At 39.6% G+C, this 57671-nt stretch carries 44 protein-coding genes (2 of these 44 only partly in view); 16 read left to right on the forward strand and 28 right to left on the reverse strand.

The features are described from left to right. From PTI45_RS21870 to PTI45_RS21885, 4 genes are all read right to left on the reverse strand, one after another. On the reverse strand, positions 1–6 hold the 5' end (the start) of the coding sequence (locus PTI45_RS21870; protein WP_069329695.1) for a DUF4870 domain-containing protein. 330 nt of this gene lie to the left of the window's left edge; 6 of the gene's 336 nt are visible here — the first part of the coding sequence; its start codon is at positions 4–6; the stop codon falls past the left edge of the window. Between the two features lie 242 nt (positions 7–248). Further along, the gene (locus PTI45_RS21875; protein WP_069329696.1) at positions 249–3344 is read right to left on the reverse strand and encodes an efflux RND transporter permease subunit; all 3096 of its coding nucleotides are present in this window, start codon (positions 3342–3344) and stop codon (positions 249–251) included. A 1-nt stretch (position 3345) separates the two neighbouring features. After that, positions 3346–4821 (reverse strand): efflux RND transporter periplasmic adaptor subunit, encoded by a 1476-nt coding sequence (locus tag PTI45_RS21880; RefSeq protein WP_083243675.1) that lies wholly within the window; start codon positions 4819–4821, stop codon positions 3346–3348. A gap of 31 nt (positions 4822–4852) precedes the next feature. Beyond that, positions 4853–5521: a TetR/AcrR family transcriptional regulator gene (locus PTI45_RS21885; protein WP_161594289.1), complete on the reverse strand. Its 669-nt coding sequence runs from the start codon at positions 5519–5521 to the stop codon at positions 4853–4855. A 200-nt stretch (positions 5522–5721) separates the two neighbouring features. Between PTI45_RS21885 and PTI45_RS21890 the strand changes: the two genes are divergently transcribed. Further along, positions 5722–7350 carry a tetratricopeptide repeat protein gene (locus PTI45_RS21890; RefSeq protein ID WP_069329697.1) on the forward strand — a complete coding sequence of 543 codons (1629 nt, stop codon included), beginning with the start codon at positions 5722–5724 and terminating at the stop codon, positions 7348–7350. A gap of 208 nt (positions 7351–7558) precedes the next feature. Here PTI45_RS21890 and abnB read toward each other — a convergent pair whose 3' ends face one another. The 3 genes from abnB to melA form a co-directional block, all read right to left on the reverse strand. Next, entirely contained in the window at positions 7559–9943 is a 2385-nt protein-coding gene (abnB, locus tag PTI45_RS21895; RefSeq protein ID WP_069329698.1) for an arabinan endo-1,5-alpha-L-arabinosidase AbnB, read from the reverse strand. 289 nt (positions 9944–10232) lie between these two features. Further along, a complete protein-coding gene (locus PTI45_RS21900; RefSeq protein WP_069329699.1) occupies positions 10233–11276 on the reverse strand; it encodes a C40 family peptidase in 1044 nt (347 codons plus the stop codon). Between the two features lie 101 nt (positions 11277–11377). Then, positions 11378–12676: an alpha-glucosidase/alpha-galactosidase gene (gene melA, locus PTI45_RS21905; protein WP_069329700.1), complete on the reverse strand. Its 1299-nt coding sequence runs from the start codon at positions 12674–12676 to the stop codon at positions 11378–11380. 175 nt (positions 12677–12851) lie between these two features. Here melA and PTI45_RS21910 point away from each other — a divergent pair, with 175 nt between their 5' ends. Then, positions 12852–13715 carry an AraC family transcriptional regulator gene (locus tag PTI45_RS21910; protein WP_241669410.1) on the forward strand — a complete coding sequence of 288 codons (864 nt, stop codon included), beginning with the start codon at positions 12852–12854 and terminating at the stop codon, positions 13713–13715. A 14-nt stretch (positions 13716–13729) separates the two neighbouring features. Here the strand turns inward: PTI45_RS21910 and PTI45_RS21915 are convergent, their stop codons facing one another. After that, a complete protein-coding gene (locus PTI45_RS21915) occupies positions 13730–14512 on the reverse strand; it encodes a helix-turn-helix transcriptional regulator (protein WP_069329702.1) in 783 nt (260 codons plus the stop codon). Between the two features lie 291 nt (positions 14513–14803). Here PTI45_RS21915 and pyk point away from each other — a divergent pair, with 291 nt between their 5' ends. Beyond that, on the forward strand, positions 14804–16219 hold the full coding sequence (gene pyk, locus PTI45_RS21920; RefSeq protein ID WP_069329703.1) for a pyruvate kinase: 1416 nt from the start codon (positions 14804–14806) through the stop codon (positions 16217–16219). Between the two features lie 412 nt (positions 16220–16631). Here pyk and PTI45_RS21925 read toward each other — a convergent pair whose 3' ends face one another. Then, the gene (locus tag PTI45_RS21925; protein WP_069329704.1) at positions 16632–17012 is read right to left on the reverse strand and encodes a hypothetical protein; all 381 of its coding nucleotides are present in this window, start codon (positions 17010–17012) and stop codon (positions 16632–16634) included. Between the two features lie 94 nt (positions 17013–17106). On the opposite strand from PTI45_RS21925, the gene PTI45_RS21930 reads away from it, so the two are divergent. Further along, complete coding sequence (locus PTI45_RS21930) at positions 17107–18288, forward strand: matrixin family metalloprotease (RefSeq protein ID WP_069329705.1); 1182 nt, start codon at positions 17107–17109, stop codon at positions 18286–18288. A gap of 232 nt (positions 18289–18520) precedes the next feature. On the opposite strand, the gene PTI45_RS21935 is transcribed toward PTI45_RS21930, so the two are convergent. From PTI45_RS21935 to PTI45_RS21945, 3 genes are read right to left on the reverse strand one after another with little or no spacing between them, the layout of a single operon-like run. Beyond that, positions 18521–19027, reverse strand: a complete 507-nt coding sequence (locus PTI45_RS21935) for a PTS sugar transporter subunit IIA (protein ID WP_069329706.1) — start codon at positions 19025–19027, stop codon at positions 18521–18523. Positions 19028–19048: 21 nt separating this feature from the next. Further along, a complete protein-coding gene (locus PTI45_RS21940) occupies positions 19049–20443 on the reverse strand; it encodes a M24 family metallopeptidase (protein WP_069329707.1) in 1395 nt (464 codons plus the stop codon). 16 nt (positions 20444–20459) lie between these two features. Next, entirely contained in the window at positions 20460–21221 is a 762-nt protein-coding gene (locus tag PTI45_RS21945; RefSeq protein ID WP_069329708.1) for a DeoR/GlpR family DNA-binding transcription regulator, read from the reverse strand. A gap of 124 nt (positions 21222–21345) precedes the next feature. On the opposite strand from PTI45_RS21945, the gene PTI45_RS21950 reads away from it, so the two are divergent. Together PTI45_RS21950 and PTI45_RS21955 are read left to right on the forward strand one after the other, a co-directional pair. Further along, positions 21346–22977, forward strand: a complete 1632-nt coding sequence (locus PTI45_RS21950) for a PTS transporter subunit EIIC (RefSeq protein WP_245703529.1) — start codon at positions 21346–21348, stop codon at positions 22975–22977. A gap of 14 nt (positions 22978–22991) precedes the next feature. Continuing rightward, a complete protein-coding gene (locus tag PTI45_RS21955) occupies positions 22992–23696 on the forward strand; it encodes an MBL fold metallo-hydrolase (protein ID WP_069329710.1) in 705 nt (234 codons plus the stop codon). A 148-nt stretch (positions 23697–23844) separates the two neighbouring features. On the opposite strand, the gene PTI45_RS21960 is transcribed toward PTI45_RS21955, so the two are convergent. Then, positions 23845–25356 carry a methyl-accepting chemotaxis protein gene (locus PTI45_RS21960; RefSeq protein WP_069329771.1) on the reverse strand — a complete coding sequence of 504 codons (1512 nt, stop codon included), beginning with the start codon at positions 25354–25356 and terminating at the stop codon, positions 23845–23847. Positions 25357–25661: 305 nt separating this feature from the next. On the opposite strand from PTI45_RS21960, the gene PTI45_RS21965 reads away from it, so the two are divergent. Further along, entirely contained in the window at positions 25662–25985 is a 324-nt protein-coding gene (locus PTI45_RS21965) for an MGMT family protein (RefSeq protein WP_069329711.1), read from the forward strand. A 19-nt stretch (positions 25986–26004) separates the two neighbouring features. Here the strand turns inward: PTI45_RS21965 and PTI45_RS21970 are convergent, their stop codons facing one another. Next, positions 26005–26793: an SDR family oxidoreductase gene (locus tag PTI45_RS21970; RefSeq protein ID WP_069329712.1), complete on the reverse strand. Its 789-nt coding sequence runs from the start codon at positions 26791–26793 to the stop codon at positions 26005–26007. A gap of 486 nt (positions 26794–27279) precedes the next feature. Here PTI45_RS21970 and PTI45_RS21975 point away from each other — a divergent pair, with 486 nt between their 5' ends. Further along, entirely contained in the window at positions 27280–28344 is a 1065-nt protein-coding gene (locus PTI45_RS21975) for an HD-GYP domain-containing protein (RefSeq protein WP_083243678.1), read from the forward strand. Between the two features lie 50 nt (positions 28345–28394). On the opposite strand, the gene PTI45_RS21980 is transcribed toward PTI45_RS21975, so the two are convergent. The 9 genes from PTI45_RS21980 to PTI45_RS22020 all read right to left on the reverse strand — a co-directional run bounded on the left by PTI45_RS21980 (position 28395) and on the right by PTI45_RS22020 (position 44725). Continuing rightward, positions 28395–31847, reverse strand: coding sequence for a DEAD/DEAH box helicase (locus PTI45_RS21980; protein WP_069329714.1), 3453 nt, complete (start codon positions 31845–31847; stop codon positions 28395–28397). A 136-nt stretch (positions 31848–31983) separates the two neighbouring features. Then, the gene (locus PTI45_RS21985) at positions 31984–32532 is read right to left on the reverse strand and encodes an MOSC domain-containing protein (RefSeq protein ID WP_069329715.1); all 549 of its coding nucleotides are present in this window, start codon (positions 32530–32532) and stop codon (positions 31984–31986) included. A gap of 125 nt (positions 32533–32657) precedes the next feature. After that, the gene (locus PTI45_RS21990) at positions 32658–33278 is read right to left on the reverse strand and encodes a VC0807 family protein (protein ID WP_241669411.1); all 621 of its coding nucleotides are present in this window, start codon (positions 33276–33278) and stop codon (positions 32658–32660) included. Between the two features lie 218 nt (positions 33279–33496). Continuing rightward, positions 33497–36580 (reverse strand): beta-galactosidase, LacZ type, encoded by a 3084-nt coding sequence (lacZ, locus tag PTI45_RS21995; protein WP_069329716.1) that lies wholly within the window; start codon positions 36578–36580, stop codon positions 33497–33499. 774 nt (positions 36581–37354) lie between these two features. Next, complete coding sequence (locus PTI45_RS22000; protein WP_069329717.1) at positions 37355–38179, reverse strand: carbohydrate ABC transporter permease; 825 nt, start codon at positions 38177–38179, stop codon at positions 37355–37357. Continuing rightward, positions 38172–39074, reverse strand: a complete 903-nt coding sequence (locus PTI45_RS22005; RefSeq protein ID WP_069329718.1) for a carbohydrate ABC transporter permease — start codon at positions 39072–39074, stop codon at positions 38172–38174. The genes PTI45_RS22000 and PTI45_RS22005 overlap by 8 nt, the downstream gene beginning before the upstream one ends. Before the next feature lie 192 nt (positions 39075–39266). Next, a complete protein-coding gene (locus tag PTI45_RS22010) occupies positions 39267–40550 on the reverse strand; it encodes an ABC transporter substrate-binding protein (RefSeq protein ID WP_069329719.1) in 1284 nt (427 codons plus the stop codon). 552 nt (positions 40551–41102) lie between these two features. Then, positions 41103–42893, reverse strand: a complete 1791-nt coding sequence (locus PTI45_RS22015) for a cache domain-containing sensor histidine kinase (RefSeq protein WP_069329720.1) — start codon at positions 42891–42893, stop codon at positions 41103–41105. A 254-nt stretch (positions 42894–43147) separates the two neighbouring features. Further along, positions 43148–44725, reverse strand: coding sequence for a response regulator transcription factor (locus tag PTI45_RS22020; protein WP_069329721.1), 1578 nt, complete (start codon positions 44723–44725; stop codon positions 43148–43150). Between the two features lie 222 nt (positions 44726–44947). Here PTI45_RS22020 and PTI45_RS22025 point away from each other — a divergent pair, with 222 nt between their 5' ends. Continuing rightward, positions 44948–45382: a DUF6843 domain-containing protein gene (locus PTI45_RS22025; protein ID WP_069329722.1), complete on the forward strand. Its 435-nt coding sequence runs from the start codon at positions 44948–44950 to the stop codon at positions 45380–45382. Positions 45383–45495: 113 nt separating this feature from the next. On the opposite strand, the gene PTI45_RS22030 is transcribed toward PTI45_RS22025, so the two are convergent. Then, positions 45496–46134, reverse strand: coding sequence for a LysE family translocator (locus tag PTI45_RS22030; RefSeq protein ID WP_069329723.1), 639 nt, complete (start codon positions 46132–46134; stop codon positions 45496–45498). A 151-nt stretch (positions 46135–46285) separates the two neighbouring features. Here PTI45_RS22030 and PTI45_RS22035 point away from each other — a divergent pair, with 151 nt between their 5' ends. The 7 genes from PTI45_RS22035 (at position 46286) to PTI45_RS22060 (ending at position 53543) form a co-directional block, all read left to right on the forward strand. Further along, positions 46286–46834: a TetR/AcrR family transcriptional regulator gene (locus PTI45_RS22035; protein ID WP_371748123.1), complete on the forward strand. Its 549-nt coding sequence runs from the start codon at positions 46286–46288 to the stop codon at positions 46832–46834. 168 nt (positions 46835–47002) lie between these two features. Continuing rightward, positions 47003–48133, forward strand: coding sequence for an MFS transporter (locus tag PTI45_RS22040; RefSeq protein ID WP_069329725.1), 1131 nt, complete (start codon positions 47003–47005; stop codon positions 48131–48133). 177 nt (positions 48134–48310) lie between these two features. Beyond that, positions 48311–49567 carry a hypothetical protein gene (locus tag PTI45_RS22045; protein WP_069329726.1) on the forward strand — a complete coding sequence of 419 codons (1257 nt, stop codon included), beginning with the start codon at positions 48311–48313 and terminating at the stop codon, positions 49565–49567. Next, positions 49564–52590 carry a DEAD/DEAH box helicase gene (locus PTI45_RS22050; RefSeq protein WP_069329727.1) on the forward strand — a complete coding sequence of 1009 codons (3027 nt, stop codon included), beginning with the start codon at positions 49564–49566 and terminating at the stop codon, positions 52588–52590. Before PTI45_RS22045 ends, PTI45_RS22050 begins: the two co-directional genes overlap by 4 nt. A 73-nt stretch (positions 52591–52663) precedes the next feature. Then, positions 52664–52981 carry a hypothetical protein gene (locus PTI45_RS22055; RefSeq protein WP_069329728.1) on the forward strand — a complete coding sequence of 106 codons (318 nt, stop codon included), beginning with the start codon at positions 52664–52666 and terminating at the stop codon, positions 52979–52981. Between the two features lie 3 nt (positions 52982–52984). Beyond that, entirely contained in the window at positions 52985–53254 is a 270-nt protein-coding gene (locus tag PTI45_RS24310; RefSeq protein ID WP_175425248.1) for a hypothetical protein, read from the forward strand. Between the two features lie 28 nt (positions 53255–53282). Beyond that, positions 53283–53543, forward strand: coding sequence for a hypothetical protein (locus tag PTI45_RS22060; protein ID WP_175425249.1), 261 nt, complete (start codon positions 53283–53285; stop codon positions 53541–53543). A 100-nt stretch (positions 53544–53643) separates the two neighbouring features. Here PTI45_RS22060 and PTI45_RS22065 read toward each other — a convergent pair whose 3' ends face one another. From PTI45_RS22065 to PTI45_RS22080, 4 genes are all read right to left on the reverse strand, one after another. Beyond that, positions 53644–54474, reverse strand: coding sequence for an endonuclease/exonuclease/phosphatase family protein (locus tag PTI45_RS22065; RefSeq protein ID WP_069329730.1), 831 nt, complete (start codon positions 54472–54474; stop codon positions 53644–53646). 263 nt (positions 54475–54737) lie between these two features. Then, positions 54738–55946, reverse strand: a complete 1209-nt coding sequence (locus tag PTI45_RS22070) for a family 8 glycosyl hydrolase (RefSeq protein ID WP_245703541.1) — start codon at positions 55944–55946, stop codon at positions 54738–54740. Positions 55947–56110: 164 nt separating this feature from the next. Then, positions 56111–57442: a 6-phospho-beta-glucosidase gene (locus tag PTI45_RS22075; protein WP_069329732.1), complete on the reverse strand. Its 1332-nt coding sequence runs from the start codon at positions 57440–57442 to the stop codon at positions 56111–56113. A gap of 66 nt (positions 57443–57508) precedes the next feature. Further along, positions 57509–57671: the 3' end of an N-acetylglucosamine kinase gene (locus PTI45_RS22080; protein ID WP_069329733.1), read on the reverse strand. 839 nt of this gene lie beyond the right edge of the window; the window shows 163 of its 1002 coding nt (coding positions 840–1002); its start codon lies off the right edge, out of view; the stop codon is at positions 57509–57511.

Raw genomic sequence — 57671 nt, forward strand, 5'->3', positions numbered from 1 at the left:
GGACATTGATTAACCCCTTTTCTTATCATGTAAGTGGCAATTCCCGATTAGCGGCAGTCTGGAAGTTGGTTAGTGCATATGATATGTATTCTTTGCCTCATATTGAAAATCACCCAAATTATAACATTACTGTGTTCACTTGAGTAGGTAAAAAATGACTTATCGTTACTTTTATTTTGTGCGATTTGTTAAATGATAAACAAAAAGACGCTCCTGAGAGCGCCTTATCATCTGTTGATCAATTCTATTTATACTTTTGCTTCTTTTGCCAACTTGCGTTGTTTTCTTTTCTCTTGTGAACGAATCAGTACCATATAGAGTGAAGGTACGACTAACAGAGTTAATACCGTAGAGAATAATAAGCCGAAAATAATCGCTATTGCAAGCGGGCGGAACAACAATTCTCCTACCGTCGCCATTGGAATCAAAGCGACAATCGCTGCAAGTGAAGTCAAAAGAATCGGGCGGAATCTTGCCGAAGCCGCTAAAATAATCGCTTCTTTCAATTCTTTGCCTTCCTTACGCGCATCTTCGATAAATTCAATCAATACGATACCATTCCGTACAACGATCCCTGCTAAGGAGATCACACCCATCATCGACATAAATCCGATCGGTGTTCGGGTAATAAATAATCCCAGTACTCCTCCTGCCGCCGCTAGATACACTGTTGTCATAATAATCACAGGAATCCAGAGGGAGTAGAATTGCATTGTAATCAGAATAATAATCAACATAATCACGACGATAAATAATTTACCGAGATCGACAAAGATATCACTTTGTTTGGATGTTTCTCCGCCCGTTTCCCATTTGTAGCCATCAGGGAACGATACACCTGCCATTTTAGTCTGCACATCGCCCATCACTTCTGTAGCGGTACGACCAGATACATCTGCTTCAATCGTATTCACGCGCTCCAGATTGTAATGATTGATTTGCTTAATTGAGAAGGAAGGCTTCATCTCTCCGATCTGAGAAAGGGGAACCTGTACACCTGCTTCATTGGTCACATTGGCTTGACGGAATAACGTTTCTGCATTGAGCTTGGTAGAGTCTTTCATATAGATCTTCATATCTATTAACTCTTTACCTGTATCAAAGTCGCCTACTTTTACCCCTGTACCCATCATTAATAAGGTTTGAGTTAAGTTTTTGTATGTGACTTGATATTGATCCATTGCTGCTTGATTCACTACAAAATCCAGTGAATAGCTTTCGATGCCCATCGTATCACTCACATTGGTAGCCCCATTGGTTGAAGCCACGATACCTTTTACCTGATCGGTAAGTTTACGAATTTCAGCCAAGTCATTCCCTGAAATACGAATCGATACCGGCTTACCTACAGGGATACCAAGCTCTGTCATACTGACAGAAGTCGTGACTGCCGGGAAGTCTTTCTTCAATGCTGTTGCCCATTGTGTAGACGCCGTAGCTACATTTAACTTGTCTTTGTCTCCTGTTAATACGACAGCTCCTTGATTGGTTCCATAACTATCTACACTTGTAATATTAGAAAATAGTGGCGCCGCTGTCCCTCCAGCCGAAGAAGACACTTTTGTTACACCCGGCTGTTTTTTAACCCATGCCGCCATTTTCTGTACGGTATCATTCGTTTCTTCGATCGATGTTCCTGAAGGCATCTGCACACTGATTGTAAGCTCTGCATTGTCTGATTTAGGGAACAATTCTACAGGCGTGAATAACACCAATACATACGCTAAGGTACTAAATAAAAGTCCCAAGATAGCGACGAACACAGGACGTTTCAAAATGTTAGGCATCACTCGATGCGCATAAACATCGGTGGCACCTTGAATCTGTTTGCCTAGTAAACCAGATGGTTTATTACTACGTGTCGCTTTGCCTTTTTTCAATTGACGGGTCTCATACCATTCACGGAAAATAGGAATAATCGTTAATGACATCACCATGGAAGCCAACATCGCTAATGAAATAATCACGGGAATCGGACGAATAAATTCTCCAATATCACCTGTAAGTAATAATAATGGAGCAAATGCAGCAATTGTCGCTAAGGTAGCGGTCAGAATAGAGATCGCCACTTCTTTGGTTCCATTGACTGCTGCTTCGCTCGGGCTTTCTCCATGACTTAATCGCCGTTCGATATTATCGTTGACTACTACAGCGTCATCGACCAGTATACCGAGTACAATGATCAAACCTACAACCGTCATCTGATTGAGCGTAATCCCCATCGAAGGCAGTAAGATCATGGCTATCGCTATTGATACGGGAATCGCCAAAGCCACAAATAACGAAGTCAGCATATTTAAGCCAAGCATACAGATCACAACAACTACAGCAATCGCAATTAAAGTCTCTTCCGTTAAAGCATGGAAAATACGATCGGTTTCATCTTTTTGTGCAAATAACGAAGTCACTTTTACATTGGCAGGTAATGTTTTTTGAAGTTCTGTCATTTTGGTATTTACACGTTCATACATTGTAGGTACATCAGAGCCTACTTCGCTGCTAATCTTAATCGCAATCGAAGGAACACCATTATAATAAGAAAGGTATTCTGCTTTGGCATGGCTCATCTGCACATTCGCTACATCTTCCAGATACACAGGCACTTTGGTATCTGAACGATATACCACGATTTTTTTGAGTTTATTTACATCGTAACTAAGCGGTACATTCAATTCATAACTCCGTGTACCATTATCAATCGTTCCTGTTGGTACTCGATCATTAGAAGACTGGATCGCTTGCAAAATACTTTCCCAGGCGATTCCGTACTGCTGTAATTTATTCATATCGGCATCGATGCGTACTTGTTGCTCCGGAATACCATCAATCACCACATCTGTTACACCTTCAACCGAACGCAATTGATCTTCCCATGTGTGCATCAAGTCATTCAATGCCCAAATATCATCAGTAGACTTACCATATAATGCAAAAGATTGAACAAACGATTTGGTTAAATTATCATTTACAATCGGCTTATCTGCATCATCTGGTAAATCGGCTTCTACATCTTGAATTTTTTTGCGCAAATCATTCCAGACTGTCTCTGCATCCGCATCGGGTTGTGCTTCGATTAAGATCGACGATACCCCTGCGCTGGATGTAGATGTAACGGTTTTGAGATTAGGTACTTCTTTGATTTTTTGCTCTAAAATCTTGGTGACTGTCTGCTCGACTCGATCTGGATTAGCACCCGCATAGACTGTCGTCACCATCGCTTGTTTGACTACAACGTCTGGCATTAATTGCTTTGGTAATTGAAGTCCACTGGCTACACCTACAATAATAAGAACAATAAAAAACAACAGCGTGATTTTGCGCTTTTTGACGATATAATTAATCATGTTATTGCCCCTTCTGTACTTGCAACACATCGCCATTCATTAGACGATCGGCACCGCTGCTGACAATCTGATCACCCACTTGTAGACCAGACTTGATCTCATACTGATTATTGTATAATTCACCAATTTGAACGGTTTTTTTAACTGCTTTTCCTTTTTGATTCACAAATACATAAGGATTGTTCGAGGTACTGATCACAGCCGAAGCAGGTACAGCAATGCCTGTTCGTCCTGTAGCTTGTTGTGAAGCTTTAACCACTTGCCCGGGTTTCCAATCTTGCTGTGGATTAGCAATGACCACTTCTGCATTGATTGAACCAGTATTTTTGTTGGTAGCTGGATATAATTTTTTGACTGTTCCTGTACGAACTTGATCATACAGATTGATACTGATCTTTTGACCGACTTTCCAATTTTTCAATTCTTGATCTGCAATCGGTAGCAATACTTTAAGCTGATTCACTTTACCGATTGTAAATACAGGAGTTCCTGCTGAGATGGTCTGTCCGCTTGAGATATCTTTCTCCAAAATCACACCACTTACAGAAGATTTCAATGTCGTTCTGGATAAACTAAGCGCTGCTTCTTTTTGAGCGACAATCGCTTGTTGATAGCTTGCTTGTGCTTGTTCTACACCTGCTTGTGCTTGTGCAATCGCGGCTTGTGCTTGCTCCACTTCTGCATTTGCTTGTTGTATACCTGTTTCAGCAGATTGCACGCCAGCTTGAGCTTCTTTAACTGCTGATGCTGCACTTGCACGGTCAGATGCACTTGCTCCTTCTTGTAAAAGAGATAGTTGTTGCTTCGCATCATTCAGACTTTGCTCAGCGACTTCTACCGCTGTCTGTGCTTGCTCATACTCTTGCTTAGTTAATAGCCCATTTTGATACAAAGTAGAAGCTCGATCCGCTTCAATTTTGTTTTGATTATATGTCGTCTGTGCCTTGTTAACAGCATTAATAGCTTGATTCTTTTGTTGTGAACGTGCACCATCGGTGACTCCACGCTCTGCTGCACGAGCACTTTCTACTTTAGCATTTGCTGCGGCTACACCTGCGGCTGCCGATTGCTTCGAAGCCTGTGCTTTGCTTAGCCCACCTTGAGCACTTTTCAATGTTGCTTGTGCACTAGAGATACCGGCTTGTGCTTGCTGAGCGGCTTGCGCTGCATCGCTTATTTTTAATTGAAGATCAGCAGGATCTAGATTAGCAAGTAGCTCTCCTTGCTTCACGGTATCCCCTACACTGCCACGAACGTCTTCTACCGTTCCATTAATTTCAAAAGACACTGGATATTCATCTGATGCTGCTAATGTTCCTGATAGATCATAGGTAGTATCTAAAGCTACTTTTTTGACAGTGGTTAACTCCACATTTGCTTGCTCGGCACTTTGCGCTTGACTATCTGCTGTAGAACAAGCGCTCAAAATAGTCATCATTAAGACGATGCACAAAGCAGATAAACTGCGTATTTTCATTCTAATCTGCTCCTTATCATTCCAAAAATAGTTATAAAATAAATCGTTTAATCTGTTCCAACACTTCATCTGCTGACAACGGATCACCAAACTTTTCCCATTCAAATACCAATGCTTCATACATGCGGCACAACAGAAAAGCAGTTAATAATTTATCCGGTACTTGAATCAAATTCTCTTGTTCCGCTTTTTCCAAGCGACTGGCGATAAAATGAACGGTCTCACAATTGATCTCTGCCAGTGCGTTCTTAGAAGCTTCTGTCGAATATTCAACAGCTTCTTGCTCGAGTTTATTTAATAATTCATGATCTTTACGGAACTGCATACACCCCTGTATTGTATGATGAAGCTTTTCATGAATCGTTCCTTCTATAGCCATATTGTCATCAATCGTTTGAGCCAGATCATCATTCACATTATGAATGATCGCTTTTAAAATATCTTCTTTGGTCTCAAAAAAGAGGTAGATTGCACCTTTGCTAATGCCTGCTGTTTTAGCAATATGCTCCACAGTCGTTCCTTTATAACCAAACAAAGAAAACACCTGTTTAGCTGCATTTAAAATTTTCAAACGTCGTTCGTCTACATATATTTCTTCCATCATGATATCCTCCAGTGATCCAAAAATGAATAGCGTCAACATTTGTTCTAAAGAAGACTCTTCTTCCAAATGGTGGTTCTGGTTTAGTATATCATTCATTCGCTCTACCTCCATGACCAAAAAACCAATTTAGTTTTCTGGTCAAATCATATTACGAATTTAAATGAATGTCAAATAGAAATATGTGTTTTTTCGACATTTTTTTATTGTTCCTAATCTTTTTTTCATATATGATATGGAAAACTTTATAATGTATTTATTCTATTTCCTACATTTGAGAATATTAAGGGATGTTGCTGATGAATCATTATCTTCTGGTATGGAGTACGCCTGATCTATGGAATCCGATATGGATCGTTATTGGAATTGGTATTGTTTTTGCATTGATTACTATAGGGGTCTATGCAGTTAGAGGTCTGCGAAAGCTGTATCGTTTGATACAGGTACAATTACAAGCGAGCCACAATCTCAGCTTACATCGAGAAGTACAGCAACAATTGGATCATATTCGTAAGTCAGAACATAATTATGATCAATTAGTACGCTTGAATATGTTAATCGCTCAGACTGCGGATCATTTGCTGTTGGCGAGAATACATATTTTGCGCGCGGAAGTCTATGAGAATATGAAGCAACCTGCTTTGGCGATTAAAGATTATCAACAAGCGATTCAGTATCATCCTGAAAATGATATTCCGTATTTTGGACGGGCATTGTTATATGAACAAGATCAACGCTTAGATCTGGCTTTACGTAGTTACCATCAAGCGATCGATCGTTATCCTAAGCATATCGATGCGTATTATCATTGTTGTCAGATTTATTTTGTACAGAAAGACCTTTATCGCTCACTTGAATATGCGAATACGATTGTTGAGCTTCAACCCGATGCCAATGCGTATTATAATCGAGGGGTCGCCTATGCCCGAGTGGATAACTATACGCAAGCAGTTGCTGACTATGAACAGGCAATCGAATTGGATGCCAATTATGCGAATGCTTATGTGAATCTAGGAATCTACTATGGCAAAATAGAGGATACCCAGCGAGCGTTAGAGTATTACCAATTAGCAAGCGAATGTGGCGATTATAATATCGATATGCACTACAATCGGGCGCTATTGTACATCGATTTGCAAGAGTATGCGCTGGCACTGGAAGATTTGAATACGTATATTGCTTTAGAAAGCGGTTATGGTGATGCGTACTACAATCGAGGTTGGATTCATAATGAAGTGTATGATCGTGCTGATCTGGCTTTTGAAGATTACACACGCTCTATAGAGCTACAACCGAATCAAGCACGAGCTTACAACAATAGAGGATTGATCTATCTTCATCGTCAACAATATGATTTAGCGATTCAAGATTATAATATGGCTATTACGTTCTATCCTAATACATCTAAATATTATGTAAGTCGTGGCTGGGCTTATCAATGCAAGCAAGAAGACGAGCTGGCTTTACACGATTATGCGAGAGCGATAGAACTAGATGAACACAATAAGCAAGCTTATATTAATCGAATTGCGCTGTACAAAGCCAAAGGATACCGTTCATGGGTGATTCATGATTATCATCGCTTAATGGAGATTGAACCTGATGCAGTCTGGATTTATTTTGAGTGTAGTTGGTATTGTTTAGACAATAAAGATTACGAATTAACTATTCAGTACCTAGATCAAGCAATCTCTATTGATCCCACCCATGCTTTATCGTATAATAACCGCGGTTTTGCTTATCAAAGACTCAAAGATTATGAAGCGGCTCTAGCGGATTACAGCAAAGCAATAGAATGTGATCCTACGACAAGTGCATTGTATTATCGCAATCGTTTTTATATCTACGACTTTTTAGGAGAAACTGAAAAAGCCAAGCAAGATTGGGATATGGCTGATCAGATTGAACAGCATTTGCATTTGGTCTGATCTCAGTTGATTGCAATTTCTCTGTATCATGTATTACGGAAGACCTATGATGTAATACACTTTACAAATGTAGATACTGTTTCTGTGAGAACAGCAAAAAGCGTCGAGCCTATACAGCACTCGACGCTTTTTTGCTATTTGATTTTTATGACTACCTTTGGATTGGTACATGATTAGTCTGTCATTCTATTTGTGATTCACGAGTGATTTATTTTGCTAACGCTTGAACTTCTGCTTCGCTTAACGCTTTGTTATAAATTTGTACTGTATCTAGGGCACCTTTGAAATACGCATCTGCTGCAAAGCGACTTTTGCCTAAATATGCTTCACGAGTCATGAGATCACTCGGATTAAAAGTCATCTTTTCATTGGTTGCAGACAACTTCCCATTCACATACAATTTGCCTGTTTTTCCTTCAATAGTGACTGCTACATGTACCCATTCATTTAAAGGAAGCGGTGTGGAAGTGATTAGATTTTGATCCGTATTTTGCTGATGGATCGTAAACTGCATCCCTGTTCCTTGAGAAGGCGTCAAAAACATAAAGCTATTCATCCCATCCCCAAAGTCTAAAATACGTTGCCACGGCGCCCCACCTTGCCATTTCACCCAACCGGCAAATGTAAAGTCTTGTCCATCGGTAACGGTTCCTGGCAATTGTACATAACCGTCAGCACCATTCAGCTCTACTGCTCCACCTTGCTTACCTGCTGTTGTCCAAGTCGCTCCATGAAGTGTACCGTCATAATGATTGTACGTATTATCTTGTACAGTTGTACCGGACGTCTGATCAAAGTGATATTCACCTAATAATGGGCCACGTCCTTGTTCTAACACAGTCACTTTAAAATTTTTATTCTTTTTGGCATCGCCTTTGGTGATCGTTGCAATCATCGTGACTTTGGCATTACCTGTTCCTGCTTCAGGACGTGTCACGACTCCTTTGTCGGAGATGATGTTTGGCTTGGATGATTTCCATGTGATTTGCGTGTCATGCGTACCTTTAGCAGGTAGATCAAGGTTATAGAACACACTGCTAATATCGCCCAGATCAAGATCTTTATCCACAGCAGATACGAATTGCTTGTCTTTTCTGGGTTGCATCTGGCTACCCCACACACCTACACCACTTTCTGATAGCGCTGTTAGGGTTAGCGTAGTCTCACCTGATTGTGGGTTCGTCTCATGTAAGAAGACACCATCATATTGCACATTGCCTATCTTAATCTGTACATCATGATCGCCCTGTAATGTCCATGTGCCTTGTACAGCTCCTGTAATCTGACCATCGGCTTGCAGTTGCACAGTCACTGATGAATGGACATTCGCACTGATTTCTTTATCCTGCGTGATCCACTGGTACTCACCCGCGATATCTTTGGCTTGAACGGTTGAAGTAGGATCAGCTTCTCCTGCATAACGATAAGGAGCCACAACCGGCCATCCCTGATCATTCATAAACATTTCATGTACACGTACTTCATGCTCTTCCCCACGATCGACAAACCGCGAATGGAAAATCAGAAAATACTTGCCTGTTTTTTCATCATAATAGGCTGAATTATGCCCGGGTGACACCGCATTAGCTCCGATACCTTCACCTGCATCACCAATCGCACGTTCAAAATTGTAATTCCCCATAATTTTCACACCATACGGAGCAATCGAAGCATCATCGAATAGTGGCTTGGCTGGATCGGCTTGGACATTGGTCATATCGTTACCTTGTGCATCGTAGAAAGGACCATCCGGATTGTGCGACCGAGCTATACGCACATTGTATCCTCCGAATGAATCCAGTCCACCGAAAGATAAGAACAGGTAGTAATAATCGGTTTCAGGGCTATACAACATATAAGGCCCTTCAATACGACTGTGATTGCCACCGATTAACTTTTTACCATAACCTTGATCTGGAAGAGGCTTACCACTCACAGGGTCTAATTGCAGAATAAAGATACCGCCAGAGTAAGATCCGTACACCATCCATAACTTGCCTTCTTTATCGAAAAAGGTATCGGGATCAACCGCATTTGGATCTTTGGTAGCATCATAGATCGTACCCCCTTCTCCAACTTCGCCCCACATCCCTGATTTGAGGAAAATACCTTGATCTTTATAAGGCCCTTCGATATTATCAGAGACCGCTACTCCTAATGCCGAACGAGGAGAATCTCCTTTACAAGCGTTGTAGTACATATAAAATTTGCCATCTGCTAACTGGATCACATCTGCTGCCCAAAGGGTATCTGACTGTGCCCAATCGAATGTTTCTTTAAGCTCTTCTTTCACATTGGGAATCAGCGGATTACCATTGGCGACACCAGAAGAGATCATTTGCCAGTTCATGAGATCACTAGACTTGGCAGATGCTAAATGAGAACCAAAAATATAAAATTCATCGCCGACACGAATCACAGACGGATCATGCACAGAAGCTTCCTGATATGTAGGGGCTTGATTGCTTGTAGATACAGATTCAGACGCTGATAATGTATTGCCATTATCACTTGCCCATGCTGGCCCTACCGGTAAAAGTAATGCAGCTGTTAATGCCAGCAGACTTGTTTTGGTCCACATGTGTTTTGTCATTAATGAGTCTCCTTTTGGATGCAAGATATTTAATCGTTAACACATTTATTATCTTTTAAAATATTTTATATCTAGTAATTCAATGTAATTTTTGTTTATAAAAACGCTTACAAACATAATATATAGCGTTTATAGGATTATTTCAAGCTAATTATTTATTTATATGTAAATTAATTAATGTTTATATGAATTATATGAAGTGTAATCTTATAATTTGTTGCATACAAAAAAACTCTATACCCTTTTCAAGGCATAGAGTTCTGATTAATCTTTGATTTTGAGCATCATTTTAATCAAGATATCTTCTAGCACCTGCAAATTCTTTAGCATAAGCGCTTGTGTTGATTGAAATGACTTCTACCGTTTTACCTGCTTTTGGTGAATGCATCATTTGTCCATTCCCAATATACATGGAGACATGGTGCACACTACCTTTGCCATTTTTAGTTGCGAAGAACATTAGATCGCCCGGTTGTAAATCATTCCAGCTTACTGCTGTACCTTCTTTGATCTGAGCTGAAGCATCACGAGGTAAGGATATACCATGATAACCGTACACCGTCGATGTAAATCCAGAACAATCGAATCCATAGGCTGAGATACCTGCCCACAAGTAAGGCAATCCTAGAAATTGCTTACCTGTTGCTACCAGATCAGCACCTGTTGGCTTAGGGATATCCTTCAATAATTCATATACCGCCACATCTGATTGCTTTATCCATGACTTACTTTCATCCGGTGTCCAGACTTGCACCCAGTTCCCTTCTTGAGCAATCACAGGAAAACGTGTATTAAAACTAACTTCAATACGCTTGGTGGTCTGATCGGCGTTGTATACAGGAGCTGTCTTAGCACTCACTATCGCTATAGGGCACTGGCTATAATTGATAGTACTTAATGTGCTAACTTGCACTTTAGACAACCAGCCTGGATAACCATATTTGCTTTTGGGTGTCGATTGTCCCACAACAGCAACTTGTGCCCAATCCCCTTTGACTTGTAACAAGCGTACTTCTTGTCCATACAAAGCTTGTGTTTCTGTTTTGCCAGTTAACCATCTACGCTGTGTAGTGGAAGACATCGATGACGTCCACTTTTTCATATCGACTGGACTTGATAACGAAGGGGCATCTAGTTTACGTTCTAATCCGGGCTGCTTCCATAAAGTCGCTACAGAGACATTAATATAATGTTTGCGTACTTTAGTATTGGTCGAGCAGATATCTGTGCTTGAAGTCGATGTAGAACTTGCGCCATACACTGCTGGCATGAATCCTATATATAGTAGTAACACGCTCAGTAACGACAAAGACCATGATTTTTTACTCATCATTTAGCATATTCTCCTATGTTCTTCAAAGTGATGTTAGACTTTATCATAACATGCCTGTGGAGCATAGGAGTACCATTTCGGCTATATTTCTCGCTAGCTTTTTAGATATATTTAGGCAACCAATCTCCATGTGCTTCGATTAATTCATCACACAGTGCCACGATATCGTCAATTGATAACTCGGCAGCAGTATGAGGATCAAGCATAGCCGCATGATAAATATGTTCTTTTTTACCTGTGATCGCCGCTTCAATCGTCAACAATTGAGTATTGATACTTGTGCGATTCAACGCCGCTAATTGTGGAGGTAGATTGCCTGCATACGTTGGCGTTACACCTGAAGCATCGACCAGACAAGGCACTTCCACACAAGCTTCTGTTGGCAAATTCGGAATCAGACCAGTATTCATCACATTGGCTCCGATTTTGTAAGGTGTATTTGTTTCGATTGCTTCTAAAATATAAGAAGCGTATTCCATACTACGTGTATGCTGGATATGCTCACTCGCAAATAACTGTTCTTTCATTTCATTCCATCCTTTGATCTGCTCTACACAACGACGCGGGTATTCGTCTAATGGAATATTGAACTTCTCGATCAATTCAGGATACTGACGCTTGATAAAATACGGATGATATTCTGCATTATGCTCAGATGACTCGGTCACATAGTAGCCGAATCTTAACATCAACTCAAAACGTACCATATCATCGTGTTTGGTTTTTTGCTTTTCAGCGGCAAGACGTTTAATTTCAGGATAGAGATCGACACCATCTCGTGTCACTTCAAGTAACCATGCCATATGATTTATGCCTGCGATTTTCGCCTGAATACCCGTCTGGTCGATACCAAGCGCTTCAAATAAGTTCGGAATACATTGTTGTACACTATGGCATAATCCCACTGTCTGAATCCCACCATAGGTATTCATCACATTGGTCAGTACCGCCATCGGATTGGTATAATTTAAAAATAAAGCATTCGGACAGACTTCACGCATATCTTTCGCAAATTCAAGCATCACCGGAATCGTACGCAAATTACGGAAGATCCCGCCTATGCCTAACGTATCTGCAATCGTTTGACGTAATCCGTATTTTTTAGGAATTTCAAAATCAGTGATCGTACATGGATCATATCCGCCAACTTGAATCGCATTAATCACATATTTAGCGCCACGTAGCGCTTCTTTACGGTCTTGATACGTCACAATTTCACATGTACTGCCTACGGTGTTTTTAATACTATTTAATAGATTTTCTGATTCTTGCAGACGGTTGAGATCGATATCATATAGAGCAAGTTCAAAGCCTTGCAAAGCTTCTGTTAACATCACATCACCCAAAACATTTTTGACAAATACAGTACTACCTGCGCCGATAAAAGTAATTTTATTCATGATTATTTCCCTCCATATGTAGATCTGATGAAGCGGCTTCAATACGATTAACTATAGAGGTAAGCGCTTTATAAGAACATAGAGTAAAGTATCATAAACATGGTATAATCCCATTTTATCTTTTTAGTTATGAAGTCAATATGTACGATATACTAAAGATATATAGATAGCGATTGTGCTTTGGAAAGGAATCGATACGATGTTGCTTAACCATTTACCGTATACGCATTACACTCATTCGGTATCTTACCCACCTATGGATTTGAACCTATTATTTTTTGGAACTGAACAATGTACGGCTAATCACGCATGGGGCCCCGGTGTTAGAGATTCGTATATTCTTCACTATATTCATCAAGGATCAGGTGTTCTACGAGTTCAAGAGCGAGAATATCATCTTACCGCAGGGCAAGGGTTTCTGATTTTTCCAGATGTGATTATGAATTATGAAGCAGATGCAGATGATCCGTGGGTCTATACGTGGATTGGATTTAAAGGGATCAACGCCAAATCATTAATGCAGCGGGCGCATCTGACACTCGATCATCCTGTGTATGATAGTCAGGGACGGTCATGGTTTGAGCATTTTTATGATCAATTGTTAGCCGCTTATAATGAACCGGGCGAAGATGTCTATGCGCAAGGTATGTTGTATCAGTTAATCTATGAATTAATAGCTTGTGCTCCTGCATCAACTACTCCATTACGGGTAGCTCCTTCAAGAGAACGTTATTTGCAACAAGCGATTGAATATATTGAAAATAGCTACAGCCAGAAGATTAGTGTACTGGATATCGCTGCTTCTGTCGGTCTGGATCGCACCTATTTATCCGGTCTGTTCAAAGCGGAACTTGGTGTATCGCTTCAGCAATTTATGATCGAATACCGAATGAAACGAGCGTTAGAGTTACTTCATCATAGTCAATTATCAATCAGCGATATTTCACGTTCAGTCGGGTACACAGATCCCTTTTTATTTTCTAAAATGTTCAAAAAAGTAATCGGTCATTCGCCAAAGCAGACTCGTGAGCGATTGTAGTGCGTATATTTTAGTTATAAAATCGGTGGACGATCTTGCATCAACTCAGAAGGAACAGTCCCCATCATGCGCTTGAATACACGATAAAAGTATGACAAATCACGATAGCCCAAAAATTCAGAAATCTCTGCAATTGTTAATTGAGATTCTGTCAACATATACACCGCACGCTTCATCCGCTGATGATGGACATAGTCACTGATCGTCTGATTGGTAACACTTTTGAACAGATTAGCGGCATAATTCGGTGTTCGCTCAATCACTTCACCTAATTGTTCTTTGGTGATACGATGGTTGTAATTACGCTGAATATAGTGCTTCATCATATCGACTAATTGATGTTTGTCTGCACTGATTAACTTCTGATCGTATTCACGACTGACTTCAATTAATAACTGCATTAACAACGTCTGTGTCATCAATTCGTAATACGGTGTATGCTCTGTCCATTGCAAAATAATCACTTTTAGCTTTTCATGAATAAGATCATAACAGCCTAGTTTGAGTCTTAACGGCTCGGCTTGATGCAAAATCGATAATTCCAAATCTGCTTGTTGCACACGGAAATAAATGACTAATTTAGTGTGCATCATAGTAGGAATACTTTTGCCATAGTATGCAAGATGAGCAGGAATAAGTAGCATTTCTCCTTTTTCAATAATCTGCTTTTGCTCATTCACCCAATATACACATTTTCCATAAGTCACTAGACTAAGGCAATAGATCTGTCCTCTACATGGCTCTTTCTCATACCAATCTACCTTGTCATGCTCCTGTATATCAACAATCTCCAACATGTGCATCTTTTCTCCTTTATCGCAAGTTCAATCCTATAATATGAGCATTTCCGACATCACTTTTTGTATTTAAGCGTACTATAGTCTACTAATTGTACTATAGTTCATAGCATACTGTGTTTATTACAGGTACAATAATTTATGAAAAGTGTTTTATCATATATAGAATAATCACGAAATTGATTATGATTTTCGTACAATCAAGTTTATTGAAAGAAATATGAATCGATTTGATTGTGCGAAAATCATTCAAGTGTATACTAAATAAAATCGCTTCTAGGAGGATAACCAATGCTTAGAACTAAAATTATCTGTACGATGGGACCTGCTTGTGATTCTGTAGAAATGTTAAAAGAAATGATTAAAGCGGGTATGACGGTAGCTCGTCTGAATATGGCTCATGGTGAATTAGAAGATCATGTGATGCGTATCCAGAATGTACGTCAAGCTGCTTCTGAACTGAATACATTTGTTCCAATTATGATGGATATCAAAGGACCTGAAGTCCGTATCGGTAAATTAAGAGAAGCTTCCTGCGAATTACGTGCAGGCGGGCAATTGATTTTGACAACAGATGAAATTTTGGGCGATGCTGAACGTATCGGTGTAAACTATTCTGAATTAAATGAAGTTGTTAAAGCAGGAGATCGCATTCTTATTGATGATGGTCTGGTGGATCTGAATGTACGTGAAATCAGAGGAAACGATATCTACTGCGATATTATTAGCGGTGGTACACTCAAACCTCGTAAAGGTGTAAACTTACCGGGTATTCACACGACTTTGCCAGGGGTAACAGAACGTGATGTTATGCATATTCACTTCGGATTAGAGCAAAACATCGAAATGATCGCTGCTTCTTTCGTTCGTAAAGGCGACGATATTCGCGAAATTCGTGGAATCTTAGCTGAAAACAATGCAGAACATGTTCAAATCTACTCTAAAATCGAAAACCAAGAAGGTATGACTAACCTGAACGATATTATCGTTGCTTCTGACGGTATTATGGTTGCTCGTGGTGATCTTGGGGTTGAAGTTCCGATTCAAGACGTACCCATGATGCAAAAAGAAATGATCGATAAATGTAACTTAGCAGGTAAACCTGTTATCGTTGCTACACATATGTTGGAATCTATGCAAGTGAACCCGCGTCCAACTCGCTCAGAAGTCAGTGACGTAGCGAATGCAGTATTGCAAGGCGCAGACGTAGTCATGTTGTCTGGTGAATCCGCAGCAGGTAAGTATCCTGTACAATCGGTTCAAACGATGGCAGCTGTTGCACAACGTGCAGAGACGATGATCGACTACTACGAACAATTTTCTAAAAAAAGAGCAGCACACTCTACCAACATCACAGAAGTGATCAGCCAGAGTGCGGTAAGTGCTTCGCTTGAACTAGCGGCTAAAGCGATCATTATTTCAACAGAGAGTGGATTTACCGCTCGTATGATCTCCAAGTACCGTCCACAAGCACCTATCTTTGCAGTCACTCAACATGATTCAGTGATGGCTAAAGTATGTCTATTGTCTGGTGTGATCCCGGTTAAAGGCGACGCTGTAAGCACTACTGATGAGATGTTCGAATCTGCTACACGTAATGCCATCAACACAGGTTACATCAACAAAGGCGATGTTATCGTATTATCTGCTGGTGTGCCCATTGGACAATCTGGTAATACCAACTTGCTCAAAGTACAACAAGTATAATTTCATCCTTTAATATGATTTGAATAAATATCAAAAAGACCTGTATCCGATACTTTGTGAAAAGTGGTCGTTGTACAGGTCTTTTTGTTTTGAGTATAAATTACGATCTAATCTAACTCTGTATTCATGAAGACTTAGAAATTATTCAATATGTATATGTGTTTATACATTTACCATCATGATTTGAGCTTTACGAATTGAATCTGACGATGAGAAAGTAGTTACACTCATATTTACTAATTTTCAAGCAATTATTATATCAGGCGATTCAACTAAGTTTTTAGATAATATAGCAGACTATAAATATTCAATCGAAAATATTAACAAATAGAATGAAAATACGTATGAAGTTACTCTCAATAACCCCCTCTGTTGAGGGGGTTATCCTTAAATTAATAAACAGAAAGTTTATTTAGCCTTCTATTGCTACTTGATATAAAATCAATTGGCCATCAATATCTGCAATTAAACGATCAAGTGATTTCTCATTTTTTAATTTGTAGATTTTCGTATTTATTGGGATATTTGTTGCAGATAAGTTTTCGAATGTTAAGTTTGGACTAAGATTACTTTCAATTTTCCCTGCTATTTCTCCGCGTCTAATATTTGAAGTATCTACATTATCTTTTTTCAAATAAATCCTTTCTTCAAAAACAAAGAAATCTGCATCTGGATTTTGACTAAGTATATGACTTGCTACACCCTCAACAGAACTTCTACTAATATGGGTTCCAGAATTTAAATCCTGGCATCCAACCATTAAAACTAAAAATACAAATAAAAGATATTTCATTTAATCACCTCTTTTTTCAACTTATACAAATAAATGTTATTATATAAAAGATTGGATTTTAAATCCAATTATATAATATTAAGGAGTGATCTTTTTGGGAAAAGGAAAAGTATTTTTGGTCTCTTTACTAAGTTTAGCATTAGTTTCCACAGCTTCTATGACAGCAGTTCGAACAGCTTCAGCAAATGAAACTGAAAAATGGCGTTATTTTGCAAAAGATATGACTTACAAATGGGCACCAAATTTCAACAATACCACTTTTAAAAATGCTTGGACTGGTGCAGTCAACTCATGGAATGGTAAAGGTATGAACATTTACCAACATTCTAATTCCGCAAATACACTTGGAGAATTTTATGAGTCATCAGACTTATATGGACGTATGACCACAAGATATTCTTCCTCCAATATAGTAACTAGTTTTACGGGAGAGATTAATTCTGGGAATTCAAATAATGTAAATACCAATGTTCCTTTAAGTGTGGCTGTGCATGAAATTGGTCATTCGATGGGTTTAGCGCACAACACACAAAATTCTATAATGAGTAATGAAAGAAACAGAAATAACTTATACTATCCAACTTCATATGATGTTCAAACTATGAAACAACTGTATGTTGGAACAATTGGGTGGAATTCACTAACTGCTACTACCGAAAAAGCACCTCAGGAAGAAACTTCACAAATAAATTTAAGTTATGATTTTCCCACTGCGAGTACAATTCAAGAAATGACTAGTGAAGCTGATGTAGTTATAAGTGGTGAATATACTTCAAATGAGTATGAAAAATGGAATATGTCACGTAATCCTGAGAACCCTTTAAAAGAAAGTTCTGAAAAATATGCTGAAGGAAGACTTTATAAATTTAAAATAGAAAACGTATTAAAAGGGAACCTTTCAGAAAAAGAGATTAAAGTTAATCATCGAGCTTCTGACATGATTAAAGTCGAATTAGAAGAAGGAATGACGCAAGAAGTAAAGGTAGATGATCCACGTTTTATTGAACCTACTGCCGGTCAAAAATATCTACTCTTCTTGAAAAAAGACGATAAGCTTAATAATTATTATGGAGCAATTGAACCATTTTCTTTAATTATTACTAATCAGGATAATGTTCAGGTTGAAAGCAATTTAGTTGGAAAGCAAGACTACACCCATAAGTTTCACGTAAGCAACGGCTTGTACTTAGAAACTGAAGAAGAAGGAACCGTTGATACCATTTCTGGATCAAGTCTTTCTGAACTTATAGAAAAGATCGACTTACCGATTCAATAAATCAAGTTTATTTTAGGGCTTATGCTAGTAACCTTAACCCAGTAAAAAACGCCGACTAATGATCACTATGCGCCCCTGTCTAATTTGAATAAATATTAAAAAGACCTGTATCCGATACTTTGTGAAAAGTGGTCGGTGTACAGGTCTTTTTGTTTTGAGTATCTAGCATAGTGCTTAAGCATATATCATTCATTACCTTTAAAAGGTTTATCAAAGGTATCACACGATAATCCTAAGAATCATTACATGTTGCTATTGAAATAATATCCTTTCCTGCTTGAACAGATCCAACTGTCCATTCTGTAGTGTACGGTACTTCATTAGCATTGGAGAAAACAACCGGAGTAATTACCGGATATCCTGCTTCTTTAATAAAATCAATATCAAATTCAATCAATAATTGACCGGCTTTTACCTCTTGTCCTGTTTCGACATGAGCCGTAAATCCTTGACCTTTCAATGACACGGTATCCATACCAATATGCAACAAAAGTTGAATTCCAGATGAGTGCTCGATAATCACAGCGTGCTTAGTTTTGAATACATGAGCTAATAGTCCATCAAATGTAGCCACCAACCGACCTTCTTGAGGTACAATTGCAATACCTGGTCCCATATATCCTGCTGCAAAAGCTTCATCCGGAGCTTCTTTTAAGGGTACAGCCTGACCAGTGAGCGGTGATGCAATCTGTATCTTTTTATTTTCAGTTGATGATTTTCTTTTCCACTTTTCAAACATATGAATCCTCTCCCAAAAAACTTATTTATTTACTTTGAATGCTTGCGATTTAGCCAAATAAAAAGGACGTAAATAGGCAACTGTATTTGAGAGGGGTAGAATCTCTTTTCCAACTTTAATATGGAGTTGATTCTCAAGGTAGTCTCTTCTGGTTGTGATTCGTTCCCATAACTCAGGATAGTCATGTCTGATTATAGCTTGTAAAGTCTCATCTGCGATAGCTACACACTCTTCTGCACTCACACCTGTATAGCCGGGTACCGATGGAATGATATCAATTTGAAAAATCATACCACTTTTGATTTCTTCTGTGGAACCGTTGTAAATAGGCGATGACATCCACTCTTCATCTGATACTAAATGACCTGGATTAAGGTGCCAGTGATATTCACTTTTTGGGAATACCTCTTCGATCACTTCGTAAAGTTCTCCTCCGTGCATTCCAACACGAATTGTTTCTAACCATTTGACTACAGCAGTGTAATACGGCTTAGCTATACGAGCGATATAGTCTTGCTGAGAAGCAGGGAGCTGATCCTCGCTCTCAATCACAAATCCTGTACGACTCGACAAACCGCCCTTAAAACCTGTCGTGATCGACATGGGATCACCTAGTTCAATCTGCTTATGAGTTGGATAAAAGTTAGCTTTTTCAAAGCGAGTACCTGTTGCCGCAATAGTAACCACCGAATGATACTGACCTTCTGCTGTTAATTTGCTTCCGACTTCGGACTCTGTAACTCCTATATCAATTGCATTCATTGCCGACAAAATGCAAGAAGAAGCTAAATTGGAACCATATTCGTAATGTGCAATTTCATTTGCATTATTGATAGTACGAACACCATTGTCTCCTCCAATAAAAAGATGAGTAGCATTCAATAGTTCAGCATCTACTTTGATTACATTTTTTATAGCCTCAACAATAAAGTAAGGCAAATCAAAATAAGTAGAAGATTCACTATTCCGCGTAGTAAACATCTTCCATCCAACTACACCAATCTTATTATGGTGATGTAATCCTATTTCTCGAAAAATGTCTTCTAGCAAAACTTCATTATCCATAGGTTGGTTAGGCAATGAAAATATAGGGTTGTGCTTGAGAGTTACCTGCACACGTGAATGATTAGCCATTTTCAAATTCTCATTCCCTAATACCACTGTACAGTGCCCTGTATTTTCAATGATAAGTAACCCCTCTTCAAATCGAGGAAGAAAGCCCGTCAAATATTCAAAATTACTCCCATGTTCTTTATCCGCATAAATGATTAACGTATCGTATCCGTCCGCTTTCATCGCTTGCAACACTTTGCTTTTACGCTCATCCATAGTTGTATCGGTTAACATCGTCGGTGCAATATTTTCGAATAGTTTAGGCATATCCACTGTATCTAGGATGATTTCATGTTTAGACATTCATTTTCCGCTCCTCTTATTCGTCCGTCAAAATCACCTGCACCTTATTTTTTTTGAAATGTTCTACAAAAGAAGGCTCCGGCTGTTGATCTGTAATTAAAATATCAATTTCTGATAATGAGCAAACTTTGAAAAATCCAGTTGTATCTATCTTTGTATGATCAGCAAGTGCAATAACCGTATGCCCCTGACTTATCATTTGCCGCTTAACTAGACCTTCTTCTTCGGTATGGATAAACAGACCATCTTTAGATAATGCAAAAACACCTAGCAACGTATAGTCGGTATTGTATTGCTCGATTTTTTTCACAGTTTCTGCCCCATGCAAGAAAAGTTGCTCTTTATGAAGCTTGCCTGGAAGAAGGGTAATATCCATCTTTTCATACTTGGCCAGTGCCTGAGCATGCGTTAAGGAATTGGTAATGGCATAAAGGCTTTTATTGCCTAATTGCATAATGGCAGCTTCTACTGTCGTTGATGAGTCAAAGAAAACACTTGAATGATCATTAAGGACTTCTGCAACCTTTTGCGCTATTTTTTCTTTAATCAATCCATACCGACTAGATCGTTGCTCATAATTTAGAATCATCGCTTCACGATTAGTAGATACCGCACCTCCATGAGTACGACGAATCATATTTTGTTGCTCTAACTTAATTAAGTCTCTTCTAATTGTATCTTTGGAAACGTTTAGCGCTTCTGCTAATACTTCAATCGTTGCACTTTTACTTTCCTCAATAATAGACTTTATGCGTTCCAATCTTTCTTCAATCAACATTACATTCTCTCCTCGCAATTAAATTATCACTTTATGCATTTATAATAAGCCTGCACCCTGATGCAGTCTTTAAGCATTGCATTCTCTTTCTCTTCTGCATACCTTATGTAAACGTTCTATTTCTGTGCCATTCAAACAACGAAGGGAAAATCCACGTATGAAAAATAACATTTTTGGCGCTTTGCAAAAAATGGGGAAGTCATTCATGTTGCCTATTGCAGTGCTTCCTATTGCAGGTCTGTTGTTGGGTGTGGGATCTACGCTTACCAATCCAGAACGCTCTACATTTGTTCAAGAAAGTAGCTTCTTGTTCAAGCTACTTTCTGTTCTAACTGATGGTGGAAATGTGATTTTTGGCATCTTACCTCTATTATTCACAGTTGCAGTCGCTATTGGATTGGCCAAACAAAGTAAAGAAGTCGCTGCTCTTTCCGCTTTAATTGCTTATTTTGTAATGAATATGTCCATTACAAGCACCATCAAAAATTTCATGGACCTTAACCAACTTCAACAGACACCCGGATTAATTAGAGACTTTCTTGGGTTTGAAAACACCATGAATACTAGCGTTCTTGGGGGCGTAATCATGGGTCTTGTCGTTGCCTTTCTTCATAATAGATATTATAAAATAAAGCTTCCTGAAATGCTTGCGTTTTTCGGAGGTACTCACTTCGTACCCATTATTTCTTCTCTGGTAGCCATTGTGGTTGGAATACTTCTTGCTTTTATATGGCCCCTCTTTGCAACGGGCATTGCTGCACTCGGTGTGGGTATTGCCCATATGGGAGCTTTCGGTACATTTTTATATGGTTTTATTTTACGAGCATTAATTCCGACAGGTTTGCACCACGTATTCTATCTTCCTTTCTGGCAAACAGCACTCGGCGGAACCGCAGAAGTGAACGGTCAATTTTTGGAAGGAGCTCAAAATATATTATTTGCTCAGTTAATGAGTGGAGATGTGATTAATCCTTCTGTCGCTCAATACTACTCGGGTAATTACCCCATTATGATGTTCGGTTTTCCAGCCGCTGCCCTCGCTATGTATCATACCGCTTTTAAAAAGAATAAAGCTAAAGTGAAAGGTCTGTTGTTCTCGTCAAGTGTAGCTTCATTTTTAACAGGGATTACTGAACCTTTAGAGTTTTCATTCCTTTTTGCTTCCCCATTACTGTTCTTTGGTGTCCATTGTGTATTAAGTGGTTTATCTTTTGCTTTGGTATATCTTTTGGATGCAGGAGTGGGTTATACGTTCTCTGGAGGAGCACTGGACTTTATTATCTACGGTATTATTCCAGGAAATGATCGTACTCAATGGATATCCATCTTGATTGTAGGTGTGGTGTATGCCTTTATTTACTACTTTGTATTCCGTTATATGATCTTAAAATTCAATATCAAAACACCCGGTAGAGACGATAGTGTGGATGAAGTGAAATTGCATACCAAAAGCGACTACCTTGAGAAAAAAACTCAAGAAACCTCCGCTATTAGCACTCACTTAACCGATGCCCAGAAGATTAGTATAGATATTATTGAAGGACTTGGTGGCTTGGACAACATCCAAGAGATTGATAGTTGCGCAACTCGATTGCGTGTCACATTGACAACAAGTGACACAGTCAACGAAGAACAGTTAAAACAAACAGGTGCCGCAGGTGTTTTTATTAAAGGAAATAATATTCAAGTCATTTATGGCCCTAAAGTGAGTAACATCAAAACAGAACTGGAAGAATATATTCAAACTATTAAATAAGGAAGTGAATCCATATGCAATTAACAAAAGGAGTATTCCTAATTTCTGGGGGTACGTATGGGAAGTTAGGCAATGCTTATGTAGTTAAGCACAATGGTGGTTTTATTTTAATTGATAGTAGTAGTCCGGGTGCATTAGATACGCTACTTGAAAATTTAAAGTATTGGGATATTGATGAGCAAGCTATCACTCATGTTTTACTCACACATGGACATGATGATCACGCTGGTTGCGCTGCCCATTTTCAAAAACAAGGGGCGAAAGTTTATGTAGGTGCCGCAGATCGAACGATGATGGAAGAAGGTAACTTTGGGATAGAAAGCCCTCAGACAAACCATGTCATGCCCTCTTGCTTTCCAGATCAATTGTTTACTGAAGACACTACATTAATTATCGAAAACCTAACTATTGATGTCTATCTCATGCCTGGCCACACAGATGGCAGTGTTATTTTTTATCTACAATTAGAAAATGAACGGATATTATTTACAGGGGACATGTTCTTTGTAGATGGTGAAACAGGAAATATCGCTTCAACCGGTTGGAAAGGTGATCTGGGATATAGCGGAGAAAAGCTAGGAAGAAGTTTTGCCAAGCTTTGGAGCCTTTCTCTAACCCCTACCATTATTGCAGGAGGACACGGTATTCCTCGTATCCGCAATAATGTACAAGAAAGTATCAAAATCGCTTACAAATACTATTTATTGAATAATCGGTAAACAGAAAAAAGGTGGACGTTTAGATATTACTCTAAACATCCACCTTTTTTGATTTAAGCATTTCCTTTTGTTACACAAAAGAGATAAATTTGCTAACCCCTCATTCTAGCTTATTTCTGCAACTATCTCTTTGATTACTTTTTTACACTTAAATTTGTTTCGCAAAATCAACAAGAGACTCTGCCATATGATTAATCTCATCCATCGACGCATTTACCTGTTGAGTTAACGCGGCTTGGGTCTGTGTCATCGTCGTCATATTACCAATATGCTCTAGAATCTGTTCGATCAATTCTTTCATATCGCTTAAGCTGGTTTCGATATTTTCGGTAGCAGAAGCACTATTTACCGCTAACTTACGAACTTCATCGGCGACTACTGCAAATCCCATACCCAATTCGCCAGCACGTGCGGCTTCGATCGCTGCATTGAGTCCTAACAAATTCGTTTGGTTCGCAATTTCACGAATAAAGGTAGAAATGTTTTTGGTTTCGTCTGCACTGTTTTTCGCTTCATTGGCGGCTTCAGTCGATTTCTCTTGAGCCGAAGCCACTTCTTGCGCTTGTTCGGATACGGATGCCATAGCTGTTGTCATTTCGCTGATCGATTGAGACAATTGTTGCATACGGTTATTCATGCCTTCCACAACGATATCTTTATTTTTTTCAAACGTAATATCGCGAATCGTTCCTGCTACACGTACCGGTAATCCTTTGCTATCTCGAATCGTTGCGCCACCTGCATGGTACCAACGGTATTCTCCATTTTTCAACTGTAAACGGTAATCTACATCGAATGGTGTGCGTCCTGTATGATCATTCAAATGGGCTGCAAAAGCATTCAAAGAATACTCTTTATCTTCAGGATGTAGACGATCACTCCAACTGCTTAATACGTTAGGGAAATCTTTCTCATCTTGGAAGCCCAGTGTTGAACGAAATTGTGGGGACCACCAGAATGCATTATTGGGATTCACTGGATCGCCTGCAATCACTTCCATATCCCACGGTGCTTCGATCAATGCTTTATTAATCAGATCATAACGAGTAACAAGCGCTTGTAACTCTTGTTCTTTTAACTTTTTGTCATGAATATCGAATAGAGCTCCAGCCACACGTAAAGGCACACCTTGACGATCACGAATCGTTGTACCTGTAGCTTGGAACCAACGGTATTGTCCATTTTTCAATTTCAGACGATATTCGATATCATAAGGAGTACGACCGGAGTGATCTAGTAAATGTGCTGCAAAAGCATCTAGTACAAATTGTTGTTCTTCAGGATGAAGTAGAGATGCCCAGCTATCTAATACATTCGGGAAATCATTTTCGTCACGGTAGCCGATCATATGACGGAATTCATCTGTCCATGTAAATTTGTTACTTGGGTTCACTGGATCACCAGCAACGACATTCATATCCCATAATCCGACTTGAATCGCTTCAGTCACTAGATCCAAACGTAGTGAAATATCTTTTTTCTGATTGTATAGTGTTTCTAACGCTTGATTCATATGGGTAACCAATGCTTGTACTTCAGGTGAAGCGTCAGTTACTTTTAACTGTGGTAATTCTTTTTGCTGATCAATTTGGGTTAGAACTTTTTGGCTTTCTTCAACAAGGGAATGAAGCGAAAGACTTGATTTTTTCGGTGAGAAAATAGACATTTTCCGGTCTCCTTTAGATTACATATATATATAATTTGATGAACAATGATAAATATCAGCAAAAACACGACTTTTTTCTTATATCTTATATTCTTTATTTCGTACCTTTGACTCTCTTATTGTATAAGACTTTATACCCATTATATCTAAAAATCAATCTTTTTATTATAAAAAAAGTGTATTTATTACAATTTTCGACATATTATGTAGACAAAAACGACTTTTGGTGTCTGTATTTAGACCTGAGGGAATTTACTTATTTAATAACTATATACAAGAGAATGATATAGGAGGATTATATGCAACCATTTACTGAACGTGTTATTCATATTATTCAAGCTATTCCTTATGGAAAAGTGATGACCTATGGGCAGATTGCGGCAGAAGCAGGAAGTCCACGCGGAGCTAGACAAGTAGTACGCATTTTACATTCGATGAGCGAGAAGCATCATCTTCCGTGGCATAGAGTGGTGAATATTAAAGGAGAGATCGCTATCGCAGACGATGAATCTCGCTTTCTTCAGCAGATGTTACTTGAAGAAGAAGGAATTTCATTTGGTCTCCATCCGATAATCGATCTCTCCCTGTATCGTTACGAATATAAAGAATCTACGGATATCTGATCCATATTTTATATTCTATTTATATAGCTTTGATGGTTCCTCCATCTACAATTAAGGATTGTCCAGTGACATACGTATTTGCAAAAGAACCATAAAAGACAACCATTCGTGCGAACTCTTCGGGTGTACCCATTCGACCAAGTGGAATCTGTGCATTAGCTTGCGCTTGTAATTCTTCAACAGATATCTGCTGAGATTGGGCACGTTTGCTATCTAGTTCGATAATACGGTCTGTAGCGATACGTCCGGGTGCGACGGTATTGATTAGAATCCCTTTTGACCCGTATTCTGAAGAAAGTGTCTTGGTCAATGCTTGAATACCGGCACGAAATACATTCGATAAAATCAAGCCATCGATCGGTTGTTTGACAGAGGAAGAAGCAATATTTACGATTCGTCCACTTGTATTTGCTTGTAGTGCAGGTAAAGCGGCACGGATCAAGCGAATAGTACTCAGCAGATTTTGCTCAAAAGCTTGTTGCCATTGCTCATCTTCCATATCTGCAAATGTTCCTCCAGGAGGTCCTCCTGCATTGGTCACTAATACGTCTAAGCGACCTTTGCGTGTAATCGTCTGTTCAATGGCTTCTTTGATTTGTGTAGCATCATTTACATCCAGTTGTACAATATCTACTGTTACGCCTGTTGCTGAATCAATCTCTTCTTTTGCTTGTTGCAACTGTTCAAGATCACGACTAGCAATCGTCACTTCTGCTCCTTCTCTGGCAAATTCTAGTGCGCTGGCTCTGCCTAATCCTTTACTAGCCGCCGCAACAAATACAGATTTCCCCTGCAATCCTAAATCCATGTGTAAACCTCCTGAAATTGTGTGATTGATTTCCATAATCTCTCTGGTTCATTTTAAAAAATCCCTATATAATTCATGTAGCTTCGTGAAAAACTTTTTTAATTGTAATTTGAACTATTTTTTATAATTTCTCACAAATTTGCTTACATAATTTATTAAATAAGTGTGAAGTGTCGATATAATGAGTATACCCATTTTGTGCGGAATCCAATGTGATTTTCTTTTATCATATTTGGTATATTACGTATCACTTATTGAAATTATACTTCCATCGTATAGACACGAACCGAAATAACATAAGAAAACTTACCCATCCGGCTGGTTCGAGGTTTTTTTAACCTTGTTTATTATGATTGTCGAACGATTCAATAAGACGCTCCTATAAACTCTACGCTTAATAAGCTAAGTGGAATTGTTACCTTAAACTATTATAGATGGAAGTGACTACTATTGAGGTTGATACCTGTTACCTCCCTACAGCCGGGAATGCGATTAGCCAAAAAAATATACAATGATGAAGGAGTCGTACTCCTTTCTGTAGATGCTGAATTAACCAACGGAATTATTCGTAAACTACATAATCATGGTCTAGATTATGTCTATATTCAAGATGCTGACACTGATGATATCGTGGTTGAAGATATTATCACTTCGGAGACACGCCGCAAAGCTTTACAAGAAATTCAGGTTGGATTTCGCAGTCTGATTGATCCTCAAGCTCAGAAAAAGAATTATCCTTTAATTGGACGATCGTTCTCAGGAGTGGTCGATTCTATCCTTAATGATATCAGTACCGATCCTGAAGTGATGATCATGTTAATGAACATTCATGTCAAAGATCAATATTTGTATCATCATTCATTAAATGTATGTATTTATACCCTTTTACTTGGCAAAGTTCACGGATACTCCACAGAAGAATTGCATGTTCTCGGTATTGGTTCACTGTTACATGATATTGGCAAAATCAGAATACCTAGCTCTATTTTGTCCAAGCCTGAACGACTCACCGATCTGGAATATGAAGAAATTAAGCTTCATACGGAATACGGATTCAAAATGTTAAAAGATGAACCTGGTATTCCTCTTCTTGCTGCACATTGTGCTTATCAACATCATGAACGATTGAACGGAAGCGGATATCCGCGCGGAATTACAGAACCCGATATTCATGACTATGCGAAATGGATCGCTATTGCAGACTCTTATGATGCATTGACGACAAGTCGTGTGTATCGCTCTGCTCTACTGCCTCATCAAGCATTGGAAGTCTTATATGCAGGCTATGGAACAATGTATGATAAGTACATGATGGAAATTTTCAAAAGTCGTGTTGCGATCTATCCGATCGGTCTTACGGTGGTTTTGAGCAATGGTCTTAAAGGTGTTGTTGTTCATATTCATAAGTCGATTACTCAGCGCCCTATTATTCGGATTCTTTATAACGAAGCAGGCGAGCGGTTAGCTTCTCCGTATGATCTGGATCTACTGGCTCATCACTCGATTGTGATTGCAGGTGTAGAAGGTCTGAACACGCACATGCATACGTAATGATTGCTTATAACTAAAGTTATACACACTTAACTATAAAAAGAGATTCGTCAGATCATTAAGATCTGGCGAATCTCTTCTTCGGTTAACGCTGTTAAGGCGGGTTGATCATTGCCAGCTTGGATCACTTCGTCGATTAAATGCTTTTTGGTCTGCTGTAATTCATACATCTTATCTTCGACTGTACCTTGCGCGATTAAGCGAATGACCTGCACTGTATTTTGCTGACCCATTCGGTGTGCACGATCGGCGGCTTGTTCTTCTACCGCCGGATTCCACCATAGATCATATAGAATCACCGTATCGGCTCCTGTCAGATTCAGCCCTGTGCCTCCTGCTTTGAGCGAAATCAAAAAGATATCTCGCTCTCCTTCATTGTACCGATTGCAGAGTTCTACACGTTCCGCTACAGGTGTACTTCCGTCCAGATTAAAATAAGGAACTTGAGCTTGCTGAAGCTCCCGACCGATAATCCCTAACATCTCGGTAAACTGAGAAAAGATCAATAATCGCTTACCTGCATCCAGACTTTCTTCCACAATCTCTAACAGCTGTTCCAGCTTGGCTGACCCACCTTGATACTGTTGGATAAATAGCGCCGGATGACAACACAACTGACGTAGACGGGTAAGTCCGGCTAGAATTTTGATTTTATTTTGCGGAACTGCTTTGTCATTTAGATGTTTCAGTGCATCTTGTTGTAGCCTAGCTAGATAGGCGGCATATAGTTTTTTCTGTTCTGGTAAAAGTTCAGACACCAGCATATGCTCCTGCTTATCCGGTAATTCTTTCAGCACATCTTTTTTCAATCGTCGTAATACAAAAGGACGGATGCGCTTCGCAACTACTTCTTTGGAGAGATCAGCAAATGACTTTTTATCGCCTAGCAACTGCGGGAATACCACATGCATAATCGCCCATAATTCGTAGATCGAATTTTCAATCGGTGTGCCTGTTAATGCAAAGCGATACTGAGCTTGAATCTGCTTCACTGCTCGCGCCACTTGCGTGAGATCGTTTTTGAATGTCTGCGCTTCATCCAAGATCAACGTGTGAAAAGAAGAATGGTGCGCTTGTTCTAGATCACGACGCAGTAATGGATACGATGTGATAATCACATCAACTACAGGTTGATCACTGGTCTGAGGGTTTAGCGATTGATACCACCGCCGATTACGTTCCGTTTTGGTACCATCGATCAGACAAATATTCATTTCGGGCGCAAACCGCCGAATCTCATGTTGCCAGTTGTACATCAGCGAAGCCGGAGTGACAATCAATGCAGGCTTGCCACTTTGCCGAATATCCGATAAGACTGAAGCTAGAAAAGTAATACTTTGTAACGTCTTCCCAAGCCCCATATCATCCGCCAGAATACCACCGAATCCATAATGAGCCAGTGTTCTCATCCACTGATAACCATACTGCTGATAATCTCGCAAAATAGGGATCAAATGCGTAGGTACAGCTTCTTCCCGTAGATCTGGATTACGCATATTTTCCAATAATAATCGCAAAGATTTGCCAAACTGCACACTTTCATCTTGCGATTCTTGATCCAACCCTGCTAACCCTTGCATCAGTGGCATACGCATCTTCAACTGTCCGGTCTGTTCTTCACTGGACTCAAGGTCGATCAGATACTGATCCATTGGCATCGACTTCGCCATACCCGTTTGCTGAATAAAAGCGATAATTTTGCGAAATTCTTGTTGTTCCAAAGGTAACAGTGAGCCATTAGGTAATCGATGGTAGCGTCGTTGTTCTTTTAAGGAGTTCAACACTTCAATAATCTGAGATTCTGCTATCCCATCTAACTCTAGAGTCAGTTCTAGCCAATCATGACGAGGATCGGTATTTACTTTTAATTTGGGTGCAGACAAAGGATTGTATAATTTGGCTTTGACGGCTGATGTAGCATAGACTTCGACCCACTTTTCTAAACGGGGCAACAGATGATAAAGAAACTCATATTCAGCGTCTTCATCGGTCAAAAAGTACCCGCCTTCTGTCTGTACAAAAGAACCTTCATCTAGCAACATCATAATCTCTTCTTCTTGCTTCCCATCTCGTAACAAAATCTGCCCTTCAGGCAATTGCGTTCCTTGCATATCCAGTGGATTGATCGTGACTTGTCCGTATTGGAATTCTAAGCCTGCTAATAAACGATCACGTACACGATCTAGATACAATCGTGCTTGAAGCGGTGTGCGTACAATATATTCGGAGACTGCACGGGTCATATGAACTTGACCTAATGTCATTAAACCGGGAATCACTTGCTCGATAAAAGGTTCTAATTGTTCTTCAGGGATCGTCATTGTCTGGTGTGTTCGATATTGTGGTGAAGCTTGCAATACCGATTGAAGCTCACTCAGACGCTGACACTCGTTTTCAGGCACATGAATAATTTGACTATAAGAGATTACCGTTTCATACCATTCCATGACAATAAGGTGTTCTAGACCTTCTACATGCAGTTCATAACGAGGTGGTGCACTTAACGACTGCGAAGAGTTGATTGAATCGGCTGATAATGGTTCATGACGATCCAGTTGAAATTGAATCGGCAATGCTTCTTCACTGGATACGACCGCTCCCCATTGCTGACCTGTATGTTCCAATACGGTAGAAGAAGCTTGAGACAATTCTTTCAATATCTCCTGCCAGTGTGATGCGGGAATTAATAACAGACGAGGATTTTGCCTTGCTACAACACCCTGTGATTCCCAGCTTCCGTATTGCTGTTCTTCTTGCATAATATCCAGTAGATGCTGAATAAGACGGTCATCTGTACGGGTAAAGCTATGCAATTCAGGATCATACGTAAATGCTTTGGAAAAATAATAACTTTCCCGGCGCTTCACATGTTCCAAAAATTCGATAAACTGTTGCACAATGTACAGACGTTTGGGTCCTATTTTCATTTCTATTCCAATACGATATTGTCGATTACCATAAGCAATTGGCTTACAGATCCATTCCACTTGAAGAGTCGTGCGCGTCTCAAAGTAGGCTCGACTGCCACTAGGACGCTGTTTTTTGTCAGCAAATAAAGATAACAAATGCTGTGTTAATTGCGCGGCATCCGCGTGCTGTTGCTGTATAAGCTGTTCTGCTTCCTGCTGATGGTCTATCTCTTGTTGTAGTTCGATCGATAACCCTTGTGGCTTCACCGCTGACTCTATTAAGATCGGCACAATCCCTTGCTGATGCGCATAATAGATATGGATCAATACAGCCGCTATATGCTGACAATAATGATCGTAAGAGGATAAAGAAGGACAAGTACACTGAGCATACACTTCCCCTTCTTCATCTATATTTAAAGAAACCTGCTCGGTCAGTTTCGCTCGAATATGTACAATGGCTTGGTACACAGAAGATGATTGATCATACTGAATAAAGGATACTTTACCATTACGGTAATACGATTTCCCTTTAGCAAAAGCAGTTTTTCCACACCATAATTCGATAGTTGGCAAATGAAGTTCGGTACTCACGTTGGCATCCTCCTTGCTGAAAGTAGTTCAGGTCTATCGTTGTTATTTCTATAGTATACCGTAAGCGCTTAGTAGTATAAGAGCGCTCCTGTCCAATCAAAAGTCATTTTTACATAGCACAATCAGTTATGTTTTTTTATAAATGAGCAGTAATAATCTGCACAGTATCGCCTTGAGCAATCCTACCTTCTCGTTCTACCGAACAGACAATACCTCTTGCTTTGCGGGCAGCAGGTACAAATTTGGAACGTAACTTGGGAATATCATATACCTCTTCAATCACTTTACCCGGAAAAATACATGGTAGATTCTCCCCTTCACAGATTAGACCTGTACCATCAGGGAAAATTAATCGTGCTCCTGCTGGCAAATGGGTCAACTGATCGAAGCCACGGATCATCAGATTGGCTCCTAACCACTCGGGTTTTATTTCTGGTAATTTCATACGTATCGCAATCTGTTCACAATCTTCATAAGATACAATACTAATCTGTCTACGATTAGCAATCATTGTGCCTTTTTTATATATTTTCTGTCTGGAATCGGCAGGACGTAACAATCCATAATGGCGATCTCCCGGAATACCTGCCAGTTCAACAGCGATCGAAGGTAATTCTCTAGTGATAAAGCTTTTAGGCGTATCTGCTATTAAGACTTGTTGTACTGTGATAATCTGCTCGGTCATAGTTGTTCTCCTTTAAGTAGATCATGTCATGCGATCTTTGTTGTATATACAATGTGAATATCATAGAGGAAATACACCTAAAAAAGAAGCCCTTCAACGATGAAGGACTTCTTTATAGGGATCATTTAAGACATTGATTGTTGTAGATGCTTCATATGAACTGCTGATCTACGGCGATAAAGTATCGTTGCTCCAATCGCTACACCGATAAAGCTATAAGATACGATACTGGATAAGGCAAGCACCTGCATGACACTGAGTTCGTTGACCATGACTATTTTAGTACAAGCTTCTAGCACCAGAAGAACTCCCCAGATCAACGTTATATTTCGAATGACTTTGCGAAAATAAGCATATTCCCATTTTTGTTCGAAATGAGTAATAGTCGCAAAACGACTAGCGATATAATAAATAAGCGGTTTGCCTGCACATAATGAACCTAGAAAGACGATACCTACCACACCTGTAATCATCGACTCTCGCAAAAGAAGAATCTTCTCACTGCCACCCAACAAGATCATCACAAAGGAAAGAATAAAGGTCATTAACATTAAACCTCCAAACACATCGAGTGTTCGGTGCTTAGCAAAATGAAAGATATTATCCACTAAAGGAATCAAGGTCGCAATCGACAACGCAGCCAAACCTCCTACATACGGGGAAAGCCACACATATACGCCCCACGGAATTAAACCGTTAATAACAAGTGTGAATATAATATAACTGCGCGATGACATATTAAGCATGATTACCACTCCTCTGATCATATGATGTTGAGTTGTACAGATGATATTCCGGTCTGTTCTACGCTTCATCTCTTCATTAAATCTTAGCATGATTGCCAAAAAATAAACTCTATCGCACGGTTAGTTTTGACGTATACCTCTAGATAGACAAAAAAGACTTTCCTGATCCAGAACATGTGCGTTCGGATAGGAAAGTCTTGTGATTATACTCTATTCATTTATACCAGTGGATGAATTGTAAATTCAAAGGCTAACGGTTGATCCGCAGGAATCTGATACTCATCTAATACAGGAGCACCCCAGCTATCATCACCACCTACACCCATTTGCTTACCAGCGACTGTAACGACTGTGTAATACACATTTGGCAATTCATATTGATGGTATGCACTTTCTAATTCAAACGCCGTATACGGTGAAATATTACATTCTACCGGTGCAGTTGATGGCGCTGTAATTCGAATACCCTGTTTGCGTTGATCGGTAATATCTACACGACGCACACCCGTACGGTTACCCGATTCTTGTGGAACAACATAACCGGATACATTATCTGATGCTTGATTCTGGAAATGAGTTAAGCGAGCTCCAAAAGCACGGTCACTGTAATTCTCATCCGGTCCCATAGCATACCAGTCTAATTGATCATAATCTGCCGGTACTTTAAACGATAATGCAAAGATCGGTAGATTCGCAAGTCCTGTAGCACCATTGTATGTGGATTGTACTTTAACACTTCCATCTCCATATACGGTGTATGTTGTCGTTACTTTCAAATCCGCATGAATACTGAATCCATAATGGAAAGTTACCGTCACATGATCGGCTTGCTCATTCACATCAATACCTACGCATTGGCGAGCAAGACTAGCTGCGAACCAGTTGCCTGCATGGAATCCTCTAGCTGTTCCTTTATCGTTATCTGTTGTTGCACGCCAGAACAACGGTGCTGGTGGTGTAGAGATCATTTCACGTTGACCGTAACGTAGAGAAGTTAAGCTACCTGCTCCTTTAGAAAACATCACGCTAAATCCTGTACCGTGTACACCGATATTCACATCACCATGTGCTACTCGTAATGTACCTGTAGGCAAGACGGCTACTTCTTGTGGTTCCACGTGGAAAATATGTTGTCCAAATGCGATTTCATACCCAGCATCTGCCCATAATTCAGCTTCTTTCAATACAAGAGATGCATGAATCACATATTCGCCTGAAGCTGTATGCGTATCTGGCAATACCCATTCAATACGTGCTTGGGATTGAGCATCCACTTGAACTGGCATTGTATGGCTGTACACTTCTACACCTTCATGGTGCAAGCTGTAGACAAGGTTATACGCATCTGTACCTACAAATACATTTTCGTTCACAATTGTAATCGCACTTGGATCAGGTAAAAGCTTGATATTTTGGTAAAGGAATTTAACTTCTTGCATTTTAGGTGAAACTTTACGATCTGCGTAGACGATACCATCGGTACAGAAGTTATAGTCTGTAGCACGATCATCATAATCGCCACCAAATGCTAAATATTCTTTACCATAGCGATCTTCTTTCATCACCGCTTGATCGATATAATCCCAGATAAACCCACCTTGATACATTTCGTATTTCTGTTCCAAATCCGTATATTTAGACATGCCACCGACCGAGTTACCCATAGCGTGCATATACTCGCAACTGATATACGGCTTTTGTGGATTGTTATTCAAGTATTCTTCAACATCGGCTACTTTAGCATACATCCGGCTTTCCATATCACTGGTTGCATCATAATCACGGTTGTGGAATACACCTTCATAATGAACAAGACGTGTAGGATCTGTTTCACGGAAGTAATTAGATACATTCAAAATGACTTCTCCTGCATAGGCTTCGTTACCACAAGACCAGATCAGAATCGAAGGGTGGTTTTTATCGCGTTCCACCATCGAGATCGCACGATCCATTACGATATCTTGCCACTCTGGCAAATTACCAGGAACATTCCAAGACGGCTCAACAGCACCCATCTTCTGCCATGAACCATGACTTTCTAGATTCATCTCGTCGATCACATACAGACCATACTCATCACATAGCTCATACCAGAGCGTCTGGTTAGGATAATGTGAAGTACGTACAGCATTCATATTATTTTGCTTGATCGTGCGCACATCCCACAACATATCTTCTGCTGTAATCGCACGTCCTGTACGAGCATTGAATTCATGACGATTTACACCTTTGAACACAATACGCTTACCGTTTAAGCACATGACTTTGTTGATCATTTCAAAGCGGCGGAAGCCTGATTTTTGCGGAATCACTTCTACCAAGTTACCTGCTTCATCATAGATAGAAATCAATAACGTATACAGATAAGGATGTTCTGCACTCCATGTATGTACACTATCGATCGTTGTTGTAAGGTTGGCTTTGCCATCTACAAATTGTGCTTCCAGTGAAGTTACATTTGTACCGGTAGCATCTTGTACTTCAATAATCGCTTTCGCTCCAACGGTCTGCTCTAACGTTAATTGTACCGACAACTGACCTTGCGTATAAGCATCATCTAATCCAGCATTCACATGCAGATCACGTACATGTACAGAAGGTACAGTATACAAATACACATCACGGAAAATACCGGAGAAGCGCCAGAAATCCTGATCTTCTAACCAAGAACCAGTACTGCGTTGGTAGACTTCTACTGCTAATTTATTTTCACCCGCTTGTAGATAAGGTGTAAGATCAAAGTCTGCTGGCGTAAAGCTATCTTCGCTATATCCCACAAATTGTCCGTTTAACCATACGTAAAATGCAGACTCAACACCTTGAAATGAAATATAAACAGGTGACTTGTCTCCTGAAGAGCGCTCTAGCAAATGTTGAGGTACTGTAAAGTACTTCACATAACTGCCTACAGGATTAGACTGTGTGGAAAGGCTATTTTCAACGGTAGCCGTCTCAGAAGTGAATAATGGACGCAGATCTTCGTGACCATCCCACGGGTACATCGTATTTACATATTGCATTTGTCCATACCCTTGTAACTGGATATGACCGGGAACTGTAATATCTCCCCAACCGTCACAAGCAAAGTCTGTTTCTTGAAATCCTTGTGGACGAGTACTTGGATTCGTTGCATAGTTGAATTTCCAATTTCCATTTAAAGAAGAACGAAGCTTCATCTCGCCACGTTTCTGTGCTTCTTCTAACGTTGCATAATATTTATGATCTGAGTACGCTTTCAAGCGATTTACAGCAAATACACTGACATCTGTTAACCAGTCTAAACTAGGCTTTTGTTGGTTCATGTCCATACCCCCGACTTTTCTTTGTTTTAGAGTGACTAGCGCTGCGGGGAAGGGTTATTCTTGCCGTCGCTGGTAAGACTGGGATGTCTTGATTGGACCACTGAGTGGTCGATATCCTTGTCTTAAAGGCGACTTTCAGAATAACCATTCCCCTCCGCTAGAGGTAACTGCTACTCCATTTGAATGCGTCTCCGCAGAAAGATTACACCTTACATCGTCCTTTAGAGTACATTATCATTTTGAAGTACATTGTCGCTTTGGAATTTTGATCTCGTATGCGCTTTGGCTATATGGTTTCTTCATTACATAAATAATGATATTTAGTCTCGCTTTAGCATCGATATCACAATGCCTTTGATCTCAAACTAGTTCATTTCAAGCTACTCCCAAAATCGAATAAGCTTAAAGCACTACTAAATCGGAACCTTAAAATCTTATCAAACCCTAATTCTTAAAATCTCTACGTTCTAAATTCTAGATTTTAAACCAAAATTATAAGTCCTAAATTCTCAAACCTAAAAATTCAAATCTCTTATTCCTACCCTGCCCACCTACTCGAAGTAAAACTAAATCTCTTTTTTGTGGACATGGCAAAGTGGCTGTGATGCGGCAGAGCGGAGTCTAAGGAAATTGTCCTGAACGTCGCCTTTAAAGATAAATGCGACTGCTTGGCAGTCATTCAAAGCACTTATCTTTACCAGCGGCGGCAAGGACAATTCCTTAGACGAAGCGGTCCCCATCAACAACCACAGCCACTCTCCACAACTCGGAGATTTATTTTACCGATCCAACCATTCCTGCTACGAAGTGCTTCTGCATAACGAAGAAGACGATAGCTGTAGGTAATGTAGAGAACACGATAGCGATCATGATCATACCGAAATCTGGTGCATAACTGGATCCCATGTTAGAAATAAGCAACGGAATCGTTTGATTTTCTGGCGATTGTAAAACAACCAAAGGCCATAGGTAGTTATTCCAGCTCGACATAAATGTAATAATTGCTGCTGCTGCATAACTTGTTTTCATTGTTGGCATGTATACACGGAAGAACAATCCCAATTCGGTTAATCCATCCATACGACCTGCTTCAAGCAAGTCTTTCGGGAACATTTTGGTACTTTGACGGAAGAAGAAAATAAGGAATGCTGTAGTAACGGTTGGAATCACAACTGATGCTAATGTATCGATTCCAATCACTGGTACCACATTACTGATTTTACCGAACATACGATATAACGGAACCATCATCGCTGCAAAAGGAATCATCATCGACAATAGTAAAATGTTAAATACGATATCTTTTGCTTTACTGCGATAGACTTCAAATCCATAACCTGCAAGCGAAGCGATTAACAATGCCAAAATCGTTGTACTGATCGAAATTTTAGCAGAGTTGCCTAATGCGCCTATAATATCTACAGAACTCGTTAATTTTTGGAAGTTTTCGATCAAATGAGAACCGGGAAGCAATCGACCCTGTGTAACGTCTACCGAAAGGTTAGTTGCGCTGACGAGCATCCAGAAAAACGGGAAAATCGAAATAAATGCAGCGATACTCAAGAAAATATAAGTGAAAAACGTTTTGGATTTATTCATTGCGATCACCTGCCACTCTGAACTGGATAAATGCTAATATGATGATCATAATTACGATAGAATACGATACGGTTGCTGCATAACCAAAGTCTGCTGAATATTTGAACGACAGATTGTAGATATATTGCGAAATGGATGTTGTCGCATTACCGGGTCCACCTTTGGTAATATTGACGACTTCATCAAACAGTTGCAATGTACCAATTGTCGATGTGATCGATGTAAACAAAATAATAGGTTTTAGCATAGGAATAGTAATACTGAAAAATTGACGAATAGCGGAAGCACCATCAATACGTGCTGCTTCATAAATAGAGTTGTCGATATTTTGTAGTCCAGATAGATAGAAAATCATGTTGTAACCTGTCCAGCGCCATGTAATAGCGAGAATAATCGTTACTTTTGCCCAGAACGGATCAGCAATCCACTCAATCGGAGCACCAATCAAATGCACTTTAAGCAATAACGCATTAACCAAACCATCCGAAGAGAAAAGGTATTTAAATACAACAGAATAAGCAACTAGAGATGTAATACAAGGTAAGAAAATAGCTGTACGGAAAAATCCTTTAAATTTCAAACGAGGATTGTTCAATAATACAGAGATGAACAAAGCAAGCACAACCATTAAAGGTACTTGGAAAATCAAATAAATAAATGTGTTTTTTACTGCTGTAAGGAACATATCATCTGTAAACAGACGAGCGTAGTTATCAATACCATTGAATGATAGATTCGAGCCTGTTCCCGTTTGGAACGAAAGAATAAGTGCTTGAATCATTGGATAAAAGTAAAATGCACATATCATCAAAACGGCTAATGCAATAAATAACCATCCTGTTAAGCCAGCTTTGAAACGAGGGCCGAACTTGGATTGAGGTTGAGCTGCTTTCATTTCTTTCATCTCCTTTATATCGCTTGTGGTCGTTTTATTTTTTTATTTATGGCTTAGATACGGCAATAAAACCTTGAACGGCAAAGCCCAAGGTTTCATTGCTGTTTCTATTGCCTTACGCCCAGCAAGCTTTCTCTATCCACTTTTTGAGCAGATCGGGTACAGTATGATTTTTTAATGAATCAAAATGTTTTATTTCAGTTGAGCTTCTGCTTGAGCTTGAACATCGTTCAATACAGAGTCAATGTCTTTACCAGCAAGGTAGTTCTGTACTTCTACAGCCATGATATCTTCGATAGCATACGTGTGTAGACCGTAGTTTACGTTAGGAACTTCTGTAGTCCATTTTGCAAAGTCAGCATAGATTTTTTGTCCGCCGAAGAAATCGTCTGCTTTGTCATAAGCTGAACCTGTAGAAGCTGCTTTGAACGTACCGATGATACCAATTTTGTTTAACATATCTTGGTACAATTCTTTATCAGAACCGAATGTTTCTTTCATGAAATCAGCAGCAGTATCTTGTCCGTCTACGTTCATGACATACCATGAGCTACCACCAATGTTAGATGCGTGAACAGAGTTTGGTGTGTTTTTCAATGTTGGGAATGGAACAACAGCCCATTTACCAGATTGAGAAGCTTCTGCTTTAACAGAAGGTGTGATCCAGTTACCTGTAGGAACAGATGCTACAGCACCACTGTTGAATGCAGCCAAGAATTGACTCCAGTCAGAGTTCGTTTTTACGATATTTGCATCAAACATTGCTTTGTAATCTTCCATAGCTTCTTTCAAAGCTGCGTTTCCTGCAATGTTAGGTGTTTTACCGTCTTCTTTAAGATACCAAGTACCTGCAGATTGGATCATTGCACGAATCAATCCCAAGTCATTTGGATCTTGAGTTAACATATCTTTACCAGTTTTAGCTTTTACTGCTTTACCGATTTCGATAAATTTATCCCAGTCGATATCTTGCATATCTTCAGGTGTGTAACCTGCTTCTTTAAGATAATCCGTTCTTACATACATACCAGTTACGCCGGAATCAAATGGAACACCATATTGTTTGCCGTTGTAGTTAGTAGGACCTGCTTTGTAATCTGCAAAGTCTGCTGATTTAATCGAATCAGACATATCACGGAAAGAATCTGGATACGCTTGCAAGAAGTTTTGTGAACGATAATCTTCGATCAACACAATGTTTGGAAGACCTTTAGTTGTACCAGAGTTCAAACCTGTGTTTAATTTTTGTACAATATCCGCTTGAGCGTTTTCAATGATGTTAATCGTAACATCAGGATGCTTAGCCATATATCTCTCTTTAGCTAAATTCAATGCTGCTATGTTAAATTTAGCGTCCCATGCCCATACTGTGATTTCTTTTTTAGCTGGATCAGAACTTGCACCGCTACCAGCATTACCGGAACATGCAGATAACATGAAAACGGTTGCTAGTAAAAGAAACATCATTTTTTTCATTTTTGTTCAACCCCTGTTCTTTTTTTGAAAGCGTTTACCATTTGGTATATTTATCTTAACACCTCTTGATTTGAAGACGGTATGACTATCTTTGTAAGGATTTGTGATTTTCTTATATTTAAATTTTTTGATAGCGTTATCATTAGTAATATATTTGGATAATGGTATAAAATGTAGATTAAAGTAGGGTGGGATTAGTGAGTATGAGCGGAATTTAGGGAGACCGCTTCGGGGATAGCTTATTTAGAGCACCAATTTGAATGTTGGGGAGCGGGGGGCAGGAAAGAATGAGGATTAGAATAGATTGGAGTGGCTTGGTGAATATATAGCTATCTTGAATTTGTGCCTACTATATATAGAAAGATCGAGTTAAGTTTATGGATTAAATACTTGGTGTTTTTAAAATAGGAATATTTATAGATTGTTTCATTATAAATAGAAGAAAGGTAGGCGCTTATTTCTAAGTGTCTACCTTTCTTCTATTTACAAAAGACATCTTTTATACCGTTTAGAACACGGGATATAGTAGATGTCTTTTGTATTTTTTATAGGTTATTGCTGTTCTAAAATTAAAGGCATGGTGATTTTGACTTTGGTGCCTTCGCCTTTGGTACTGGAAATAGTTACTCCATACTGTTCGCCGTAGAGCAGTGTGATGCGGTTGTGGACGTTCTGGATGCCAATGCCTGTGAATAATTGACGTTTGCTTTTCGGATTCGGTAGCGGGTTATGTTCGCCTACTTCAGATAGACCGTCCATGCCATCTCCATTGTCGACCACTTCGCAGGTCAGTACACCATCGGATTGAGACACCATAATATAGATGATACCGTTTTGTTTTTCATTAAACGCATGGAAAAACGCATTTTCGATAAATGGTTGAATAATCAATTTGGGCACATGGTATTCCAGACAATCTGGAGAAACGAAATAATTTACTTGTACGCGTTGTCCATACCGCACATGGTTGATAAATACGTAGTTTTTCATATTACCCAGCTCTTGTTCAATCGTGATCGTTTCACTGACATTACTGATTGTATTTTGCAATAATGAAATCAGTGCATTGATCGTCTCCGCAGCCGTTTCTTTGTTTCCTTTTTGCACTAGGATTTTGATCGAAGCAAGCGTATTATACAGGAAATGCGGATTGATCTGTCGTTGTAATGCAGCTAACTCTGCATTCCGTTGATCTTTTTGCGTCTGAATTAAACGTTCGATATAATCATTCAGTTCATCCAGCATATAGTTATACGCTCGACCTAACTCCTGAACTTCATAACTTCCACTCACTTGAATATAATTATCAAAATTTTTCTCCGTAATCGTAGACATCTGCTTCACCAGACGGGTCAATGATTGGGTCAATCGACGTGAAATTAAAAATACAATCAACAACGCTCCGCTGACAATCGCAATACAGATCAGTGCCACCGAACGCACATTGATAATCTGTCCAACAGCAAATTCCCGATCAACCAAATTAACCAGATAAAAATCATATTCAGGTACATAATTCGATAAAATAATATGATCTTTACCCATGACATCCGCATCCATATAATCCAGATGTTTTTTGTTAATCTGGGTCGCATAATTGAGGAGCTCCGGTGAAAAAGAACCAATCAGATCATCTCGATTACTCGATACAATCTGTCCACTCGCATTCAGAATCAGAACATCGTTGCCTGTACTGGTAAAATTACTATAAAAACGTTTGAATTCCCGCTCTTGAATGGCTATATAGATGGTTCCATACAGAAAGTTACTTGTACGCTCCATCAAAGCTTTGGAAGCAATAATATAATGTTCTGCCGGCTGATCGATAGCTGTTGATTCTTCATCATACTGATACATCAGCCGTCTCGGTTCAGCGATCGTATTCTTGGTAATCATACTTTCAGACAACGTATGCATTGGAATAGGCCAGTATCCATAATCGGAAGCATAACTTCTGCCATTCACTCCTATGACCGTTACGCCTACTTCATAAGCGTCTACATTTGATTTAATCTGCTTCATCTGTTGACCCATACTGAAATAAGAACTACCTGTAGCGATCGAATCGCCTTCACCGCTCGTTAAAAAGCTTTTGACGGTAGCCGTCTGAGAGGCATGGCTAACTGCATTTACAATCGAATCGTTAAACGACTCAAAGCTTGTTTTAATCTGATTCAACACTTTCGAGTTGGTGATACTGAATGTCTCGGCAAATAGTCGCTCTGACATTCGAATCGTTACGAGCGAAGTCAACAAACAAACAGCAATGATACTGACCACCATAACAATAAACAATTTAAAAAACAGACCTTGCTGTTTGAAATTGTCGATACTTTTTTTCATACTCATTCCCTTTTCTTTAACCCATTCATTACATACTATAATAGTAAGATATTTTGCTACGCAAAAATCACTTTCTTATTGAACTAGGTCGCGCTTATGGTGCCAAGCGCTTGTTGTAAGATATTTTGCTACGCAAAAATCACTTTTTCATTGAACTGGGTCGCGCTTATATTGCCAAGCGCTTGATGTAAGATATTTTGCTACGCAAAAATCATTTTCTTATTGAACTAGGTCGCGCTTATATTGCCAAGCGCTTAACGCAAGTGTTTACGTCGGTATTGGCTTGGGGATAGTCCGGTTAGTTTTTTGAATACTTTGGTGAAATAACTAGGGTCGGAATAGCCTACTTTGCTACTGATATCTGCAATCGTGAACTCGTCTTCTTTTAACATGGCGGCGGCTTTTTCGACACGGATTTTGTTCAAATACTCACTAAATCCTTCTTTATTATGCGTTGTGAAATAGCTGGATAAATAAGAAGGGTTAAAATGAAAATATTGGCCTAGCCCGGTCAGACTGAGCGACTCTGCAAAATGAATATCGATATACTCTAATAACTTTTTCATATTCGAGTTACTGTTCGGCTGTGTACGTGCTGCAATCTGCTGATCAACTACCAATAAAAAGCGATTCAACAAATCGATTGCTTCATTAATGTGCTCGGCTTCGTTAATCTGTTTGAAATAGTTATATTTCTCAGCATCCAGTTGTTCAACATCATAATCCAGATTACCAAGCAGTGTAATAATATTGAATACGACATTTCCTAGAAACGATTTCAACTCAAACGGAGTCGAGACATAGTTCCCCGACATCGCTGTGACATACTGGCGCAATTCTTGGAAAGCAAATTCAAAATGCTCTCGCTTCATCTCTTCAGCAAATTGCTTTAGGTTGAAAGCACCTTGTACTGCAACCGGTGGCGGAAGTTCAGATTCTAACATGAGTCTGCGATCCGGGAAATAAAAGCGATAGTCTAACAATTTCAAAATCTGTTGATGATACACCGGATCGATCTGCTCAAATGTATGAAAAGGACTACTCATCACCCAACCGATTTGTGGAGACTGAGCATGAATATCATCGGCTAATTGCTGAATAACGGTCACTAACGTTGAATATTTAGACTCTTCCAGATTCACCAGAAATACAATTAGACCGGAATCACTGACCGGTGCAGGTCGAAATACAATCGATGTCCCTAGCGATTCAAGCACCTCTGCCAGTCTCATTCCTAGAGTAGATAAGTGACTTTGTACAGCCGCAGACGTATGGTTGTTCGCAATATAACCGGAAGGCTGAACGCCGATCAGACAATAATGCTCATACGGGAAAGCTTGCTTGATCAGTTCTTGTCCATAATTCACTTCATATCCGGAGATCACTTTTTCTATAATATGATCAATCGATAATAACTCTTGATCATTATCTTCATTATATTGAAGAGAAGGAATACGACGTGCTGTCTTTTGTAGAACTTGCAACAACTCTTGCGTTTCTAACTTTGGCTTCAAAATATAATCAGCTACCCCACTTTGAAAAGTGGAACGTACATAGCTAAATTCACCATAGCTGCTCAGTACAATGACTTCAATATGAGGATATCTTTGCTTCACAATTCGTGTGAATTCTTCGCCATCCATAATTGGCATGACGATATCGGTAATCACAATATGAGGTTGCAATTGATCTACCAGTTCGAGCGCTTCTTTTCCATTAGATGCTTCACCAACAATCTGAAATCCAAATTGTTCCCAGACCATATAGTGTTTAATTCCTTGTCTTACCAGAATTTCATCATCTACGATCAAAATTCTACACAGTTCTTTCATTATGACACTCCCTATATAACTCTACTGAAGACTACAAGAATCTTACAGAATACCATTTATGGTAGCGTTTTCAAACGTATAGTTTATTATTTATCTATTAGTATTTTTATGCTAACACAGAATAGAGAATCATGGGACAAAATATTTGAATATGATAATGATCAAGTCAGATAGATATGACAATAAAGATATCATAAAAATAAATATAGAAAGAGGAAAACAATGAATAAAAAAATCGTATTTGGAGTTCTAGGTGTTATTGTTTTAATAGGTGCCAGTCTGTTCTTAATATTTAAAGAAGATCGTCAACAGTATATATTTTTGATTCCTGAAGGATATAAAGGCAAAGTAACTGTTACTTTTGATCAACCTGATGCAAGTCCGTTGGTATATGAAGGTAAATGGATTGTTTTTCAAGTTCCTTCTTCTGGGAATATTACGACTTCTGGCTCAAATGTAACAGGAACAATCGATTACTATTATGTAGATCAAGCAGGAAATCGTACAAAAATAGAAGATATTCCTAACGCAATTCAAGATCTACACACTGAATCTGGTGGAAGTAAAAATAGTGCTAATCAGACTACCGAAATACCTGAGACCCTTTCTTTTTTTGTAGGTACTCCGCAAGAATATGATAATGATCGCAAATCCTAGAACTCCTCTTCCAAATCATCAAAACAGCCTAACGTGTTGGGTGCACATTAGGCTGTTTCGAGAATTTCTGTATTGGATGATGTGAATTTCTTTTCAATACTGCTACATCTTATTTATTTGCGATCGAATGCCATTCTTGCTGCAAGTGCTGTTAGCACACTTGCCATGACCCAACGCTGGATACTCATCCAAATCGGACGTTTACCGAACCATGATACCACTTGACTCGCTACCAGTATAATCAATAGATTAACGATAAAGCTGATGCTAATCTGAAGCAGACCTAGAGTGGCACTCTGCATCAATACCGATCCCCGTGCAGGATCTATAAATTGTGGTAACAACGATACATACAATACAGCTGCTTTGGGGTTAAGTAAATTTGTCATAAATCCCATTATAAATAGCTTTTTAGGCGATTCGATCGCTAATGATTGAGGTTCCAGTATATTACGATCACTTCCACTTCCAGGACGAATCGCTTTCCACGCTAACCATAGCAAGTACACTGCTCCTGCCCATTTAATCATACTGTAGAGTATAGGAACTGTCAGAAATAACGCAGATAATCCCATCATGGTCGCTACAATATACACGACAAATGCGAGCATCACGCCGAACAAAGAAATCATGCCTGCTAACTTTCCTTGTGTTACCGAACGCGAAATCAAATAGATCATATTCGGTCCTGGCGCACATACCATCCCTAAAGCGACAGCGGCAAAAGCAATCATCGTTCCAAAACTAATCATGTGTCCGTCTCTCCTTTTTTATAGTTTTGCATATGTAAGATTGTTATACAGTATACGCTTTTGTAGTCAATTCGTTAACCTTTATGTAAGTGGTTTGACAATATCCATCTTTTCCTTCACAATAAATATAATGATCGTTCTATATAAAGGAGTGTATCAATTGAGTAAAAAAAGAGAAACGTTACTGATTGTAGCTGAAAAGCTTTTTTATGAACATGGATTTCATGCGATTGGTCTGAAGCAGATTATTACAGAAGCAGATATTGCGATTATGACGCTCTACAACCATTTTGCTTCCAAAGATGAATTGATCGTAGAAGTGTTGAAGCGACGTGAGCAACAATATATGGAGTATCTGCATCGTTTTCTGACGGATGATCGTGAAGCTATTTTATTGAATTTGGCTAAAGGGCATGCGCAACGTTTAATGGATATTCAATCACGTGGATGTATGTTTTTACGGGCAAAAGAAGAATTTGCTGGTGATCCAACGCATCCAGTCGTACAGACTGTGAATCGTCATAAAGAAAATGTGATGAAATTTATCGAGCAATTGGACTCCTCCCTGACTTCACAACAAATTTTACAATTTTCGCTATTGTTAGAAGGATCTACTGCTCTGGCTGAGACAGAAGATACAGCCACCGTATGCGCCCAATTAATTGATATGACCGAAAAACTATTTGTACGTGCGGCTTAAACAAGTAAGTATTCTGTTATAGCCATACTATTGGCACCCAAGATCAATCATTTCTATCGGTTCAAAAGTATATCTGATCGCAGTGAGTATATAGATACTCACTTTTTATTTAAGCAAAAGTATAATGATCGTTCTATATATTTATAATACATAAAGGAGTGTTACCCTATGAACGCTAAAAAAATTATATTTCCCGGTATAGCGATGATTGCTGTTTGCTACACATTAGGCAGATACAGCTTTGGACTATTTCTACCTGAGATTTCTGCTTCTCTTTCTTTATCCACTACTGATGCAGGCTGGATCAGTTCAGTGATGTATATTGCATATTGTCTGGCATTATTAACAGCACCCTTTCTTATTCACAAATGGGGACATTATCAGGTAATCCGCTTATCTGGAATCAGTGTAGTGGTTGGGATTGCCGGTGTGGCTTTGGCGCCAAATACATTAATATTAACGATCAGTCTGTTCTTTGCTGGATTAAGTACAGGTTGGATATCGCCTGCTCTAGGCAATGCGGCTTCTACTGAACTTCCTGTTGCCGATCGGGATCGTGGAAATGTTTGGATCAATAGTGGAACAAGCTTTGGGATGGTGTTATCCGGTCCCATCGCTTTATTATTTACCGAATACTGGCGCTTAAGTTATGGACTATTCGCTATCATTGCTCTGATCACCCTATATTGGAATAGCAAAAATATACCGCATCGGCATCCTATTGCGTCTAGTACTAAAGATCAGCACCAATTCCAATTATTTCAGCCACACAGTCTAGCATTGTGTGTAGGTTCATTACTTATTGGAAGCAGTTCTGCGATATATTGGACATTTTCGCGTAGCTTTTTGACGGTAGAACAAGGATTATCTTATACGACAGCGATCTGGTTTTGGATTGTGATGGGGATATCAGGTATGATTGCCGGTAGTTCTGGAAAATGGATCAATCGGCTTGGACTTTCTGCATCATATCGTCTGGGTATGTTTATGATGAGTATTGGAATCATAGTGCTTATTATCCCGTCTGTTGGATTTAACTTTGCTTCAGCTATCTTATTCGGAATTTCGTTTATCTTTTTAAGCTGTATCTGTATTGTGTGGTCTACTCGTGTCTATACCAAGCAACCTTCTATGGGGATCAGCCTTTCTTTTTTGATGATTGGTGCAGGGCAATTTGTAGGTGCTTTGATCGCGGGGAATGTGATTGATCTATTTTCATATTCGGTAGGATTTGTGATCTTTGCCGGACTCGGACTGGTCGGGCTGTTGATTAAAATCAAAACAAATACGACTGCATAATCAATCTCTTTATAGGAGTAAATACTTTATTTCTATAGAAGCAACGCATAATATAAAGACACTGAATAGTGTCTTTTTTTGTTGTGCAAGTTCTAGTTAGACTGTCTAGCTTTCTCTAGATCATGGTATAATAAAGAGATTCGTGAATAGAGAACCACGCTTAGGAGAATAGAGGATATGACGTTGATATTGAATATAAAGCAAGATATAGATCGTTCTGTACAACAGTGGCATAAGCAGTTTGCTGAAGATATCGCTCCGCTGGGGCAAGGGATTCGGAATGTGCAATATACGACAGAAGCGCTCGCTCTTATTTTCCAAAAAGGGTTGCCGGATGATCCAGTAGAACAGGCGTTATTTAAGCTGAATACCTATCTGTATATGCTACAGATTGTTGTCCAACCTGTTCAAAATAAACTGAGTCGCACGATGTCTTCACTCGGGTATCATACTCATCTGGCAGTAGCTGAATTGCAAAAATCTATCGAATCTCTTTTTGCAGAACCTCTTCTTCTCACGTCTGTTACTTCTATAGAACAACGTGAATGGTTAAGCGGTACACTCTCTTATATTCGTGTCGAGATGCTTAGTGAATCACGCGATTCTTTTACCTTTTTCAATAGTTATATGCGGATATGGATCAACTGGATTTTGCCATTGCTCACTCATTCTGTTGCAGACGATATCGAACTAACACTACAAGCTGAAGTTAAGCTTCTCGAACAATTAGAACCACGTTCCGGCCATTCGGCGCTCAAGCAAGCATGGTGGCTAGCGCAAAGTTATATTCAGTTTGAACGTGGAGCAGAGCAGGATGAAGTATCTCTTGCTCTTATTCATACTGCTGCGACCAAGCAAGATTTCTATCCAGATCGTCTACCTGATTACTTGGAGCGTCTAACCGATCAAGCGAACTGGACACGATTAGCGTATTGGCTGACTGAACTTGCTGATGTATTACGCCAGCAACAATCTAATTTACAAGATTATGCACTTTATTGGGAACAAGTGATCACCCAACTACCAGAAGCCGAGCCTCAAATGTGGACAGCACTGGAAAAATTATTACCTGTCGGCGGACGCATTTACGAGCAAAAATTGTTATCGTACGGGAAATGGCAATTATGGATGGATTATCAGTTGTCTGCGGGTAATGATCCTGCCAATTATAAAGTCACCGAACTGCAACCGCTCGAAAATAATGCACCAGAAATGCTACTTCCTTTTTACCATCAAGCGGTAGAACGACATATGGCGCACAAAAACAGACAGGGCTACAAAGCCGCTGTCAAATTACTCAAACGTCTAGCTAAATTATACAAAAAAATAAAGCAAGAACCACGTTGGAATGACTTTATCGAGCAATTTGCTCAGCGAAATAGTCGTCTACGTGCGCTTCAAGAAGAATTGCGGAAAGGGAAGCTGATACCATGAGTCATTATCTTCAACACATCACTGTCCAAATGGGACTCAGCGAGTATGGCGATGCTCTAATCTATGGCTCCAAAGAAGCTTATGGATTCGTGCCTGCAACCTATCTCAAGCATCTGCTATTTGCATGGCATGAAGATTCCTTTTACGGAACAGAGCTAGAAGTAGAAGAAACACCTGAAGTGGAACTGATTGTGCTCCCTGCTGAACAGGTGATTCCGTATTTTGCATCGGCTCCTCTGCTTCATCATGTGCAGTGGAATTGGGAAGGCGAGACCGCTCAGATTCGGAAGTTGGCTCCCTATCTGGAACGTTGTCTGGATGAACGTAAATATCTTCCCAGTCTAGCTTCGTATCGGAAAGGGAAATTACAGTGGAGCTGGGATCAAGATGTGCTCTTAGAATGGGCGCAAGAAGACGGAGTCGAACGTGAGATACGATCTTTGCTCAAAAATGCGTCTCAACTCCAATTTGTACAAGGATTACAAGCGGCATTCTCCGCTACTGTGTTCCGCCAATATTACAACAGCGAAGCAGAAGCCGCTGATCTAAGACGTGAATATCCGCAATTATTTGATCGCAATCAGAGTACAGCAGGGCTAGATGAAGAAACATGGCTGGTGTCGATCGGTTGGAAAAGCGATACAGCTCCTTTTCGCCCGGCACTTCAATTGCTGGAACCGGAAGATTCCAACAGTGGTTGGCGACTCCAATTTGTACTACAAGACAAAGCCGATGAAACGGTTCTTGTCCCTGTACAATTGGGAATTGACGGACATGTGACTGGTAAATGGCCTGAGCCATGGAATATTCATGTGCAAGATCGGGCTTCGGGCTGGCTCGAACATCTACGAGCCACTTTACCACGAGCCCAATTCGCCGAAACGTCTGATATTTTACAGCGTCCGATGAACAATGAAACCGCATGGCGCTTTCTGACTACAGAAAGTAATCGACTGCTTCAAGCAGGTTGGTTAGTGTTACTTCCTGCATGGTGGGAAGCGGCAAGGCGCAAAAAGCCTAAATTGCGTGCTAAAGTTAGCGAAGATAAAGAAAAACGGGACGGCAAATCCTTTTTCGGCTTAGATGCACTGATCGACTTTGATTGGCGGGTATCGATTGGAGATACAGATCTTTCGGAAGAAGAGTTTCTGGAACTAGCGGCTCGTAATGAACGATTGGTACTTTTCCGTGGACAATGGATTGCGCTTGATCCTGAGTTATTGGAACAGATCCGGCGAGCGATGAACGGGATCGATAAGCGACGTGGATTATCTTTTCAAGATGTATTGCAACTCCATCTGATGCGCCAGCATCGTGCGGCTCAAGTTGCCGAAGAAGAAGCGGTTGAGGAAGAAAGTACACGTGTAGAACTGGAAGTCGAATTGAATGAACATCTGACTTCTTTAATCGAAAAGATCAATCAGCAAGTGGATCTTCCACTCACTCCGATTCCAGCAGGGCTACAAGCGCAATTACGTCCTTATCAGCATGAAGGATATTCATGGTTATCTTTTCTAAGAAAATTCGGTCTGGGTGCTTGTCTGGCAGATGATATGGGGCTCGGTAAAACGGTGCAATTAATCACTTATTTACTGCATATTAAAGAACATGCAGAGATCGCTATTCATCAACTAGCCGAACAATTTCATCAGACCGAAGAAATGCAACAGATGCATCAAGAGACCATTTTCAGCCCGACTTCCCTTGTCATCTGTCCCACTTCTGTACTGGGGAACTGGCAAAAAGAAATCAGTCGCTTTGCACCTTCACTTACAGTAGCGCTCCATTATGGCAGTAAGCGCCGTTCAGGAGAAGAGTTCCAGCAGTTGATTGATCAGGCTGATGTTATTCTAACGTCATATGCAACAGCATCACTCGATCAAGAACTGCTTCAAAGTTATACATGGGCAACGATCTGTCTGGATGAAGCACAAAATATTAAAAATGCACAAACAAGGCAATCGCAAACGGTTCGTAGTCTATCCGCTATGCATCGGGTTGCACTAACTGGTACACCGATCGAAAATAGATTGGCTGAATTATGGTCGATATATGACTTTATTACGCCAGGTTATCTAGGAACCGCTAAAGGATTTCAAGAACGGTTTAGCAATGCGATTGAAAAAGATCATGATGAAGAACGAACATTACATTTGCAACGACTGGTTAAGCCGTTTATGTTACGTCGTACCAAAAAAGATCCTAATATTCAATTGAATTTGCCTGAGAAAAATGAAATGAAAACCTATATTCATCTTACGGCTGAACAAGGGGTATTGTATGATCAAGCGGTCAATAGCTTAATGCAACAGATGAACGATCTGGATGGTATTAAGCGTAAAGGTGCCATCCTGTCTGCACTCACTCAGCTCAAACAACTGTGTGACCATCCGATTCTTGTGACCAAAGAAGCGTTGCCTGAACCGGAAAAAGGCAAACGATTCAATACCGAAGCATGGGTCAGTCGGTCTGCCAAATTAGAGCGATTGCTGGCGATGGTCAAAGAATTACGTGAAGAAGGCGAACAATGTCTGATTTTCACCCAATATATTGGGATGGGTCAGTTGATGCAAAAGATTTTGGAAGAAGAGTTACAGGAAAATGTATTATATCTAAATGGAAGTACATCCAAAACAGCGCGTGATCGGATGATCGAGCAGTTCCAAGCACCTGCTGTAGAAGGCGATTCCACCAAGCCGTCTGTGTTTATTCTATCGCTCAAAGCTGGTGGAGTCGGTCTAAATTTAACAGCTGCCAATCATGTGTTCCATGTGGATCGCTGGTGGAATCCTGCGGTCGAAAATCAAGCCACTGACCGTGCCTATCGTATGGGACAGACACGCGATGTCCAAGTGCACAAATTTATCTCACTTGGTACACTGGAAGAACGAATCGATGAAATGCTAGAAAGTAAGCAACAGCTAAGCGACAATGTGATTTCCAATTCAGAAGGCTGGATCACTGAACTGTCTAACGATGCGTTGAAAGACTTATTTGCGTTACGACGTGAATGGGCGGAATAATAAAGCATGACATTACACATGATTGTACGTATAATTAAACGTATAATCATGTGTTTTTGTTAGGAGGAAAATGATGGCTAAATTATTAGAACCTCAAAAAGATGTATCTCTAGAACAGCCTATTCTTTTTGGACGAGATCAATTAGTAAATACCGCTACGATTTCACGTCAATTCAGCAAAGTTAAATTGTTAGCTAAAGTAAAACCTTTGTTTATCACAGACAATGGAAATGTAGATTCTGTACTTTTGAGCTACGAAGCGTACGAAGAAATGTATAATCGTATCCAATCGCTAGAGCAAGAAGTTCTAGATTATCGTGCAGAAGAAGCAACGGCTAAACCTGAATCTTCTGTAGACTGGCAGACCGTTCGACGCAGTTCTAAAGAATAAGCAATGGAAAAACGATTCTTAGTTCAATTCACCAAAAAATCTCTTAAAGAATATGAAGCCTTAGACGGATCAATTATAGAAGAAGTCAATACAGCTCTGGAATCGTTAGAACAAAGAGCAGATCAAGTAGGGAAACTACTAGGCAATAAAAGACAAATTCATCTAAAAGGTACTAAAGAAAAGAAATTAAGACGTTCTGGTGGTACGTATTATTTATCAAATTACCGATCAATATGTAGATATTCTCGCTATTGTAAACATTCTTCTGATTGATTTTAAAAAGAATGATACAGAACTGTATATGGAAGCTGAAATTCGTTATCAAGAAACAAAAAATGCTATTGAACTACCTCAGAAAAACTCACCTTTCATTTGGAAGACAGATACAATTGCTAATCAAGATTTAGAACAAGATAGTATGATAGATAAGATATTTGATGACCATTTTGATGATTTAGAAGAATCTATTAAAAATCAAATTTTACATCATTTTTCTTATGGTGAAGTAGCAACAGCATATCAAATTTGGTACGAAGCTGTTCAAGATTTAAATAAAGAATAACTTTTATAACAATCAAAAAAGAGACCTGCTAGTTAAGGTCTCTTTTTCTTACTATTTGAATGAACTATATTTTTTAAAATTTTCTATAACAATAGCCTGATTACGCCAATTCTAACTCTACAGCCACTCCCAAATGATCTGATACAATAGCTCCATTCACACCATTCAATGCTACCGTAGAAGAATGAACAGGCAACGAGCGATTCGTTAAAATGTAATCGATCCGCAGATGGGTCGCGTTATTTTCCCACCCAGCGATTGCTTTGACGACGGTATGCCCATCGTCTTTTACTTTGGCTAACGTATACGTATCGAACCAGCCTTTGCTCATCACATAGTCGTAACCTTCGTCTCGAATCTCGGCTACATTGTTCAGATCTCCCAACATGAAGATTAATTGATCTTGATACGGCGCTAATAACTCTTCTGTACGATCCCATTGTCCTCTGAAATGTTCTTCATCATGCCACCATCCATAATGTCCATCAGCTATCCATACTGGCTGTCCATTGATCTCCGTCTGCACCATTAACAAACGACGTGTACGGTAATTGTTATAATCTTGTAGTTGCGAAACGAAATCATAACTGGCTTGTACGATCGGTGTACGCGTTAATATCGCTAATCCTTCATCATACGTATGTCTTGTCTGATGAGTGGGAACCCATGTCCAGTGATAGTCTGACGATAATTGTTGTAACAAGACATAGGCGAAATTATTTTGCCGAATCATCACATGAGCATCAGTGGCGTAATAACGTGACTCTCCTAAGGTCACTTCATCTACAGCTGATTCACTCATGGATTGATTGACTTCTTGTAATGCAATAATATCGAACTGTTGTTGATTGATATAGTCTGCTAATTGACTGATTTTTTCTAATTGATTGGTCTCATGCCATGAGTGTGTGTTCAGTGTTAAACATTTCAATGATTGTCACCTGCTCCATCTATTTTCATTATATTGCTCCGGTTAATACTTTATCTCACTATACCATAATCCCAAATAGACATCTTACTGAGATACAGAAGTCATGATGGAGAAAAATACAAAATACAGCAAAAAACTCCAACCGATGCTTATTTAGCAAGGACTGAAGTTTTTTATGATGAACCTATCTCAATCAATCGTTAACTTGCATCTACGCTTGAACCCATATTTGATGAGCTAGCACCCAAAAATATGATCCAAGATCATACTCCTGCTGGCTTCCACCAGTTACCCGAAATAAATAACATACTCAGTAGATTATACGAATCACTAAAATAACTTTCCTTGCTATTTTTCATCCAATCCCAACCTGTATTGACCCATGCTTGATGGGCATTATCAGTCACCCCTGCTGCGATAAATGGAGCCACAAACACAGCCGTCGCATACGTACCTCGTGCTGTACCATTTAACTGATATCCATCTTTGATATTGGAAGGCTTGCCACTTGTTTTACCTTTGATCCAGACCGCCATTTTGTTAGCTATTGTTTTGCCGCGAGTATCTCCATACATCGCATAATCCATTACGATTCGAAGCGGTACCCGAGAAGCGTTGTAATTGTATTCATTGGTTTCTTTAAATTCATCCAAAAACCATTGTGGTGCAGGCTTCGCTGGATTACCGACAACAAAGTCTGAAATTAGACCTGTAGTGGGCGAATAGGCACTACTGAACTGAGTATATTTGCTATACAGATTGTTGATTACATTTAACCATGTCTGATCTCCAGTCGCATCGTAGAAAGCATGAAAATGGCTGAGCATCCAATCCGATGGGCGGGTATCATAACTATTTTTGCTATCCCAATCGCCTAGATTAATTCCATTGTTAGAGGTGACATAACTGGACTTGATTGCACCAATCATTTTTTTCGCTTCAGCTAAATAATTGATCGCTCCTGAAGAGCCCCACTGATCATGTGCTAGTAATAAAGAGTACGCAATATCCAGATCTCCATCGGTGGCTGAACCAAAATGACCTTGAGCAGCTACATCATCTGCTACCACCCAGCCCATCAGTGCAGGATTGCCTGAACTTTTATATGCTCTAGCTGTTTTGAATAGTCCATTGTAGATGGTTTGTGCATTCGTATCTTGTCCTGCCATAAGAGCCGTGATGACCATGCCATATCCTTGACCTTCTGATGTTCCTAGCGGTTCAAACCCTTCCGCATCGCCTGTAATATCACCTTGTACATAATAACCACCCGGCAAAGAAGACAAGTTATTTTTGATATACGTAGATTTCCAGTAACTATAATAAGAAGCTACCGATTGATTCATCGAGGCTTGGGTCACATGATTGGGCTTGATGACCCCTGTATAATTGACTTGTTGTGGAAAAGGTTTCTTCTCATTCGCAGCATAAGCAGAAGTGGATACTCCAAACATTCCCAAGAACGAGATCATGAATAATACAACCACAAGGGAAAGACTTATTAAACGTGTTGCAATAGATACAGGCAATAGAGTACGCATGATAGTAATTCCTCCTTATCATAGGGTAGACTTTCATATTCTGAACTGGGTAAAGCTATCTAACTTTTTTGATATTTGGATATTTTGAAATTTCCTTAAATCGTCTCTGCTACAGCTATATTCTCTTTTTGAAAAAATAAAGGTAGATAGGCTCGATTGGCTTCTAACATTTCATCTAGCATGTCTTTGGCAATCGCAATCGAAGGCACCAAAGGATGATGTACCATTGCTTGCAAAGCGACTTGACGATCTCCTGTCATCGCAGCTTGGATCGTTAATTGTTCATAGGTTTTGACGGCATGCATTAAGCCTTTAATAGGCTCGGGTACAGTTGACAATTGAATTGGTAACGGGCCATTTTGAGTCACGATACAGTTGACTTCAATACAAGCATCATGTGGTAAAAAATCTATCGTTCCTCGATTAGGAACATTCAGTGTCTGTATATCGCCTGTGCCATTGTGCAGAGAGCGCATCAGATTAACAGCGGCTTCTGAGTAGTAAGCGCCTCCACGTTGCTCCAATTGTTTTGGTTTTTCTTTCAACTCAGGATCTCGATACAGCTGGAATAATTCCTGTTCGACTTGCTGTACCACTTGAGCGCGCGATCCTTCATTTTCAAAAGATAGCAATTGATCTTGAAGCATCTGAGGTGTCATATAGAAATACTTGAGGTAATACGAAGGTAAAGCTTGTAAAGATAACAGGAAATCAGCATCCCAACCTTGTTGTGGAACATTAGCAGCTGCATATTGTTCGCGTTGTTCTAATAATTCTGTTAATTTCGGTTGCCCATCGACATCAATGCGGGTCACCCAGTGTAGATGATTCAGCCCTACAAATTCAGCATAGATCCGATCTGCTTCTACTTGATAATGTGCTGTTAACCATTTGATTAGACCGATTGGTGCATTACATAAGCCAATACTGCGTACTTTACTATACTTATGGATCGCCTCAGTGACCATACCTGCTGGATTAGTGAAATTCAGCAACCATGCTTGTGGCGCTAACTCCTCGATATCACGGCAAATCTCAAGCAATACTGGAATCGTTCGTAGCGCTTTCATCATTCCACCAGGGCCAGTCGTTTCCTGTCCGATCACCCCATATTGCAATGGAATACGTTCATCTACACTTCTCACTTCTAACATACCTACTCGCATTTGTGTACTTACATAATCAGCATCTTTGATAGCTTCTCTTCGATTCGTTGTTAAATGTATCGTGATCGGTAATCCTGAAGCTTTAACCATGCGTTTAGCCAGTTCGCCAACGATATTTAACTTATGAAGTCCTTCTTCAATATCGACTAACCACAATTCACGAATCGGTAGATCATGATAATAGCGAATAAATCCTTCGACCAACTCTGGCGTATACGAAGAACCCCCGCCGATTACAGCTACCTTTAACCCTTTACTCATTCATGATCACATCCTGTATTTATAAAATAGTAGACATTGACGTGTGGTATCCTATGATCGTTGTAATTAAGATTGGATTGATCGCTCTGTGCTAGGCGCTGTATTCAAGCGTCCAATATCATGCAACTGCGTATATACTTGTGGTGTAATATAACGTCCTGCTTGCTCCATAGCTCGTAATATCGCTCCGATCACAGGTTCAACTTCTAACTTAACTAATGAGGCATGT

The sequence above is a fragment of the Paenibacillus nuruki genome (assembly GCF_001721045.1).
Classification (GTDB): Bacteria; Bacillota; Bacilli; order Paenibacillales; family Paenibacillaceae; genus Saccharibacillus; species Saccharibacillus nuruki.

Coding starts and splice junctions, on each gene's coding strand:
- PTI45_RS21875 (WP_069329696.1), bottom strand. CDS start 3,344: ATGATTAATTATATCGTCAAAAAGCGCAAAATCACGCTGTTGTTTTTT.
- PTI45_RS21880 (WP_083243675.1), bottom strand. CDS start 4,821: ATGAAAATACGCAGTTTATCTGCTTTGTGCATCGTCTTAATGATGACT.
- PTI45_RS21885 (WP_161594289.1), bottom strand. CDS start 5,521: ATGAATGATATACTAAACCAGAACCACCATTTGGAAGAAGAGTCTTCT.
- PTI45_RS21890 (WP_069329697.1), top strand. CDS start 5,722: ATGAATCATTATCTTCTGGTATGGAGTACGCCTGATCTATGGAATCCG.
- abnB (WP_069329698.1), bottom strand. CDS start 9,943: ATGACAAAACACATGTGGACCAAAACAAGTCTGCTGGCATTAACAGCT.
- PTI45_RS21900 (WP_069329699.1), bottom strand. CDS start 11,276: ATGATGAGTAAAAAATCATGGTCTTTGTCGTTACTGAGCGTGTTACTA.
- melA (WP_069329700.1), bottom strand. CDS start 12,676: ATGAATAAAATTACTTTTATCGGCGCAGGTAGTACTGTATTTGTCAAA.
- PTI45_RS21915 (WP_069329702.1), bottom strand. CDS start 14,512: ATGTTGGAGATTGTTGATATACAGGAGCATGACAAGGTAGATTGGTAT.
- pyk (WP_069329703.1), top strand. CDS start 14,804: ATGCTTAGAACTAAAATTATCTGTACGATGGGACCTGCTTGTGATTCT.
- PTI45_RS21925 (WP_069329704.1), bottom strand. CDS start 17,012: ATGAAATATCTTTTATTTGTATTTTTAGTTTTAATGGTTGGATGCCAG.
- PTI45_RS21935 (WP_069329706.1), bottom strand. CDS start 19,027: ATGTTTGAAAAGTGGAAAAGAAAATCATCAACTGAAAATAAAAAGATA.
- PTI45_RS21940 (WP_069329707.1), bottom strand. CDS start 20,443: ATGTCTAAACATGAAATCATCCTAGATACAGTGGATATGCCTAAACTA.
- PTI45_RS21945 (WP_069329708.1), bottom strand. CDS start 21,221: ATGTTGATTGAAGAAAGATTGGAACGCATAAAGTCTATTATTGAGGAA.
- PTI45_RS21955 (WP_069329710.1), top strand. CDS start 22,992: ATGCAATTAACAAAAGGAGTATTCCTAATTTCTGGGGGTACGTATGGG.
- PTI45_RS21965 (WP_069329711.1), top strand. CDS start 25,662: ATGCAACCATTTACTGAACGTGTTATTCATATTATTCAAGCTATTCCT.
- PTI45_RS21970 (WP_069329712.1), bottom strand. CDS start 26,793: ATGGATTTAGGATTGCAGGGGAAATCTGTATTTGTTGCGGCGGCTAGT.
- PTI45_RS21975 (WP_083243678.1), top strand. CDS start 27,280: ATGCGATTAGCCAAAAAAATATACAATGATGAAGGAGTCGTACTCCTT.
- PTI45_RS21985 (WP_069329715.1), bottom strand. CDS start 32,532: ATGACCGAGCAGATTATCACAGTACAACAAGTCTTAATAGCAGATACG.
- PTI45_RS21990 (WP_241669411.1), bottom strand. CDS start 33,278: ATGCTTAATATGTCATCGCGCAGTTATATTATATTCACACTTGTTATT.
- lacZ (WP_069329716.1), bottom strand. CDS start 36,580: ATGAACCAACAAAAGCCTAGTTTAGACTGGTTAACAGATGTCAGTGTA.
- PTI45_RS22000 (WP_069329717.1), bottom strand. CDS start 38,179: ATGAATAAATCCAAAACGTTTTTCACTTATATTTTCTTGAGTATCGCT.
- PTI45_RS22005 (WP_069329718.1), bottom strand. CDS start 39,074: ATGAAAGCAGCTCAACCTCAATCCAAGTTCGGCCCTCGTTTCAAAGCT.
- PTI45_RS22010 (WP_069329719.1), bottom strand. CDS start 40,550: ATGAAAAAAATGATGTTTCTTTTACTAGCAACCGTTTTCATGTTATCT.
- PTI45_RS22015 (WP_069329720.1), bottom strand. CDS start 42,893: ATGAAAAAAAGTATCGACAATTTCAAACAGCAAGGTCTGTTTTTTAAA.
- PTI45_RS22020 (WP_069329721.1), bottom strand. CDS start 44,725: ATGAAAGAACTGTGTAGAATTTTGATCGTAGATGATGAAATTCTGGTA.
- PTI45_RS22025 (WP_069329722.1), top strand. CDS start 44,948: ATGAATAAAAAAATCGTATTTGGAGTTCTAGGTGTTATTGTTTTAATA.
- PTI45_RS22030 (WP_069329723.1), bottom strand. CDS start 46,134: ATGATTAGTTTTGGAACGATGATTGCTTTTGCCGCTGTCGCTTTAGGG.
- PTI45_RS22040 (WP_069329725.1), top strand. CDS start 47,003: ATGAACGCTAAAAAAATTATATTTCCCGGTATAGCGATGATTGCTGTT.
- PTI45_RS22045 (WP_069329726.1), top strand. CDS start 48,311: ATGACGTTGATATTGAATATAAAGCAAGATATAGATCGTTCTGTACAA.
- PTI45_RS22050 (WP_069329727.1), top strand. CDS start 49,564: ATGAGTCATTATCTTCAACACATCACTGTCCAAATGGGACTCAGCGAG.
- PTI45_RS22055 (WP_069329728.1), top strand. CDS start 52,664: ATGGCTAAATTATTAGAACCTCAAAAAGATGTATCTCTAGAACAGCCT.
- PTI45_RS24310 (WP_175425248.1), top strand. CDS start 52,985: ATGGAAAAACGATTCTTAGTTCAATTCACCAAAAAATCTCTTAAAGAA.
- PTI45_RS22060 (WP_175425249.1), top strand. CDS start 53,283: ATGGAAGCTGAAATTCGTTATCAAGAAACAAAAAATGCTATTGAACTA.
- PTI45_RS22070 (WP_245703541.1), bottom strand. CDS start 55,946: ATGATCTCGTTCTTGGGAATGTTTGGAGTATCCACTTCTGCTTATGCT.
- PTI45_RS22075 (WP_069329732.1), bottom strand. CDS start 57,442: ATGAGTAAAGGGTTAAAGGTAGCTGTAATCGGCGGGGGTTCTTCGTAT.